Origin of the sequence: Celeribacter ethanolicus (genome assembly GCF_002407265.1) — a bacterium.
GTDB classification, from domain to species: Bacteria; Pseudomonadota; Alphaproteobacteria; order Rhodobacterales; family Rhodobacteraceae; genus Celeribacter; species Celeribacter ethanolicus.
On record NZ_CP022196.1, the window covers coordinates 1,496,894 to 1,552,275 of the forward strand.

Annotated in this window: 61 protein-coding genes (2 of these 61 running past the window's edge); 23 read left to right on the forward strand and 38 right to left on the reverse strand. The window is 61.8% G+C overall.

The window, feature by feature from the left end; genetic code table 11:
• The 14 genes from CEW89_RS07290 to CEW89_RS07355 all read left to right on the forward strand — a co-directional run.
• On the forward strand, positions 1-363 hold the 3' portion of the coding sequence (locus CEW89_RS07290; protein ID WP_066703992.1) for an orotate phosphoribosyltransferase. 318 nt of this gene lie to the left of the window's left edge; 363 of the gene's 681 nt are visible here — the last part of the coding sequence; the start codon falls outside the window, past its left edge; the stop codon is at positions 361-363.
• Between the two features lie 239 nt (positions 364-602).
• Positions 603-2,135, forward strand: coding sequence for a replicative DNA helicase (locus tag CEW89_RS07295; RefSeq protein WP_081423785.1), 1,533 nt, complete (start codon positions 603-605; stop codon positions 2,133-2,135).
• Between the two features lie 54 nt (positions 2,136-2,189).
• Positions 2,190-3,230 carry an alanine racemase gene (gene alr, locus CEW89_RS07300; RefSeq protein ID WP_096805445.1) on the forward strand — a complete coding sequence of 347 codons (1,041 nt, stop codon included), beginning with the start codon at positions 2,190-2,192 and terminating at the stop codon, positions 3,228-3,230.
• A complete protein-coding gene (locus CEW89_RS07305) occupies positions 3,227-4,012 on the forward strand; it encodes an MlaE family ABC transporter permease (RefSeq protein ID WP_096805446.1) in 786 nt (261 codons plus the stop codon). Before alr ends, CEW89_RS07305 begins: the two co-directional genes overlap by 4 nt.
• Positions 4,009-4,758, forward strand: a complete 750-nt coding sequence (locus tag CEW89_RS07310) for an ABC transporter ATP-binding protein (RefSeq protein WP_066703998.1) — start codon at positions 4,009-4,011, stop codon at positions 4,756-4,758. Before CEW89_RS07305 ends, CEW89_RS07310 begins: the two co-directional genes overlap by 4 nt.
• Before the next feature lie 4 nt (positions 4,759-4,762).
• A complete protein-coding gene (locus CEW89_RS07315; protein ID WP_096805447.1) occupies positions 4,763-5,206 on the forward strand; it encodes a paraquat-inducible protein A in 444 nt (147 codons plus the stop codon).
• A 53-nt stretch (positions 5,207-5,259) separates the two neighbouring features.
• On the forward strand, positions 5,260-6,630 hold the full coding sequence (gene radA, locus CEW89_RS07320; protein ID WP_066704004.1) for a DNA repair protein RadA: 1,371 nt from the start codon (positions 5,260-5,262) through the stop codon (positions 6,628-6,630).
• A 33-nt stretch (positions 6,631-6,663) separates the two neighbouring features.
• The gene (locus tag CEW89_RS07325) at positions 6,664-7,218 is read left to right on the forward strand and encodes a CvpA family protein (protein ID WP_066704007.1); all 555 of its coding nucleotides are present in this window, start codon (positions 6,664-6,666) and stop codon (positions 7,216-7,218) included.
• A gap of 164 nt (positions 7,219-7,382) precedes the next feature.
• On the forward strand, positions 7,383-8,855 hold the full coding sequence (gene purF, locus CEW89_RS07330) for an amidophosphoribosyltransferase (protein WP_066704010.1): 1,473 nt from the start codon (positions 7,383-7,385) through the stop codon (positions 8,853-8,855).
• 69 nt (positions 8,856-8,924) lie between these two features.
• Positions 8,925-9,443, forward strand: a complete 519-nt coding sequence (locus CEW89_RS07335) for a DUF2199 domain-containing protein (RefSeq protein ID WP_096805448.1) — start codon at positions 8,925-8,927, stop codon at positions 9,441-9,443.
• A gap of 31 nt (positions 9,444-9,474) precedes the next feature.
• Entirely contained in the window at positions 9,475-10,143 is a 669-nt protein-coding gene (locus CEW89_RS07340) for an SDR family NAD(P)-dependent oxidoreductase (protein WP_066704016.1), read from the forward strand.
• Positions 10,144-10,255: 112 nt separating this feature from the next.
• Positions 10,256-11,038 (forward strand): 5'/3'-nucleotidase SurE, encoded by a 783-nt coding sequence (gene surE, locus CEW89_RS07345; protein WP_066704019.1) that lies wholly within the window; start codon positions 10,256-10,258, stop codon positions 11,036-11,038.
• Entirely contained in the window at positions 11,038-11,679 is a 642-nt protein-coding gene (locus CEW89_RS07350) for a protein-L-isoaspartate(D-aspartate) O-methyltransferase (RefSeq protein ID WP_066704022.1), read from the forward strand. Before surE ends, CEW89_RS07350 begins: the two co-directional genes overlap by 1 nt.
• An 82-nt stretch (positions 11,680-11,761) precedes the next feature.
• Positions 11,762-12,934: a LysM peptidoglycan-binding domain-containing protein gene (locus CEW89_RS07355; RefSeq protein ID WP_096805449.1), complete on the forward strand. Its 1,173-nt coding sequence runs from the start codon at positions 11,762-11,764 to the stop codon at positions 12,932-12,934.
• Between the two features lie 102 nt (positions 12,935-13,036).
• On the opposite strand, the gene CEW89_RS07360 is transcribed toward CEW89_RS07355, so the two are convergent.
• The 4 genes from CEW89_RS07360 to CEW89_RS07375 form a co-directional block, all read right to left on the reverse strand.
• Positions 13,037-13,879 (reverse strand): ATP-binding protein, encoded by an 843-nt coding sequence (locus tag CEW89_RS07360; RefSeq protein WP_096805450.1) that lies wholly within the window; start codon positions 13,877-13,879, stop codon positions 13,037-13,039.
• Positions 13,869-14,756 carry a twin-arginine translocase subunit TatC gene (gene tatC / locus CEW89_RS07365; protein ID WP_096805451.1) on the reverse strand — a complete coding sequence of 296 codons (888 nt, stop codon included), beginning with the start codon at positions 14,754-14,756 and terminating at the stop codon, positions 13,869-13,871. The genes CEW89_RS07360 and tatC overlap by 11 nt, the downstream gene beginning before the upstream one ends.
• On the reverse strand, positions 14,753-15,208 hold the full coding sequence (gene tatB / locus CEW89_RS07370) for a Sec-independent protein translocase protein TatB (protein WP_096805452.1): 456 nt from the start codon (positions 15,206-15,208) through the stop codon (positions 14,753-14,755). Before tatB ends, tatC begins: the two co-directional genes overlap by 4 nt.
• A gap of 68 nt (positions 15,209-15,276) precedes the next feature.
• Positions 15,277-15,492 (reverse strand): twin-arginine translocase TatA/TatE family subunit, encoded by a 216-nt coding sequence (locus tag CEW89_RS07375; protein WP_066704041.1) that lies wholly within the window; start codon positions 15,490-15,492, stop codon positions 15,277-15,279.
• 217 nt (positions 15,493-15,709) lie between these two features.
• On the opposite strand from CEW89_RS07375, the gene CEW89_RS07380 reads away from it, so the two are divergent.
• Positions 15,710-16,036 carry a hypothetical protein gene (locus tag CEW89_RS07380; protein ID WP_096805453.1) on the forward strand — a complete coding sequence of 109 codons (327 nt, stop codon included), beginning with the start codon at positions 15,710-15,712 and terminating at the stop codon, positions 16,034-16,036.
• Between the two features lie 2 nt (positions 16,037-16,038).
• The gene (locus CEW89_RS07385; protein ID WP_096805454.1) at positions 16,039-16,770 is read left to right on the forward strand and encodes a helix-turn-helix transcriptional regulator; all 732 of its coding nucleotides are present in this window, start codon (positions 16,039-16,041) and stop codon (positions 16,768-16,770) included.
• 6 nt (positions 16,771-16,776) lie between these two features.
• Here CEW89_RS07385 and CEW89_RS07390 read toward each other — a convergent pair whose 3' ends face one another.
• From CEW89_RS07390 to CEW89_RS07400, 3 genes are read right to left on the reverse strand one after another with little or no spacing between them, the layout of a single operon-like run.
• Entirely contained in the window at positions 16,777-17,868 is a 1,092-nt protein-coding gene (locus CEW89_RS07390; RefSeq protein WP_096805455.1) for an ABC transporter ATP-binding protein, read from the reverse strand.
• 56 nt (positions 17,869-17,924) lie between these two features.
• Complete coding sequence (locus CEW89_RS07395; protein WP_096805456.1) at positions 17,925-18,977, reverse strand: methyltransferase domain-containing protein; 1,053 nt, start codon at positions 18,975-18,977, stop codon at positions 17,925-17,927.
• Positions 18,978-19,007: 30 nt separating this feature from the next.
• Positions 19,008-19,787, reverse strand: coding sequence for an SDR family oxidoreductase (locus CEW89_RS07400; protein WP_066704050.1), 780 nt, complete (start codon positions 19,785-19,787; stop codon positions 19,008-19,010).
• A gap of 441 nt (positions 19,788-20,228) precedes the next feature.
• Between CEW89_RS07400 and CEW89_RS07405 the strand changes: the two genes are divergently transcribed.
• From CEW89_RS07405 to CEW89_RS07420, 4 genes are all read left to right on the forward strand, one after another.
• Positions 20,229-21,245 carry a Hint domain-containing protein gene (locus CEW89_RS07405; RefSeq protein WP_096805457.1) on the forward strand — a complete coding sequence of 339 codons (1,017 nt, stop codon included), beginning with the start codon at positions 20,229-20,231 and terminating at the stop codon, positions 21,243-21,245.
• A 112-nt stretch (positions 21,246-21,357) separates the two neighbouring features.
• Complete coding sequence (locus tag CEW89_RS07410) at positions 21,358-22,965, forward strand: peptide chain release factor 3 (RefSeq protein ID WP_096805458.1); 1,608 nt, start codon at positions 21,358-21,360, stop codon at positions 22,963-22,965.
• A 106-nt stretch (positions 22,966-23,071) separates the two neighbouring features.
• Positions 23,072-23,521 (forward strand): hypothetical protein, encoded by a 450-nt coding sequence (locus CEW89_RS07415; RefSeq protein WP_066704056.1) that lies wholly within the window; start codon positions 23,072-23,074, stop codon positions 23,519-23,521.
• 140 nt (positions 23,522-23,661) lie between these two features.
• A complete protein-coding gene (locus CEW89_RS07420) occupies positions 23,662-25,086 on the forward strand; it encodes a DEAD/DEAH box helicase (protein WP_096805459.1) in 1,425 nt (474 codons plus the stop codon).
• 96 nt (positions 25,087-25,182) lie between these two features.
• On the opposite strand, the gene CEW89_RS07425 is transcribed toward CEW89_RS07420, so the two are convergent.
• The 30 genes from CEW89_RS07425 to CEW89_RS07565 all read right to left on the reverse strand — a co-directional run bounded on the left by CEW89_RS07425 (position 25,183) and on the right by CEW89_RS07565 (position 50,530).
• Positions 25,183-26,847, reverse strand: a complete 1,665-nt coding sequence (locus CEW89_RS07425) for a ribonuclease J (RefSeq protein WP_096805460.1) — start codon at positions 26,845-26,847, stop codon at positions 25,183-25,185.
• Complete coding sequence (locus CEW89_RS07430) at positions 26,844-27,620, reverse strand: type III pantothenate kinase (RefSeq protein WP_066704065.1); 777 nt, start codon at positions 27,618-27,620, stop codon at positions 26,844-26,846. The genes CEW89_RS07425 and CEW89_RS07430 overlap by 4 nt, the downstream gene beginning before the upstream one ends.
• Entirely contained in the window at positions 27,620-28,372 is a 753-nt protein-coding gene (locus CEW89_RS07435; protein ID WP_096805461.1) for a biotin--[acetyl-CoA-carboxylase] ligase, read from the reverse strand. Before CEW89_RS07435 ends, CEW89_RS07430 begins: the two co-directional genes overlap by 1 nt.
• On the reverse strand, positions 28,356-29,792 hold the full coding sequence (gene nuoN, locus CEW89_RS07440; protein ID WP_066704069.1) for an NADH-quinone oxidoreductase subunit NuoN: 1,437 nt from the start codon (positions 29,790-29,792) through the stop codon (positions 28,356-28,358). Before nuoN ends, CEW89_RS07435 begins: the two co-directional genes overlap by 17 nt.
• A gap of 13 nt (positions 29,793-29,805) precedes the next feature.
• Positions 29,806-31,338 carry an NADH-quinone oxidoreductase subunit M gene (locus tag CEW89_RS07445; protein WP_096805462.1) on the reverse strand — a complete coding sequence of 511 codons (1,533 nt, stop codon included), beginning with the start codon at positions 31,336-31,338 and terminating at the stop codon, positions 29,806-29,808.
• On the reverse strand, positions 31,338-33,467 hold the full coding sequence (gene nuoL, locus CEW89_RS07450; RefSeq protein ID WP_096805463.1) for an NADH-quinone oxidoreductase subunit L: 2,130 nt from the start codon (positions 33,465-33,467) through the stop codon (positions 31,338-31,340). The genes CEW89_RS07445 and nuoL overlap by 1 nt, the downstream gene beginning before the upstream one ends.
• A gap of 6 nt (positions 33,468-33,473) precedes the next feature.
• Positions 33,474-33,779, reverse strand: coding sequence for an NADH-quinone oxidoreductase subunit NuoK (gene nuoK / locus CEW89_RS07455; protein ID WP_066603543.1), 306 nt, complete (start codon positions 33,777-33,779; stop codon positions 33,474-33,476).
• Between the two features lie 111 nt (positions 33,780-33,890).
• Entirely contained in the window at positions 33,891-34,397 is a 507-nt protein-coding gene (locus CEW89_RS07460) for a hypothetical protein (RefSeq protein WP_157779780.1), read from the reverse strand.
• A 74-nt stretch (positions 34,398-34,471) separates the two neighbouring features.
• Complete coding sequence (locus CEW89_RS07465) at positions 34,472-35,086, reverse strand: NADH-quinone oxidoreductase subunit J (protein ID WP_066704077.1); 615 nt, start codon at positions 35,084-35,086, stop codon at positions 34,472-34,474.
• Positions 35,083-35,472 carry a carboxymuconolactone decarboxylase family protein gene (locus CEW89_RS07470; protein WP_081423799.1) on the reverse strand — a complete coding sequence of 130 codons (390 nt, stop codon included), beginning with the start codon at positions 35,470-35,472 and terminating at the stop codon, positions 35,083-35,085. The genes CEW89_RS07465 and CEW89_RS07470 overlap by 4 nt, the downstream gene beginning before the upstream one ends.
• A 44-nt stretch (positions 35,473-35,516) precedes the next feature.
• On the reverse strand, positions 35,517-36,008 hold the full coding sequence (gene nuoI / locus CEW89_RS07475) for an NADH-quinone oxidoreductase subunit NuoI (protein ID WP_066704083.1): 492 nt from the start codon (positions 36,006-36,008) through the stop codon (positions 35,517-35,519).
• A 3-nt stretch (positions 36,009-36,011) separates the two neighbouring features.
• Positions 36,012-37,049: an NADH-quinone oxidoreductase subunit NuoH gene (gene nuoH, locus CEW89_RS07480; protein WP_066704086.1), complete on the reverse strand. Its 1,038-nt coding sequence runs from the start codon at positions 37,047-37,049 to the stop codon at positions 36,012-36,014.
• A gap of 15 nt (positions 37,050-37,064) precedes the next feature.
• Positions 37,065-37,487, reverse strand: a complete 423-nt coding sequence (locus tag CEW89_RS07485) for a hypothetical protein (RefSeq protein WP_425321024.1) — start codon at positions 37,485-37,487, stop codon at positions 37,065-37,067.
• Positions 37,487-39,505, reverse strand: coding sequence for an NADH-quinone oxidoreductase subunit NuoG (gene nuoG, locus CEW89_RS07490; RefSeq protein WP_096807162.1), 2,019 nt, complete (start codon positions 39,503-39,505; stop codon positions 37,487-37,489). The genes CEW89_RS07485 and nuoG overlap by 1 nt, the downstream gene beginning before the upstream one ends.
• A gap of 7 nt (positions 39,506-39,512) precedes the next feature.
• Positions 39,513-39,911, reverse strand: a complete 399-nt coding sequence (locus tag CEW89_RS07495; RefSeq protein ID WP_066704089.1) for a DUF5333 family protein — start codon at positions 39,909-39,911, stop codon at positions 39,513-39,515.
• Complete coding sequence (locus tag CEW89_RS07500; protein WP_096805465.1) at positions 39,908-40,318, reverse strand: DUF5333 domain-containing protein; 411 nt, start codon at positions 40,316-40,318, stop codon at positions 39,908-39,910. Before CEW89_RS07500 ends, CEW89_RS07495 begins: the two co-directional genes overlap by 4 nt.
• A gap of 3 nt (positions 40,319-40,321) precedes the next feature.
• On the reverse strand, positions 40,322-40,822 hold the full coding sequence (locus CEW89_RS07505; RefSeq protein ID WP_096805466.1) for a DUF3291 domain-containing protein: 501 nt from the start codon (positions 40,820-40,822) through the stop codon (positions 40,322-40,324).
• Positions 40,822-41,235, reverse strand: a complete 414-nt coding sequence (locus tag CEW89_RS07510) for a hypothetical protein (RefSeq protein WP_066704098.1) — start codon at positions 41,233-41,235, stop codon at positions 40,822-40,824. The genes CEW89_RS07505 and CEW89_RS07510 overlap by 1 nt, the downstream gene beginning before the upstream one ends.
• A gap of 9 nt (positions 41,236-41,244) precedes the next feature.
• The gene (gene nuoF / locus CEW89_RS07515) at positions 41,245-42,543 is read right to left on the reverse strand and encodes an NADH-quinone oxidoreductase subunit NuoF (protein ID WP_096805467.1); all 1,299 of its coding nucleotides are present in this window, start codon (positions 42,541-42,543) and stop codon (positions 41,245-41,247) included.
• Between the two features lie 13 nt (positions 42,544-42,556).
• A complete protein-coding gene (locus CEW89_RS07520; protein WP_066704103.1) occupies positions 42,557-42,778 on the reverse strand; it encodes a DUF5337 domain-containing protein in 222 nt (73 codons plus the stop codon).
• Positions 42,779-42,790: 12 nt separating this feature from the next.
• Complete coding sequence (locus CEW89_RS21205; RefSeq protein WP_244906172.1) at positions 42,791-43,459, reverse strand: hypothetical protein; 669 nt, start codon at positions 43,457-43,459, stop codon at positions 42,791-42,793.
• Between the two features lie 50 nt (positions 43,460-43,509).
• Positions 43,510-44,667 (reverse strand): NADH-quinone oxidoreductase subunit E, encoded by a 1,158-nt coding sequence (locus CEW89_RS07530; RefSeq protein WP_096805468.1) that lies wholly within the window; start codon positions 44,665-44,667, stop codon positions 43,510-43,512.
• Complete coding sequence (locus CEW89_RS07535) at positions 44,667-45,908, reverse strand: NADH-quinone oxidoreductase subunit D (protein ID WP_066704111.1); 1,242 nt, start codon at positions 45,906-45,908, stop codon at positions 44,667-44,669. The genes CEW89_RS07530 and CEW89_RS07535 overlap by 1 nt, the downstream gene beginning before the upstream one ends.
• A 2-nt stretch (positions 45,909-45,910) precedes the next feature.
• On the reverse strand, positions 45,911-46,807 hold the full coding sequence (locus CEW89_RS07540) for a sulfotransferase (RefSeq protein ID WP_066704118.1): 897 nt from the start codon (positions 46,805-46,807) through the stop codon (positions 45,911-45,913).
• Positions 46,808-46,810: 3 nt separating this feature from the next.
• Positions 46,811-47,413 carry an NADH-quinone oxidoreductase subunit C gene (locus tag CEW89_RS07545; RefSeq protein ID WP_066704121.1) on the reverse strand — a complete coding sequence of 201 codons (603 nt, stop codon included), beginning with the start codon at positions 47,411-47,413 and terminating at the stop codon, positions 46,811-46,813.
• An 11-nt stretch (positions 47,414-47,424) separates the two neighbouring features.
• On the reverse strand, positions 47,425-47,958 hold the full coding sequence (locus CEW89_RS07550) for a NuoB/complex I 20 kDa subunit family protein (RefSeq protein ID WP_081423788.1): 534 nt from the start codon (positions 47,956-47,958) through the stop codon (positions 47,425-47,427).
• The gene (locus tag CEW89_RS07555) at positions 47,949-48,314 is read right to left on the reverse strand and encodes an NADH-quinone oxidoreductase subunit A (RefSeq protein ID WP_043870546.1); all 366 of its coding nucleotides are present in this window, start codon (positions 48,312-48,314) and stop codon (positions 47,949-47,951) included. Before CEW89_RS07555 ends, CEW89_RS07550 begins: the two co-directional genes overlap by 10 nt.
• Before the next feature lie 84 nt (positions 48,315-48,398).
• Entirely contained in the window at positions 48,399-48,572 is a 174-nt protein-coding gene (locus CEW89_RS20740; protein WP_157779781.1) for a hypothetical protein, read from the reverse strand.
• A 102-nt stretch (positions 48,573-48,674) separates the two neighbouring features.
• Positions 48,675-49,868, reverse strand: coding sequence for a DegT/DnrJ/EryC1/StrS family aminotransferase (locus CEW89_RS07560; RefSeq protein ID WP_096805469.1), 1,194 nt, complete (start codon positions 49,866-49,868; stop codon positions 48,675-48,677).
• Positions 49,865-50,530: an HAD-IA family hydrolase gene (locus CEW89_RS07565; RefSeq protein WP_096805470.1), complete on the reverse strand. Its 666-nt coding sequence runs from the start codon at positions 50,528-50,530 to the stop codon at positions 49,865-49,867. Before CEW89_RS07565 ends, CEW89_RS07560 begins: the two co-directional genes overlap by 4 nt.
• A gap of 170 nt (positions 50,531-50,700) precedes the next feature.
• On the opposite strand from CEW89_RS07565, the gene glmU reads away from it, so the two are divergent.
• Positions 50,701-52,053: a bifunctional UDP-N-acetylglucosamine diphosphorylase/glucosamine-1-phosphate N-acetyltransferase GlmU gene (gene glmU, locus CEW89_RS07570; RefSeq protein ID WP_096805471.1), complete on the forward strand. Its 1,353-nt coding sequence runs from the start codon at positions 50,701-50,703 to the stop codon at positions 52,051-52,053.
• Between the two features lies 1 nt (position 52,054).
• The gene (glmS, locus tag CEW89_RS07575) at positions 52,055-53,869 is read left to right on the forward strand and encodes a glutamine--fructose-6-phosphate transaminase (isomerizing) (RefSeq protein ID WP_066704132.1); all 1,815 of its coding nucleotides are present in this window, start codon (positions 52,055-52,057) and stop codon (positions 53,867-53,869) included.
• A 71-nt stretch (positions 53,870-53,940) separates the two neighbouring features.
• On the opposite strand, the gene CEW89_RS07580 is transcribed toward glmS, so the two are convergent.
• A complete protein-coding gene (locus CEW89_RS07580; RefSeq protein ID WP_066704138.1) occupies positions 53,941-54,753 on the reverse strand; it encodes a hypothetical protein in 813 nt (270 codons plus the stop codon).
• 63 nt (positions 54,754-54,816) lie between these two features.
• On the opposite strand from CEW89_RS07580, the gene CEW89_RS07585 reads away from it, so the two are divergent.
• Positions 54,817-55,382 carry the 5' portion of a DNA alkylation repair protein gene (locus CEW89_RS07585; RefSeq protein WP_066704140.1) on the forward strand. 85 nt of this gene lie beyond the right edge of the window, so 566 of the gene's 651 nt are visible here — the first part of the coding sequence; the start codon lies at positions 54,817-54,819; its stop codon lies off the right edge, out of view.

The following is a 55,382-nucleotide window of genomic DNA, read 5'->3' on the forward strand; positions in this document are numbered from 1 at the left end:
CGCAAGAAACCCAAAGGCTACGGTCGCAACGCCCGGATCGAAGGCGAAATGTCCGAGGATCAGCGCGTGTTGCTGGTCGAGGACCTGACCACCGATGGCGGCTCGAAACTCTCCTTCGTCGACGCGATCCGCGACACCGGCGCGACCTGCAACTGGACGGCGGTGATCTTCTACTACGGCATCTTCCCGGACACCGAAAAGCGTCTGGCGGATCACGGCGTCAAGCTGATCAGCCTCTGCACCTGGTGGGACGTACTCGAAGAGGCGAAACGCCAGAAAACCTTCGACGCGTCGGCTCTGGCGGAGGTCGAGCACTTCCTCGGCGCGCCGCATGCCTGGCAGGAAAAGCACAAGAAAGCCTGACCCCCGGCCTGTTGCGAAAAATTTCAGCGCCGCCCCCGTGGGCGGCGTTTCGCTTTGGCCTCAGGCAGTTATCCGCCATGCGACAGCGCAGCGGAGTTTTCCACAGGTTATACATTTTGAAACCCGTGCCCCAGCCGGGTAATCAGGACGGACCGCAAGCAGGACGCGACTCGCGGGATCAGGCAGCAGCCCGACTCGGCAGCCGCCAAAATCAGATGAAGAGAGCAGGAACCGGACGCATGAGCGAAATCGCCAATCTTCAGGATGTGCGCAACCACGACGGTGAGGCCACGCCTCCCGCGAAGGGGCTCGTGATCACGCCTTACGCGGGCGCTGTGCCGCACAATATCGAGGCCGAGCAACAGCTTCTGGGCGCGCTTCTGACCAACAACGACGTGTTCGACAAGATCGCCTCGATCATCTCGCCCGAGCATTTCTTCGATCCGGTTCACAAGGATATTTTCGAGAAAGCTTCCGAGCGCGTGTCGAAAAACATGCTGGCCTCGCCGGTGACGCTCAAGGCCTATATGGAGGATCACGAGGGGCTGCGCGAGCTGGGCGGTCCGGCCTATCTGGCGCGGCTCGCGGCCTCGGCGATCTCGACCTATGCGGTGCGCGATTATGCGCAGTTGATTTACGATCTGTTCCTGCGCCGTCAGCTCATCGAGCTGGGCAATGAAATCTCCGGCTCCGCCGCCTCCGGGTCTGACTCGCGCGACCCGAGCGAACAGATCGTCGCCGCCGAACAGCGGCTCTATTCTCTGGCCGAACAGGGCAAGGGCGAAACCGGGTTTACCTCGTTTCTCTCCGCCGTGACCCAGGCCGTGCTGAACGCCAACGCCGCCTATGAACGCGGCGGCGGCATGGCGGGGATTCCCACCGCACTTGTGGATCTCGACAAGAAAATGGGGGGTCTGCACCCCTCCGACCTGATCATCCTCGCCGGGCGTCCCTCGATGGGGAAAACCTCGCTTGCGACCAACATCGCCTTCAACATCGCCAAGGCCTACAAGAAAGGCACCCTGCCCGACGGCAAACAGGGCGCAGTCGAGGGCGGCGTTGTCGGCTTCTTCTCGCTCGAGATGAGCTCCGAACAGCTCGCCGCGCGTATTCTGGCTGAAGCCTCGGAGATTTCGTCGCACAAGATCCGACAGGGTGACATGACGGAGGACGAATTCCGCCGCTTCGTCGATGCCGCCAAGACCCTCGAATCCTGCCCGCTTTACATCGACGACACGCCCTCGATCCCGATTTCGCAGCTTGCCGCCCGCGCGCGCCGCCTGCAACGGACCCACGGGCTCGACCTGCTGATCATCGACTACCTGCAACTGGTGCGCGGCACGTCGCGGACCGAGGGCAACCGGGTGCAGGAGATCGGCGAAATTTCCATGGGTCTCAAGGCCATCGCCAAGGAACTCAACATCCCGGTGATTGCGCTCTCGCAGCTCTCCCGGACGGTGGAATCCCGCGACGACAAACGCCCGCAGCTCTCAGATTTGCGCGAATCCGGCTCCATCGAGCAGGACGCCGACGTGGTGATGTTCGTTTACCGTGGCGAATATTACAAAGAGCGCGAAAAGCCCGATGACGACAATCTCGAAGCCATGGAAAAATGGATGCAGGACATGGAGCGCCTGCACGGCAAGGCCGAAGTCATCCTCGGCAAGCAGCGTCACGGGCCTATCGGCACCGTCGAGCTGTCCTTCGAGGCGCAGTTCACCCGCTTTGGCAACCTCGCCAAGGAACTTCATAACAATTTCGACTACGAGTAAGCCCCGCACCGAATAGCGCTTGCGACTCTCGGCGGCGGCGGCCAATAAACACCCATGGGCACCTCTACTCTTCATATTGATCTCGATGCGCTCGCCGCGAACTGGCGCGCGCTCGACAAGCTCTCCGCAGACACGGTGGAAACCTCTGCGGTGGTCAAGGCCGACGCTTACGGGTTGGGGGTCGGCAAGGTCGCCCGCGCCCTGATGCGCACCGGCGTGAAATCCTTTTTCGTCGCCGCCGCCGAAGAAGGCGTCGTGCTGCGCGAGGCGGTCGGACCGAAACCCTGGATCGGCGTTCTGGGCGGGCATATGCCCGGCGACACCGACATGATCGGCGACATGGGCCTCGTCCCCATGCTCAACTCGCTCGACCAGATCACCCGCCATTTCGAAGCGCTGCCGGGCCGTCCTTTCGGCATCCAGCTCGACACCGGCATGAACCGTCTCGGCCTTGAACCCGTCGAATGGGACGCGGTGAAGGATCTGGTGATGAAGGCGAAACCCGATCTCGTGATGAGCCATCTGGCCTGTGCCGATGAGCCCGAGCACGAGATGAACGCCTATCAGCTCAAGAATTTCCGCGAGATGACCGACGGGCTCAAAGTGCGTCGTGCGCTTGCAGCCACCGGCGGCATCCTCTTGGGGCCGGACTACCATTTCGATCTGGTGCGCCCCGGCATCGGCATGTACGGCGGCCTGCCCTATGAGGACGGCAAACCCGTCGTGCGCCTCGAATGCCCGGTGATACAGACCCGCGATGTGCAGCCCGGCGAAACGGTCGGCTATTCCAACATGTGGACCGCCGAAGTGCCCTCGCGCATCGCCACCGTGGCCTGCGGTTACGCCGATGGCATCACCCGGCTGATCTCTAACAAAGCCGTGCTGTTCGATGGCGAGACCCCCTGCCCGCTCGTCGGCAAGGTCTCGATGGACCTGATCACCGTGGACATCACCCATCTCGATCAGGTGCCGCGTTCGCTCGATCTTCTCTGCGCGCATCAGACTGTCGACGATCTCGCCACCATCGGCCAAACCATCGGCTATGAAATCCTGACCTCGCTCGGCGCGCGCTATCAGCGCCGCTATATCGGATGAGCGTGATCGCCCGGCCTCTGGCCGCGCTTGGCGCGGGCGTTTTGTCCGTGCTGGCAACGGTGGGCCGGGTGGGGCTTTTTGCCCTCGCCGCCTTTCGCCATATCCTGACCCCGCCGTTTTACGCCCGTGAATTCCTGCATGCCCTGCTGCACGTCGGCTATCTGTCGCTGCCCGTCGTCGGCCTCACCGCCGTCTTCACTGGCGGCGCGCTTGCGCTTCAGATCTACGCTGGCGGCGCGCGGTTCTCCGCAGAGCAAGTCGTGCCGCAGATCGTGGCGCTTGGCGTCGTGCGCGAACTCGGCCCGGTGATGGTCGGATTGATGATGGCCGCCCGCGTCACCTCCTCAATCGCCGCCGAGATCGCAACGATGAAGGTCACCGAGCAGATCGACGCTTTGGTGACGCTCTCCACCGATCCGATGAAATACCTGACCGCGCCCCGCGTCTTCGCCGGTCTCGTCACCGTGCCGCTTCTGGTCTCAGTGGGCGATGCCATCGGCGTGTTCGGCGGCTGGTTCGTCTCCGTGCAGTCGCTGGGTTTCAACCCCGCGGTTTACCTCAAGAACACGGTCGATTTCCTTGAACCGAACGACATCGTTTCCTCGCTGGTCAAAGGCGCGGCCTTCGGCGTGATCGCCACGCTGATGGGCTGTTATTTCGGGATGCACTCGGGGCGCGGCGCGCAGGGCGTGGGCCAGGCGACGAAATCCTCCGTCGTGGCCGCAGCCGTCTTGATCCTCGCCGCCAACTTCCTTTTGACACAGGCGTTTTTCGCGACATGATCCGCCTTCACGACGTGCATAAGGCCTTTGGGGCAAAAGAAATCCTGCGCGGCGTCGATCTCGATGTCGCCAAGGGCGAGAGCTGTGTCATCATCGGCGGCTCCGGCACCGGCAAATCCGTGGCGCTGAAATGCGTTCTCGGGCTGATCACCCCCGATCAGGGCACGATCATGGTCGATGGCGAAGACATCACCAAGACCGGCGACCGCGATGCCTTCCTCGCCCGCTTCGGCATGTTGTTCCAAGGTGCGGCCCTGTTCGACAGCCTTCCGGTCTGGCAAAACGTCGCTTTCCGGCTGTTGCGCGGCTCGCTCAAGCGCCCGCGCGCCGAAGCCAAAGAAATCGCCATCGAGAAGCTGCGCCGCGTCGGCATGGGACCCGATGTGGCCGATCTCTTTCCCGCCGAGCTGTCCGGCGGGATGCAGAAACGCGTGGGCCTCGCCCGCGCCATTGCCGCCGATCCGGAGATCATTTTCTTCGACGAACCGACCACCGGCCTCGACCCGATCATGGCCGGTGTGATCAACGAGCTGATCCGCGAGATCGTGGTCGAAATGGGCGCGACCGCCGTCACCATCACCCATGACATGACCTCCGTGCGCGCCATCGCCGACAAGGTCGCCATGCTGCACCGGGGCAAAATTCGTTGGCACGGGCCGGTCTCCGAGATGGACACAGCCGACGATCCTTACTTGCGCCAGTTCATCACCGGCTCCCCGAACGGTCCGATCGAGACGCTGCGGTAGGGCCATGACCCCGCTCCGCCTCGCCAATCTCGCGCTCCTGATCCTCTTCCCCATCGCATGGGTTGCACCGCTGATGCGCGCAGGATTGTTGCCGCTTTTTGGCCTTTCGGAAATTTCCGTCCTTTCGGGCATCGTGAGTCTCTGGGACAAGGACATTCCGCTAGCCCTCGTGGTCATTTTCTTCGCCCTGATCGCCCCCATCACCAAAGTCATCGCGCTCGAAGGACTACTTTCCGGCCGTCTGCCTGCCCGCGTGAAACCATGGCTGTTTCGGCTCGGGCGTCTGGCGATGGCCGATGTGTTCCTGGTTGCGATCTACATCACCCTCGCCAAGGGCATCGGCGTCGGGCGGGTCGAAGTGGGTTGGGGGTTGTATCTGTTCACGTTTTGCGTGCTGGCGAGCCTCGGATTGAGTATTTTTGCAGCAAAGGAACAAGAGACCGCTTGAACCGGCGGGGCTTGAACGACTAGAACGAAGCAAGAACAACCCGGGAGCCGCAGATGGCCAAGGCACAGAAGAACTTCGTTTGCTCCAATTGCGGGGCGGTGACCAACAAATGGTCCGGGCGCTGCGACGGCTGCGGCGAGTGGAACACGATCTCCGAGGAGAAACCGCTCTCCTCCGCCGGGCCGACCACGAAAACGCTGGGCGGCATGCGCGGCAAGGAAATCCCGCTGACCACGCTCGCCACAAAAGAGGCGCCGCCGCCACGCACCGCCTGCGGGCTGGAGGAATTCGACCGGGTTCTGGGCGGCGGGCTTGTCCCCGCTTCGGCCATTCTGGTGGGCGGCGATCCCGGTATCGGCAAATCCACGCTTCTTTTGCAGGCGGCCGCCCGGTTTGCAGGCGCCGGTCTCAAGGTGATCTACATCTCCGGCGAGGAGGCCAGCGCGCAGGTCCGGATGCGGGCGCAGCGGCTTGGGCTCGAAGAGGCTGCGGTACAGCTCGGTGCGGAAACCAACCTGCGCGACATTCTCACGACGCTTGAGGCGGAGCGGCCCGATCTGGTCATTATCGATTCCATCCAGACCATGTGGGCCGACAATGTCGAAAGCGCGCCGGGGTCGGTGTCGCAGGTTCGCGCCGCCGCGCACGAACTTGTGAGCTTTGCCAAAACCCGTGGCGTTTCCGTCGTCCTCGTCGGCCATGTGACCAAGGAAGGCCAGCTCGCAGGCCCCCGCGTGGTCGAGCATATGGTCGACACCGTGCTCTATTTCGAAGGCGAGCGCGGGCATCAGTTCCGGCTTTTGCGCGCGGTGAAAAACCGCTTCGGCCCCGCGCATGAAATCGGCGTGTTCGAGATGACCGGTGACGGGCTGTCCGAGGTCACCAACCCCTCCGCGCTGTTCCTGTCCGAACGCGACCAACCCGCCCCCGGATCGGTGGTTTTCGCGGGAATTGAGGGCACAAGGCCGGTTTTGGTGGAGTTTCAGGCCCTCGTCGCCCCCTCGCCCCACGCTCAGGCCCGGCGCACGGTGGTGGGCTGGGACGGCTCGCGTCTTGCCATGATCCTCGCCGTGTTGGAGGCGCGCTGTGGCATTCCCTTTGCGGGGCTCGATGTCTACCTGAACGTAGCGGGCGGCATGAAGGTCTCCGAACCCGCCGCCGATCTCGCCGTGGCCGCCGCCCTTCTCTCGGCCCGCGAAGACGCCGCCCTGCCGAAAGATTGTGTGGTTTTCGGGGAACTTTCTCTCTCCGGCAGTCTCAGACCGGTCGGTCAAACCGAAAACAGGTTGAAAGAGGCGCGAAAACTTGGTTTTTCCTCGGCCATCGCCCCGTCGCAATCGAAAGCGGGCGAAAACAGCGGCATGGCGATCCGTCAGATGAGCGATCTGGTGGGCTTTGTCGGAGAGGTCTTCGGCGCGGGCTGACGCGTCCCCGGAAAAATAACAAGTGAGGCGCCCATGGACGGCTTTACAATCATCGACGGCATCGTGGCGCTGGTCATCATCGTCTCGGCGCTTCTGGCCTATTCGCGCGGCTTCGTGCGTGAAGGCATGGCGATCGCTGGCTGGATCGTGGCGGCCATTCTCGGCTACATCTTTGCCCCCAAGGCCGTGCCACTGGTCAAGGAAGTGCCCTATCTGGGCGATTACATCGCGGGGTCCTGCGAATTGTCGGTGATCACCGGTTTCTTCGCGGTCTTCGCCCTGGCGCTCATCATCGTCTCCGTCTTCACGCCGCTGTTCTCCTCCGCCGTGCAACGCTCGGCTCTGGGCGGCATCGACCAGGGGCTCGGTTTCCTGTTCGGCGTGGTGCGCGGCATCGTGCTCGTGGCCATCGCGCTGGTGATCGTGGATCGCGTCTCCACCGGCGATCCGATCGACGTGCTGGAGAACTCCCGCACCGCCAAGGTCTTTGCCCGCTCGCAGGACAAGATCGACGAGAGCCTGCCGGACAGCGCGCCGGACTGGATCACCCAACGCTACGAGGCCCTGGTCTCGACCTGCACCGAATGACAAAGAGGGCGGCCCGAGGGTCGCCTTTTTCATATCCCGCCCGATATGGCCTCCCTTTCACAGAGGGTGTGACGAAAAGCTATGTGATCCTTTCGTGACACTGGCGTCCTGAGGGCTTAAAGGAGGGGCGAAAACGCCCGCCACAGGATTCGGAGCCAGGCTTCATGCGCACCATGCCCCCGTCTCACCCGTTCGACGATGACAAGCTCAAAGAGGAATGCGGCGTCTTCGGCGCAATCGGCGTCACCGACGCCGCCTCCTTCATCGCGCTCGGCCTTCACGCCCTGCAACACCGCGGTCAGGAAGCGGGCGGCATCGTCACCTACGACCCCGAGGCCGGATTTCACTCCGCCCGCCGCTTTGGCTATGTCCGCGACAATTTCACCTCGCAAAAGGTGATGGAAACCCTGCCCGGCTCCATCGGCATCGGCCATGTCCGCTATTCGACCGCAGGCTCCAAAGGCACCACCGCAATCCGCGACGTGCAGCCCTTCTTCGGTGAATTCGCCATGGGTGGCGCGGCGATTGCCCATAACGGCAACATCACCAATGCCGAGGCGCTGCGTCGCGAGTTGATCGAGCGCGGCTCGATTTTCCAGTCCAGCTCCGATTCCGAATGCATCATTCACCTGATGGCCCGCTCCCTGCAACGCAACATCCCCGAGCGGATGAAAGACGCGCTGCGCCGGGTCGAGGGCGCCTTCTCCGTCGTCGCCATGACCCGCACCAAACTCATCGGTGTGCGCGACCCGCGTGGCGTGCGCCCGCTCGTATTGGGCAAAGTCGGCGACAAAGGCTATGTGCTGTCGTCCGAGACCTGTGCGCTCGACATCATCGGCGCCGAGTTTGTCCGCGAGATCGAGCCCGGCGAAATGGTGGTGATCTCCGACAATGGCAAAGTCACGAGTTCGAAACCGTTCGAACAGCAGGCGTCGCGCTTCTGCATCTTCGAACATGTCTATTTCTCCCGCCCCGACAGCATCCTCGAAGGCCGCTCGGTCTATGAGACCCGCCGTCAGATCGGCGTGGAACTGGCGAAAGAGGCCCCCGTGGATGCCGATCTCGTCTGTCCGGTGCCCGACAGCGGCACGCCGGCGGCCATCGGTTTTGCCTTTGAAAGCGGTATCCCCTACGGCATGGGCATCATCCGCAACCAGTACATGGGCCGGACCTTCATCGAGCCGTCCGAACAGATCCGCAACATGGGCGTGCGTCTGAAACTCAACGTCAACCGCGCGCTCATTCGCGACAAACGCATCATCCTCGTCGACGACTCGGTGGTGCGCGGCACCACCTCGCGCAAGATCAAGGACATGCTTCTGGACGCCGGCGCCGCCGAGGTCCATTTCCGCATCGCCTCTCCGCCCACCATGTGGCCCTGTTTCTACGGCGTCGACACGCCGGATCGGGACAAGCTTCTGGCCGCCAAAATGTCGGTCGAGGAGATGCGCGAATATCTCGGCGTCGACAGCCTTCAGTTCATCTCGCTCGACGGGCTCTATCGCGCCGCCGGTGTGGCTGCGGGCCGTGACCCGAAAGCGCCGCGCTATTGCGACGCCTGCTTCTCCGGCGAATATCCGGTCGTGCCCTCGGACATGATCGCCAAAGGCTTCGAGATGAAAACGGCGGCGGAATAACGTCGCCGCCCGCAGGCGCCCTGCAAGGGGTCCGACAAAAGTCCGACAGAAAGCCGACGGAAATCCGACATGGCAAATTTGCTCGATCTCGATCCCCGCTGGCGGGCGCTCACCGACCCGGAGGGCGCCTTTGGCGGCGTGATCGACATCGGCTTCGATCACCCGTCCGAGTGGCTCCATGAGCCCCGTGGCGATCAGCCCTTCGTCAAGGCAGGCGAGGATCAACTGGCCTCCGAGCTCTGCCGTCTGGGCAACAAACGCTACCTCCGTGCCACGCTCGCCCTGCCCATTCGCGGCTCGGACGAGGCGCTGATGGTGGCGCTTTGGGCCGAGGTGCCGCACCCTGCGTTCTACGCCTATCTCGAACTGTTGGACGGCGGCCCCGTGCCCGCCGAGACACCGGCAAGCCTGGCCAACGATCTTTCTCCCATGGCCGCGCTGAACAGCGCCGTGACCCTCACCTTCGGCGACGGCGCTGCGCGCCCACAGGTGGAAGCGATTGAGACCAAAGAAATTTCCCTCGACCAGCTTCTCGATCTCTACGAGGCCACCGGGACACTGGATCGCAGCGCGCTCAAACCCACTTGACGCAAGCCCCCGCAAACGCCACACCGCTGTCATGACAGAGAACACGAAAATCGCCCTCATCACCGGCGCCTCGCGCGGCCTTGGTTTCTTCCTCGCCGAAGCGCTCGCGCCCGCCTATCACATCGTCGCCGTCGCCAAGACCACGGGCGCGCTTGAAGAGCTCGACGACCGGATCAAGGCCCGTGGCGGTCAGGCGACGCTTGCCCCCATGGACATCACCAACCCGGACGCCATGGCGCATCTCTGTCGCGGCATTTACGACCGCTGGGGGCATCTCGACCTCTGGGCGCATACCGCTGTTTACACTCAGCTTTTGTCGCCCGCCGACCATATGGACCCGAAGGATTTCGACCGCACGATGAATACGAACGTCATCGCCACCGGTAAGCTGATCCCCATGGTCTCGCCGCTTCTGAACATGGCCGCGACGCCGGGCGATGTGCTGTTTTTCGACGATCCGCATGCGGGCGAAAAGTTCTTCGGCGCCTATGGGGCCTCGAAAGCCGCGCAGATCGCCATGGCGAAAAGCTGGCAGGCAGAAACCGCACAGGTCGAGAAAGCCCCGCGCATCCATGTGCTGACGCCCGCACCGATGCCCACCGCGACACGCGCGCGGTTCTTCCCGGGCGAGGACAAATCCGGCCTCACACACCCGCGCGACGAGGCCCCGCGTCTTCTGAAACAGGCCGGGCTGCTCTGAACCGGTCAAAACCCGGCTTTTCCAAGGTTTCAGCGGCTCTTTTGAGGGCCGTGGCTTGCCGCGATTCCGTGCCTGCTTTAAGGAGGAAAGCAAGACAACAGAAAGCGGCCCCATGCGTATTTTGATCACCAATGACGACGGCATCAACGCCCCCGGCCTCAGGACGCTCGCAGCCATCGCGACCGAGATCGCCGGCCCCGGGGGCGAGGTCTGGACCGTCGCACCGGCCTTCGAACAATCCGGCGTCGGCCATTGCATTTCCTACGCCAATCCGACGATGATTTCCGAACTCGGCCCCCGCCGCTGGGCCGCCGAGGGATCGCCTGCGGATTGCGTGCTCGCGGGGTTCCACGACATCCTGCCGGGCCGTCCCGATCTGGTGCTTTCCGGGATCAACCGGGGCAACAATGCAGGCGAAAACGTCATGTATTCCGGCACCATAGGTGGTGCCATGGAGGCCGCGCTTCAGGGCGTGAAAGCCATCGCCCTGTCGCAATTCCTCGGCCCGCGCAATTACGAAGCAGAGGACCCGTTCGAGGCTGCCGCCGTCCATGGCGCACGCGTCATCCAACATCTTCTGGACCATGCGCCCTGGGGCGAGGAAGATTCTTACCGTTTGTTCTACAACGTGAATTTCCCTCCGATCCCGGCCTCTGATGTGAAAGACATCCTCGTTGCCCGCCAGGGTCGGCGCAAGACCGCGGGCTTCGTGATGGAAGGACAGGTGTCTCCGACGGGGCGGCGGTTCCTCTGGGTGCGCGGGTCCGAGCAATCGGTCGACACCGGCCCGGGCACCGATGTCACTGCCAATCTCGAGGGCCATATCTCAGTCACACCGATGCGCGCCGATCTGACCGCCCATGATGCGCTCGCCGCTCTGGAGGCCGCCCTCTGATGGCAATGGATGCCGAAACCCAGATGCAATTCCTCTACACGCTCCGGTCCAAGGGCGTGACGGATGCGCGCACGCTTTCGGCGATGGAAAAGGTAGACCGGGGCGATTTCGTCAAAGGCCTGTTCACCGCCCGCGCCTATGAGGACATGCCGCTGCCCATCGCCTGCGGCCAGACCATTTCGCAGCCCTCCGTCGTCGGCCTGATGACCCAGGCTTTGAACGTGCAACCGCGCGACAAGGTCCTGGAAGTGGGCACCGGATCGGGCTATCAGGCCGCGATCCTGAGCCACCTCGCCCGCCGCGTCTATACGGTCGACCGCTATATCCGACTGGTGCGCGAAGCCCAGGCGATCTTCGACCGGCTCGGCATCGTCAACATCACGTCGATGCCCACCGACGGCTCCTTCGGCCTGCCCGATCAGGCGCCGTTTGATCGCATCCTTGTGACCGCCGCCGCCGAAGACCCTCCCGGCCCCCTCTTGGCGCAGTTGAAAACAGGCGGTATCATGGTTCTGCCGGTAGGTCAGTCCGATGCCGTGCAGAGCCTGATCAAGGTGACGCGGCTGGAAACGGGTTTCGATTACGAAGAACTGCGCGCCGTGCGTTTCGTGCCCCTCGTCGAGGGGATGGGTCAGGAGTGAGCGTGACACAGAACCAGCGTCACGAATGTAAAAAGGACAAAGCTTCCATGAGAGAGGCGGGGTCCGAACCGAGGACAGAGCCATGACGATTTCCCCTTCCCGCCAGACCCTGCGCCTGATGTTTGCCGGCTGTGCCGCTCTGGCGCTGACCGCCTGCGACAAGCCGATCGACTTCGATCTTCGGGGCATGACCGATGCGTTCTCCACCGCGCCCGCCGCGAATGAGGCGAAAACCGTGGCGAAACCGACGCCGAACGCGCAGGGCATCATTTCCTATCCGAATTATCAGGTGGCCATCGCCAAACGCGGCGACACCATCGCCTCGGTCGCGGCGCGCACCGGCCTGCCTGCCGGAGACCTTGCGCGCTACAACGGCATCACCGAGGACGTCACGCTCCGCGAAGGCGAAGTGATCGCCCTGCCCCGCCGTGTCGACGGCGGCGCCACACGCGCGGGCACCATCGCCACGGGCGAGCGCATCGACATCACCGCACTGGCTGAAGAAGGCCTCAGCAATGCCCAGACCGGCCAGACCAAGACAACCACCACGATGACACAGGCGAAGGCCTCCGATCCCATCGAGGGCATGGAACCCGTGCGTCACCAGGTGCAACGCGGCGAGACCGCCTATTCCATCGCCCGCAAATACGGCATCTCCGTGCGCGCGCTCGCCGACTGGAACGGGCTCGGCTCCGATCTCGCCGTCACCGAAGGGCGTTACCTGCTGATCCCGGTGAAGGCCTCCGAAGTGACGACAGCCCCCGCCGAAACCGAACCGGGGCAAGGCTCGCCAACGCCGACGCCGCCTTCGGCCTCCGAGCCGCTGCCCGATCCGGCCGCGGCCCAGCCCGCGCCCGCGACGACCAAACCGGCGGCCGATCTCGGCGCGACCCAGACCAGCACCACCTCGGAAATGACGAAACCCGTCTCCGGCGCGATCATCCGCGATTACGACAAGACGAAATCGAAATTCATCCTCTTCGCCGCCACGGCCGGAACCCCGGTCAAAGCCGCGAAGGACGGCACGGTCAAGCTGATCTCGACCAATGCCGACGGGGTGAAAATCATGGTCATCGACCATGGCGGCGGGTTGCAGACAGCCTATAGCTTCATCGACGACATCGCGGTGAACAAGGGCGACAGCGTCAAACGCGGCCAGACGATTGCCAAAGTGACGGCCAACGAATTCAACGCCTTGCAGTTCATGGTCTTCAAGGGCACCCAGACGGTCGACCCGACGCCCTACCTGAACTGATCGGGATTGAGTATTTAGACCATCAGAAAACCTCATGAAAAACCCCGATGTGCTTCACACATCGGGGTTTCGTTTTTTGAGGCTTTCTGATGACTCATATACTCAGCCGAGTTTGATGCCCTTGCGTCCAGCCAGATCGGTGAAGAACTGCCATGCCACACGGCCCGACCGCGAGCCGCGTGTCGCCTGCCATTCGATAGCTTCGGCGCGCAATGTCTCATCGTCGATCTCGACGCCGTATTCCGTGCAATAGCCCCGGATCATCGCCAGATATTCATCCTGCGAACAGGGATGGAAGCCGAGCCACAGCCCGAAGCGATCAGACAGGGAGACCTTTTCCTCCGTGGCCTCGGAGGGGTTGATCGCAGAGCTGCGCTCGTTCTCGATCATGTCGCGCGGCATCAGGTGGCGGCGGTTCGAGGTGGCATAGAACAGGACGTTGTCGGGGCGGCCTTCGATCCCGCCGTCGAGCACCGCCTTGAGCGATTTGTAATGCTCGTCGTCATGGCTGAACGACAGGTCATCGCAGAACAGCACGAAACGATACCCGGAGCCACGCAGCAGATTGAGCAGACGCGCCACGGAAGGCAGATCCTCGCGCTGCATCTCGACGATCTTGAGCGGCGTCCCCTCGGCATTCACCGCCGCATGCACCGCCTTGACGAGGGAGCTTTTCCCCATGCCCCGCGCGCCCCAGAGCAGCGCGTTGTTGGCGGGGAGGCCTCGGGCAAACTGGCGGGTGTTGTCCAGAAGCGTATCGCGCGACCGGTCCACCCCGATCAGGAGCGAAATATCCACACGGGAAACCTTGCTGACGGGCTGAAGCGCGTCCGGATCGGTTTGCCAGACATAGGCGTCGGCAGCGTCGAAATCCGGCGCGGCCAGAGGCGCGGGCGCCATCCGTTCCATCGCCTCGGCGATTCGTTTCAGGAGCTTAGTCTTCATCGTCGAACTCGGAAAACAGGTCTTCGTCTTCGTCCAGAACACCGGCGGCGCGCAGCTCAGCGGTGCGTTTCTTTTCGACGCGGGCGACGAGGAAGATCGAGATTTCATAAAGGCCGTAAACCACGGTGAAGAGAATGAGCTGGGTCGTCACATCCGGCGGCGTCACGAGGGCAGCGACGGTCAGGATGCCGACAACGGCATATTTCCGGGTCGAGCGCAGCCCCTGTGCCGAGGCGAGGCCAGCCTTGCCCATCAGGGTCAAGAGCACTGGAAGCTGGAAACACAACCCGAAGGCCACGATCATTTTCAACGTGATATCAAGGCTTTCGTTGACCTTACCGTTGAACACGATGTCGATGCCCGTGTCCTTGGTCGCGGTCGCCACATCGCCGCCACTGGTCACCAGCGCCCCCACAAAGGACGGCAGATCGGCAAAGCCAAGGAAAAAGGTCATCGCCAGCGGCACGACCACGAATTGCGCAAAAGCCGCCCCCATCAGGAAGAGCACCGGGGAGGCAATCAGGAACGGCAGGAAGGCGTTTTTCTCGTTCTTATACAGCCCCGGCGCGACGAAACGCCAAAGCTGATAGGCGATCACGGGGAAGGCCAGCGCCAGACCGCCCACCATGGAGATACGGATCAGCGTGAAGAAATATTCCTGCGGCGCGGTGTATTGCATCACCGGGTTCGGGTTGCCCAGAGACCGCATGGTTTTCTCGATCGGGATCAGCAGGAAATCGAGGATCGGCCCCGCCACGGCGAAACAGATCACCATCGCGATGATGAACGCCAACGCTGCGCGAATGATCCGCGTACGCAATTCTGCGAGGTGTTCGATCAGCGGCGCGCTGCTGTCGTCGATGTCGCTGTCGCTCATGCTTCGCCGTCCTTCTTCGCCTGCTCTTCGGCATCCAACTCGGCCTGAAGCCGCTCGGTCGCCTTCTTCGCCGCCGCATCGGAGATTTTCTGGGCGGCTTCGGCCCGCTCCGGGCTCAGCTCGTCTTTCTGGAGCGCCGTCGTCTTCGCCGCGGCCTTGCCGTCCGCCGCTTTGGTCGGGTCCCATTTCTCGAACTTGTCGGCGGCTTCATTGAGCTTGTCGAGGCCGAATTTCTTCGGATTGGCCGCGCCCTTCAAAGCGTCCGCCGCCTCTTTCACCCCTGTTTCATCGGCCGCTGCCTCCATCGCACGGGAAAACTCGCGTGCCATGGATTTCGCCCGCGCCGTAAACCGCCCGAGCGTGCGGAACATGCCCGGCAGGTCTTTGGGGCCGACGACGATCAACGCCACGACCCCGATGATCAGAAGTTCCGACATGCCGATGTCAAACATCCCGCACCGCCTTGTCTAAAAGCCACGCCAACGGGTCGCCCCGCCCCGAAAGTCCAAGCAGAAAAGGCTCAGACCTTGTCTTTCTCGTCTTCGGGAGTGACGTCTTTCGCCACCTGAGCGGCTTCGTCTTCGATTTCCTTGGTGCCCTCGGCCACGCCCTTCTTGAAGGATGTGATGCCTTTGCCGACCTCGCCCATGAGGCCGGAGATCTTGCCGCGGCCGAAAAGGACCAGCACCACGACGGCGATGAGCAGGAGGCCCGGAAGGCCGATGTTGTTGAGCATGTCAGTCTCCATCTGAGAGGGGCATTGGCCCGTCTGTCTAATCTCGCGGGTCCCAGAATTAGAAGGCTCGACAGGGAAGGAAAAGCGCAAAATCGCGCCTGCGGCCCTGTTGCACAACATTGGCGCGAGATATGAAGGTGGAACTCTTCAACTGACAGGTTTATGTCAGTTATGAGCGCGCAGTCTCAGATCATCGCAACCGAATCGGAGAAAAACGATGACTGACATTCAAATACTTGAAACCGTTACCTTTCGCCTGAAAGATGGTGTGACGGAGACGGAGTTCATGGCGGTGGCCTGCGAACTTGACGACTATCTCAACCGCTGTCCGGGGCTGTGTGCCCGCACGCTGTACCGCGACGAGACCGGCCTCTGGCGCGAAGATTACATCTGGGCCAATAAGGCGGCAGCCAAGGCGGCCGATGCAGGTTTCATGGCCGCACCCGAGGCGCAGGCCTTCATGGCCCTGGTCGCACGCGACAGCGTTCAGATGGCGCATGCACCCGTCTCGCTGTTCCGCAGCACGGCAGCGGTCACGGTCTGATCATGGCAGGCGGTCGCAAGCAAACCGGCATCCGGCGCAGCGACCGCCTGTTCGATCTCATCCAGATCCTTCGCGATGGCAAATTGCATACCGCGCGGGAATTGGCGGAACGTGTCGAGGTGTCCGAGCGCACGATCTGGCGCGATATGGCGACACTCAGGGCTTCGGGCGTCCCGGTCGAGGGCGAGCGCGGCGTCGGTTACATGGTCACTTCACCGATCACCCTGCCGCCGATGAACCTGAGCATGGGAGAGTTGGAGGCGCTGCACCTCGCCGTCGCGATCCTGAGCGAGGCGACCGATCCGGACCTTGCCAGCAACGCCAAAAGCCTTGCCGCGAAGATCGACGCGGTTTTGCCGGAAAACACCGGCCCGCCCGCCGCCGGTTGGGGCATGGCGGTGCATCCCTTTGCCTTCGCCGACGCGCGCACCGGGTTTCGCCACATGCCGCTTTTGCGGACGGCCGTGCGGGAAAAAAAGGTCCTGCGCATCGCCTATCTGTCGTTGGACGGGACGAAAACCACCCGACTGGTGCGGCCCTTGCAGCTCGATTACTGGGGCCGGGTCTGGACCATGTCCGCCTGGTGCGAAACCCGTGACGATTTTCGCACCTTTCGCGTCGACCGGATCGAAAGCACCATCGACACCGGCGCGCAGTTTCGCGACGAGCCAGGGAAAACGCTGGCTGAATTCCTCGCGATTCAGAAAGCGTCCAAGGTTTTCGAGGCCCGGTAGCGTCGGTTACGTATTCACAGGGAAGACGAAACACCGGTCCCGGCGCATCATCAGCCACATCGGCGTACCCGGTTTCGGCAGGAAGACCGAGGGAACCGTCGCCTTGAGCACCGAACCGTCGAAATCCATTTTGAATTCCACAAGGCTCTCGCGGCCCATGAACCGCGCCCGTTGCACCACGCCACGCGCGGGCGTGCCGTCCTGCGGCGTCGGGTTCGGGCCACGCCCGGCGCGGTCGAAGTCGATGCGCAAGTGCTGTGGCCGGATGACGATTTCCACCTCCGTACCGTCCGGCTGACCGGGGACAAAGAATTCCCCGAAGGCCGTGGTGACGGCAAGGTTCTGAACCGTGCCATGGATCACGTTGATGTCGCTGAAAAAGGCCGCCGCCTTGCGATCCGTCGGCGCGTTATAGATATTATAGGGCGCACCCTGCTGGACGATGCGCCCGTCCCGCATCAGCGCGATCTCGTCGGCCATGCGCATCGCTTCGTGCGGCTCGTGAGTCACCAGCAGAACAGCGGTGTTCTCCGCCTTGAGCACGTCGAGCGTGCTGTCGCGAATATCGTCCTTTAACCGCTCGTCGAGGCCGGAGAAGGGTTCGTCCATCAACATGATCGAGGGACGCGGCGCAAGCGCACGGGCCAGCGCGATGCGTTGTTGTTCGCCGCCCGACAGCTCATGCGGATATTTGTCATAGGCCGACAGAAGCCCGACCTTGTCGAGCAGGTCTTCGATCCGGGGCTTCTTGTCGGATTTGTGGCCTTTTAGGCCGAAACCAACGTTTTCGGAGACCGACAAATGTGGGAAAAGTGCAAAATCCTGAAACATCAGCCCGATAGAACGCTGTTCCGGCGGCACGCGAAATACCGTATCGCACACCAGTTGGCCGTCGACGTAGATCTCGCCTTCATCCTGCATATCGACGCCCGCGATGATGCGCAGCGTCGTGGATTTGCCACAGCCCGACGGCCCAAGCAGGCAGGTCACCTGCCCCGGCATCACCTTGAGCGACACGCCAGAAACCACCTCACGGCCCTGAAAGCGGCGGCGGATGTTGCGGATTTCCAAACGGGGATCGGTCACGGGCTCGGTCAAAGGTGCGGTCTTTGTCTGACGAAAAGTCTCAACTTCCCTATCAGGCGGCAACGGCCTTAGCAACAGCCGCCCGAAGCGGGCGCGCCGGTCTCGGTGAGACTGTCGAAGGGGCTGGTGCCGCCACAGCCTGCGAAAATGCCGTAATGGGTGGAGAAATCGCCGATGAACTCGAAATGCGGTGCAAAACGCGTGTCGGCGAGCATCTTGAACGTGTTGCCACAGACCGGAAAGACCTTGCCCGTCTCGATCTGATGCCCGGCATCGAGGTCGAACACATGCGGCATCTCCGGCACCGTGCCCTTGTAGATCACCGCCTGGCCGTAATCCTCGCATTCCGGTTCGAGATCGAGTTTGAACAGACGATAGGTGGCGGAGATGAACCGGATCGGGGCGACCCTGGCCTCCAGCGCAGGATTTTCGACCGTGAGCGCCCGATGGGTCACAAGACGCGGATCGGCAAACCCGGCGGCACGGGCCATATATTCGAAATCGTTCCAATAGAGCGCGCCGGAGAGGCATTCGCCGTAGAGCACCGGATCGGCACGCAGCGCCTCCGGCACACGGCGATCGGCGTAGACATCGGAAAAATACATCTCCCCGCCGGGTTTCAGAAGACGATAGGCCTCGCGCAGCACGGCGGGCTTGTCCATGGCGAGATTCAGAACACAGTTCGAAACGATGACGTCGAAACTGCCTTCTTCCAACGGCAGATCGTCGAGCTTTTCGATATAGCCTTGATGGAACTCCACGTTGGATTTGGCGTAGCCAAAGCGCTCCGCATGCCAGTCCTGATGGCGGCGGGCGACAGCAAGCTGTTCCTCGGTCATGTCGACGCCGACGACAGCGCCGTCCTCGCCCACGAATTGCGACAGCGCATAAACGTCCCGCCCGGCCCCGGAGCCGAGATCGAGCACCCGCGCGCCCTTCAGTGCCGCAGGCGCGATCAGCCCGCAGCCATAGTAGCGCGACAGCACCTCGTCATGAATGTTGGAAAGCGCGCGTTTCAACCCGTCCGACATCGCATCCGGCGAACAGCAGGCGTTGGTCTTGAGATCCTGCGATCCCTGCAACACCTTGCCGTAATAGTCCTGCACCTCGGCGTGGCTCATGGCGCGCTCCCTTGTGTTTTATGCTGTGTCTTACATCGTGCTGTTGGTCTGACCACCGTCCAGAAGGACGTTCTGGCCGATCATGAATCCCGCGAATTGCGAGCACATGAAGGCACAGGTGGCGCCGAACTCCTCGGGCGTGCCGTAGCGCCCGGCAGGAATGGTCTTGCACCGTTCGGCACGAACCGCATCGGGCGTGGTTCCACCCTGTTCGGCCAGTGCCCCGTCCATCCCGACCATGCGGTCGGTGGCGTGGAAACCGGGCAGAAGGTTGTTCATCACCACGCCCGCGCCCGCGACCTGGCGCGAGGTGCCCGCGACATAGCCCGTAAGCCCCGCACGCGCCGAATTCGACAGCCCCAGAACGCCGATCGGCGCCTTCACGGAGACGGAGGTGATGTTGACGACACGCCCCCAGCCGCGCTCCATCATCCCCGGCACCAGCGCCTTGATCAGCGCAATGGGAGCCAGCATGTTGGCGTCGAGCGCCTTGATGAAATCCTCGCGCTCCCAATCCGTCCACATCCCCGGCGGCGGGCCACCGGCATTGGTGACGAGAATGTCGATGCCTTGCGCCTTGTCCAACACGGCCCTGCGGCCTTCTTCCGTGGTCACATCGGCGGCAACCGTGTCGACAGTGACGCCGAACTCAGTACGGATTTCGGCGGCGGCGGCTTCGAGCGCCTCTGCGCCGCGGGCGTTCATCACCAGATCGACCCCGGCCTCCGCCAGCGCCCGGGCACAGCCCAGCCCCAGCCCTTTCGAGGAGGCGCACACCAGCGCCCGTTTGCCCTTGATCCCGAGATCCATCGCATTCTCCTTCCGATACACTCTTGTCCGATATGTAGAACCCGCACCCCGGCTTGTCATCCGCCAACTGCGCGCCCCGGTGCGACTCGCCCGGAGCGGATAAACCGGGGCTTGCGACGGAGAAAGAACCACTCTCGCCCAAATCCCGCCATTGTTTCCGATCACAATGGGAGTGTTTTACCAAGTATACCCCGCTCACCCGGCGAAGAGGCGTTTCTATGTACTTCTATGTACAATGACACCGAGTCCCGGCATAATGGAACCTCCGTTGTCACGGGCAGGATCGCGCTCCGGTTTGCGTGCGGACCTGAGTGCCGGATCGCCTCCGGCATTCGGAACGGTTCCGCCAAATGCCGTTCCTGACAATGGACCTTTTCGGGGGAAAGGGGATTTGGGACAGTGTTGGGGAAAGGCATGACGGCAGTCAGCAGGGATCATCACATGCAGGCTCGGATGGACGGCCAGACCGGCCTGCCGGTGCAGAGCCTTGCAGTCTATCGCGCAAGCGCGTTGCGGGTCACCAATGGGGTGAACCTGGGCGAACCGCTTGCGAATGCCGCTGAGCTTGAGTTGGCCGATGTCTATGAATTGCGCAAACAGGCCATACGCGAGCGGCTCACCGTCAACGTCGATGGTGACAAGTTGCGCGTGGCCGAAGGGTCCGAGCTTGGCGCGCCCGGGCACGATCTGCACCTCGACTGCGTCGCGACCTTCATGGCCGGCTCCGGCAATACCATCGAGGTTCTGCTGCTCGTCGAAACCGACGCGGGCGGCCTGATCGAAGGCACCTATTTCCTGCCCTTTGCTGCGATGCAGCCGGATGTGGAATATGTGCTCGTGAAACTGGACGAGAACACCGTGCGCACACGGCTTTCCGATGTCGCCTGTGTCGCCTTTACCCGCGGCACACGGATCACTCTGGCCAACGGCATGCAGAAACCCATTGAAGAACTCACGGTCGGGGATCGCGTATTAACCCGCGACCACGGCCCGCAGGAGGTCCGCTGGATCGGGTGTCAGACCGTGCGAGCGACCGGGGCCTTCGCCCCCATTGTGATCAAGGAAGGCGCGCTGAACAACGCCCATGACCTGATCGTGTCGCCAAACCACCGGATCTTCATCTACCAGCGCCGCGATGCGGTGCACGCCGGTCGGGCGGAAGTTCTGGTCAAGGCGAAGCTTCTGGTCAACGGCCAGAATGTGATCCAGTCCGAGGGCGGGTTTGTCGACTATTTCCAGCTTTTGTTCGACACCCATGAGATCATCTATGCCGAGGGTATCGCTGCCGAGAGCATGTTCGTCGACGGGCGTGTGAAACCGTTCCTGCCCGAAGATGTGCAGGCGCGGATTGCCTCCGAACATGCCTATGCCGAAACGCCCCGCGCCTTTGAGCTGCGCGACGGGATGCTGGAGCCTTCGGTGGCCGCCGACGTGCTGCGGTCGGCCTCCGGAAGCTGAGTATTTGGAGCAGCAAAGGAAACGGAAAAGCGCGCATCAGGGCGCGTTTTTGTTGTGTGCAGAGTGTTCTGGCCCATTGCCGGGGCGCATACCCGCGCGTATATGAACGCGCATGTTGGATCGCAGCCATAACGCCCCCGAATTGCCACCGGAGATTGCCCGTCGCCGGACCTTCGCCATCATCTCGCACCCGGACGCCGGTAAGACGACGTTGACGGAGAAGTTCCTGTTGTACGGCGGCGCGATCCAGATGGCCGGTCAGGTGCGCGCGAAAGGCGAAGCGCGCCGCACGCGCTCTGACTTCATGCAGATGGAGAAGGACCGCGGGATTTCCGTGTCGGCCTCGGCGATGTCGTTCGATTTTTCGGGCTATCGGTTCAACCTTGTCGACACGCCCGGCCACTCGGACTTTTCCGAGGACACCTACCGCACGCTCACCGCTGTGGATGCCGCGATCATGGTGATCGACGGGGCGAAGGGCGTTGAAAGCCAGACGCAGAAACTGTTCGAGGTCTGTCGTCTGCGCGATCTTCCGATCCTGACCTTTTGTAACAAGATGGACCGCGAAAGCCGGGACACGCTTGAGATCATTGACGAAATCCAGGAAAACCTTGCGATTGACGTGACACCCGCCTCCTGGCCGATTGGCGTCGGACGGGATTTCCTTGGCTGCTATGACGTGCTCAATGACCGTCTCGAACTGATGGACCGCGCCGACCGCAACAAGGTGGCCGAGAGCATCAAGATCGAGGGGCTGGACGATCCGAAACTCGCCGACCACGTTCCCGCGAATCTGTTGGAGCAGCTCAAGGAAGAGCTCGAGATGGCGCGTGAACTGTTGCCGCCGTTCGACCGCCAGGCCTTCCTGGATGGCACCCTGACACCGATCTGGTTCGGCTCCGCGATCAATTCCTTCGGCGTCAAGGAGCTGATGGACGGGATCGGCAAATACGGCCCCGTGCCGCAGCCGCAATCGGCCGAACCGCGCGCCATCGGGCCGGAAGAGAACAAGGTCATGGGCTTTGTTTTCAAGGTTCAGGCCAATATGGACCCGAAACACCGCGACCGGGTGGCTTTTGTGCGGCTGGCCTCCGGGCATTTCAAACGTGGCATGAAACTCACCCATGTGCGTTCGAAAAAGCCGATGGCGATCTCGAACCCGGTGCTGTTTCTGGCCTCCGACCGCGAATTGGCGGAAGAGGCCTGGGCCGGGGACATCATCGGCATTCCGAACCACGGGCAATTGCGCATCGGCGACACGCTAACCGAGGGCGAGGACATTCGTGTGACCGGCATTCCGAGCTTTGCTCCGGAATTGTTGCAAGGCGTCCGCGCGGGCGATCCGATGAAGGCCAAGCACCTCGAGAAAGCGTTGATGCAATTCGCCGAGGAAGGCGCGGCGAAGGTGTTCAAACCGGCGATTGGCTCTGGCTTTATCGTCGGCGTTGTCGGCGCGCTTCAATTCGAAGTGCTGGCCTCGCGCATCGAGCTTGAATATGGCCTGCCTGTTCGATTTGACGCATCACAGTTCACATCTGCGCGCTGGGTGAGCGGTCCGAAGTTGGAAATGGACAAGTTTATCAACGCGAACAAACAGCATATTTCCTACGATCACGATGGCGATCCGGTGTTCCTGACGCGTCTGCAATGGGACATCGACCGGATCGAGCGGGATTATCCGGAGCTGAAACTGTCGGCGACCAAGGAAATGATGATCTGACCAGACGGCTGAGCGCGGCATTCTGCCGATCCGTGCCAAAAGGGGATTCCCTCCCGGCACGGATCAGCTAAACTGCCAAGAACATCCTCATCATTCAGGAGCCTTCATGTCCGTCAGCCGCCTCGCCCTTACCGCCGGCCTCTCCGCCACCGCCGTCTCGACGCTGGGTTTGCCAGCCCTTGCCGAGACCTCCGGCTGGGACCTGCTCAAGGGGATCACCATCGAAGAGATCGTGACCGACAGCAGCTACGAGGTGAAGAAGGGCTTCCCGGAGCGGCTCAAGAACGGCATCGAAGGAATGGAGCTGACCGGCTATGCCGTTCCGCTGACGCCCGGCGCGGATGTCACCGATCTGATCCTCGTCTCCGACATGGGTCTTTGCCCGTTCTGCGGCAGTGCCGACCATGGCGCTTCGGTTCAGGTCAGCCTCAACACCCCGATCCAGGGGCTCGAGGAAGGCGCGCGGATTACGCTCAAGGGCAACATGAAACCGGTGCTCGACCCGGAGACATGGCAGGCGGCAATTCTGGAAAATGCAGAGGTTGTCGGCGGCTGAGCCCGACAGATCGGCCTTTCCTTGACCTTTTTGTGATTGAAGCGTAGAAGACGCGCCAAAGCGTTCCGGCAATATGGCCGGGCGGGCCGCGCGGGGTTTTGCGGCCATTTCCACAGCCGCACCATCGCGAAAGGCACAGTTTGACCAAGTTCACCGATCTCAATCTCGCTCCGAAAGTTCTCAAAGCCATCGAAGATGTCGGCTACGAGACCCCCACGCCGATTCAGGCCGGAGCGATTCCGCCCGCGCTTGAGGGCCGTGACGTGCTGGGCATCGCCCAGACCGGGACCGGGAAAACCGCGTCTTTCGTGTTGCCGATGATCACCATGCTGGCCCGTGGCCGGGCGCGCGCGCGGATGCCGCGGTCTCTGGTGCTCTGCCCGACACGCGAACTCGCCGCGCAGGTTGCCGAGAACTTCGATCAATACACGAAATACATGAAGCTCACCAAAGCGCTGCTGATCGGAGGTGTGAGCTTCAAGGAACAGGATGCGCTGATCGACAAGGGGGTCGACGTGCTGATTGCCACGCCCGGTCGCCTGCTCGATCATTTCGAGCGCGGCAAGCTGATCCTCTCCGACGTGAAGGTCATGGTGGTAGACGAGGCCGACCGGATGCTCGACATGGGCTTTATCCCGGACATCGAGCGCATCTTCGGTCTGACGCCCTTCACCCGCCAGACACTGTTCTTCTCCGCCACCATGGCCCCCGAGATCGAACGCATCACCAACACCTTCCTCTCTGCGCCTGCGAAGATCGAAGTGGCGCGTCAGGCGACCGCCTCCGAACGGATCGAACAGCACGCGGTGATGTTCAAAGGCTCCCGCCGCGACCGTGCAGCAAGCGAGAAACGCGCCGTGCTGCGCGCCCTGATCGACCAGGAAGGTGCGACGCTTCAGAACGCGGTGATCTTCTGCAACCGCAAGACGGATGTGGATATCGTCTCGAAGTCGCTCAAGAAATACGGCTATGACGCGGCCCCGATCCACGGCGATCTGGACCAGAGCCAGCGCAACGCCACGCTCGACGGCTTCCGGGCCGGCAAGATCAAGATCCTCGTAGCCTCCGACGTTGCCGCCCGTGGTCTCGACGTGCCCTCCGTCACCCATGTGTTCAACTTCGACGTGCCCGGCCATGCCGAGGATTACGTCCACCGCATCGGCCGGACCGGTCGTGCGGGCCGCGATGGCAAGGCGATCACGCTGGTCGAGCCGCGCGACGAAAAGAATTTCGCTGATGTCGAGACGCTTCTGACCAAGGAAATCCCCCGGATGGACAATCCGCTCGGGAATGCCGCACCCGCAGAAGAAGAGACGGAGCAGCGCGGTGAGAAACCGAAACGCACCCGGTCGCGCAAACGCAAACCCGAGGATGCGCCCAAAGCCGAAGCTCCCGTCGAAGCACAGGCCGAAGACGCCCCGCGCGAAGAGGCTCCGAGGTCCGAACCGCGCTCTGACAATCGCGCGCGCCGGGGCCGCAAGGAAGACGACAACAAGGTCGTGGGCCTTGGAGATCACCTGCCCTCCTTCATCGCGCTCAGCTTTGAGGAACGTCAGGCGGGCTAAGCCCCCTACCCTTTCCGGACATAAAAAACCCGCGCCGAAAGCGCGGGTTTTGTTTTGAGTATTTAGGGCAGCAAAGGAAACTGGCGCCCCCGTCGATCAGCTCGACAGGCGAGAGATCACAATCTGAACCTCAGGTTTCTTGCCCACCTCTTCCAGCGTCGTTTTGCGGATGATCCGGCGCATTTCCTCTTCGAGCGCATCGTCATCCGACAGCGTCTTGGGCTTGGCGCGCATCAGGAATTGATTCACGTCCTCTTCCAGCACATCGACCAGAGGCGCGCGCGACAGCCCGACTTCGGGCAGGCCACGCAGCTCGCACCAGCAATCGCCCAGCGGCTCATCATCCTCGACGATCACGGTGGCGACCACCAGCCCGTTCATCGCGATACGGATACGGTCGCGGACGATACCGTCGAGCGCGCCGATCTGGACGGAGCCGTCGAGATAGGTGCGCCCGGTCTCGACATATTCCGACACACGCGGCGTATTACCGGAAAGGTCGACGCCGACGCCATTGGGGGCGACGATGGCCTGAAACCCGTTGCTCTCGGCCATTTTGGCATGTTCGCGCAGGTGGCGATGTTCGCCGTGCATCGGGATCACGATCTGCGGTTTGACGATTTCGTGCAAAAGCGCCAAATCCGGCCCGTTGGCATGGCCGGAGACGTGGTATTCATCACGGCCCGAGATGGTTTCAACGCCCATTTCCGAGAAGCTGTTGAGGATGCGCCCGACGGAGACCTCATTGCCCGGAATGGTTTTCGAGGAGAAAATCACCGTATCGCCCTCGGTCATCTTGAGGCCGAGGTATTTACCGCGCGAAAGCTGCGCGGTGGCGGCGCGATGTTCGCCCTGCGAGCCGGTGGTCAGCAGCATGAGGTTTTCGCGCGGAATATCGCCCGCGTTTTCCGGCGAAACGGTTTTCGGGAAATCGGCGATGATGCCGGTCTCGATTGCCGCCGTGATCATCCGGCGCATGGCACGGCCAAGAAGCACAACCGAGCGTCCGGCCTTGGACCCCGCTTCGGCAAGGGTTTTGACCCGTGCGATGTTGGAGGCAAAGGTGGTCGCGGCGACCATGCCATCGAGCGAGGCGACGAGCTTGGTGATCGGTTCGACCACCTCGGATTCGGAACGGCCCGGTTTGGGCGAGAACACGTTGGTCGAGTCGCACACCAGCGCCTTGACACCCGAGGACGCCACGCTTTCCCAAAGCTCCCGGTCGAAGGGCTCGCCCACCACCGGATTTTCATCGAGTTTGAAATCGCCGGTATGGATCACGCGGCCCGCGGGCGTGTCGATCACCAGCGCCGAAGATTCCGGAATCGAGTGCGACACCGGCAGGAAGCCGACGGTGAACGGCCCACATTGGATGGTTTCCGGCCATTTGGAAACGGTCTTGATCTGCAACTCGTCATGGCCGTGCTCTTCGAATTTGAGCCGCGCGATATGGGCGGTGAAGGCACGGGCATAGACCGGAGCCTCAAGACGCGGCCAGAGATGGCCGACGGCGCCGACGTGATCTTCATGCGCGTGGGTGATGAAAATCGCCTCGATCCGGTCCTTGCGCTCTTCGAGCCAGGCGATATCGGCGAAGATCAGATCCACCCCCGGCGTGCCGTCCATCGAGGGGAAGGTGACACCGAGATCGACCACGATATAGCGCTCGTCGCCCTCCGGCCCGTAGCCGTAGACGTAACAGTTCATGCCGATCTCGCCGGCGCCGCCCAAGGGAAGATAGAGAAGACGTTCGCTCATCAGTTGCCCATGTCCTTATTATAATTATGGATCACGACAAGGCCGTGGATCGTCAGGAATTCATCGAAATGGTCAAAGAGTTTGTGGCCCTGATTGAACAGCGGCGCAAGCCCCCCGGTCGCGATCACGCGCATCGGGCGGCCATATTCGTCCTTGATCCGGTTGCAGGTCTCACGCACCAACCCGATATAGCCCCAGAACACACCGGATTGCATACAGGCGACGGTGTTGGTCCCGATGACCTTTTGCGGCATGGTCACATCGACATGCGGCAGGGCGGCAGCGGCGTGGTGGAGGCTTTCGAGCGAGGCGTTGACCCCGGGAGAGATCACACCACCGACATAGGCGCCGTCCTCCGCCACCACGTCGAAGGTGGTCGCGGTGCCGAAATCCACCACGATCAGATCACCGCCGTAAAGATCGAAGGCGCCCGCGGAGTTCACAAGCCGGTCGGGCCCAACGGTCGTGCCCTCGTCCACCCGCGGCATATGCGGCAGAAGGCATTCGGGCTTGCCGACCACCAAAGGCCGACAATCGAAATAACGGTTGGCCAGAACCCGCAGGTTGAACACCACGCGCGGCACGGTCGAGGAGATGATCACCTCGGAAATATCCGCCTCGATCTTCTGGAAATTCATCAGCGTCGAGAGCCAGACGTAATACTGATCCGCCGTGCGCTGATGTTCGGTCGAGGTGCGCCATGTGGCGACGATCTCGCGACCGTTCCAGATGGAGAAGACGGTGTTGGTGTTGCCGGTGTCGATACAGAGAAGCATCAGAAATAGACCTCTGCGGCTGGGATGGTAAGTTTGCCCGCGCGCGTGTCGAGCACGAGATTGCCGAAGGCATCCACGGTCTCGAAAATGCCGTGATGCGTTTCACGCATGGTGCGGGCGCGGATTTCGGTGCCGAGACGCGCCGCGCGGGCCAGCCACGCCTCGCGCACCGGGCCGAACCCGTAGGTGGTGAACTGGCTTTCCCAATAGGCGAAACTCGGGGCCAGATGGTCGAGGAATTCCTCTGGCGCAATCAAGGCTCCGGTCTCATGCGCGAGCGACACGGGCGGCGTCGCGCCCGCTTCAACCTGATCCGCGCCGGGCACTTCGACCAGGTTGATGCCAATGCCGATGGCGAGATGCGAGGCCCCGCGCTCCAACAGGATGCCCGCAACCTTGCCGCCGTTCAGCAGCACGTCATTCGGCCATTTGAGCGCAAAGGGATCGGCGCGTCCGGTGACGGCGACAAAGGCGTCGTAAAGTGCCAGAGAAGCCACGAAACTGCGCAGCGCGACAAGTGCCGGCGGTTCGGTCGGGAACATCAGCAGCGTGGCGGCGAAATTGCCCTCCGGCATGGACCACGGGCGCCCGCGTCGGCCATGAGCACCGGTTTGAGAGAGCGCCATGATCCATTGCGGAAACGCGGAAGAGGCCGCGACACGCGCGGCCTCCGACATGGTGCTGTCCACAGAGGGCAGGACGGTGCGCCCCACCCCCTCGGGCCATGTATGGCGATTACTTGACAAGCGCATCCGCCGCGATCGCCGCCATACCGTCGACGCCGAACATGTTCACGATACCGACGAGCATGATCAGCGCGGAGACGGCCAGAAGCGCGAAGGCCACCGGGCTCTTCGTGTTGTCGAGCGGCTCCACTTCGCTACCGAAATAGATGTAGTAGACGACACGCAGGTAGTAGAAGGCCGCAATCACCGAGGCGATCACACCAAAGATCGCTAGCCAGGTGAGACCGGCGTTCCAGGCTGCCATGAGCACGGAGAACTTGGCGAAGAAGCCGAGCATCGGCGGCACACCGGCGAGCGAGAAGAACAGCACCAGCACCGCGAGCGCCTTGGTCGGCGAAACGCGCCAGTAGAGGTTCAGCGCGGACAGATCGGTGACCGGCTTGCCGTCGCGTTCCATCGTCATGATGAAGGCGAAGGCACCGATGTTCATCGCGACATAGATCGCCATATAGACCATCGCGGATTGCACACCCTCGGCATTGGCCGCCGCCAGTCCCATGAGCGCAAAGCCCATGTGGGTGATGGAGGAATAGGCCATCAGACGTTTGATGTTGGTCTGGCCGATCCCGGCAAAGGCACCCCAGAACATGGAGGCGACGGCGATCACGGCGAGCACCTGTTGCCAGTCACCCGGCACGCCGCCGAACGCATCGAACAGCACGCGGGCGAAGAGGCCCATGGCGGCAAGCTTCGGCGCGGTGGCGAAGAAGGCGGTGGTCGGTGTCGGCGCGCCTTCGTAGACGTCCGGGGTCCACATGTGGAAGGGAACGGCGGACACCTTGAACGCCAGACCGGTCATCACGAAGATCAGGCCGAACAGCACGCCCAGCGGCACGTTGCCCTGCACCACGGTGACGATGCCGGCGAAAGAGGTGGTGCCGGAGAAACCGTAGATCAGCGAGGAGCCATAGAGCAGCAGACCCGAAGAGAGCGAGCCGAGCACGAAATATTTGAGGCCCGCTTCGGTCGATTTCACGCTGTCGCGGCGGAAGGACGCGATGACGTAGAGCGACAGCGACATCAGTTCGAGGCCGAGGTAGAGCGACATGAGATCGCCCGCCGAAACCATGACCATCATGCCGATCGTGGAGAACAGCACGAGGATCGGATATTCGAACTTCGCGAAACCGCGTTTTTCGAGGAAGTCGTGCGACATCACGAGGACCGCAGCCCCCGCGAGCAACACGCCGACCTTGCCGAAGCGCGAGAAAGCGTCGTCGATGAACAGGCCGCCGAAGGCTGCGCGGCTGCCCTGCCCGCCGAGCCCGATCCACAGCGCCACGATCACGAAGACCGCCGCGGTGAGCCAGGTGACGAGGCCGGAGAGTTTGTCCTTGCCGGTGTAGACGGCGAAGACGAGCGCCGCCATGCCGTAGATGGCAAGAAGTACTTCCGGCAGGACGATGGAAAAGTCTGTAGAGGTCATATCTCCGTGTCCCTTAGTGCGTTGCGGCGTCTGCGATCATCGGCAGAGCGGCATGGTAGTTGTCAAGCAGCGCCGTAACCGACGGCCCGATGAGATCCGTCACCAGCGACGGGTAGACACCGAGGATCAGGGTCATCGCCACGAGCGGAGCGAAAATCCATTTCTCGCGCGCGTTCATGTCCTTGATGGTCTTCAGGCTTTCCTTGATCAGATCGCCCAGCACGACCCGGCGGTAGAGCCAGAGCGCATAGGAGGCGGAGAAGATCACACCGGTGGCGGCCACGAGGGCGACCCAGGTGTTGGCCTGGAACATGCCGATGATGGTCAGGAATTCGCCGACGAAGCCCGAGGTGCCCGGCAGGCCGACGTTCGCCATGGTGAAGAACATGAACACGAGCGCATAGGCTGGCATGTTTTTCACCAGACCGCCGAAGGCGTCGATCTGACGGGTGTGCATCCGGTCGTAGATCACGCCGACGCAGAGGAAGAGCGCGCCGGAGACGAACCCGTGCGAGATCATCTGGAAGATCGCACCGTCGAGGCCTTGTTGGTTGAAGGAGAAAATCCCCGCCGTCACGTAGCCCATGTGGGCGACCGAGCTGTAGGCGATGAGTTTCTTCATGTCTTCCTGCACAAGCGCGACAAGCGAGGCGTAAACGATAGCGATCACCGAGAGCCAGAGCACGAAATTCGACAGAAGTTCGGAGGCATAGGGGAACATCGGCAGCGAGAAGCGCAGGAAGCCGTAACCACCCATCTTCAGAAGGATCGCGGCCAGGATGACCGAGCCCGCAGTCGGTGCCTGCACGTGGGCGTCGGGCAACCAGGTGTGCACTGGCCACATCGGCATCTTCACCGCGAAGGAGGCGAAGAAGGCGAGGAAGGCCAGAGTCTGGAACCCGCCGACAATGTGGAAGCCCAGAACCGTGATCGTGTCATGCGAGAACTCGTGGCCGAGCAGCGTGACGATGTCGGTGGTGCCCGCGTCGACATACATGGCGATCATCGCGATCAGCATCAGCACGGAGCCGAGGAAAGTGTAAAGGAAGAACTTGAACGCGGCGTAAATCCGGTTCGGCCCGCCCCAGATACCGATGATCAGGAACATCGGAATGAGGCCCGCTTCGAAGAACAGGTAGAACAGCACCAGATCGAGCGCGGTGAACACGCCGAGCATGAGCGTTTCCAGAAGCAGGAAGGCGATCATGTATTCCTTCACGCGCACCTTCACGTCCCAGGCCGACCAGATGGCGAGCGGCATGAGCGCGGTGGTGAGCATGACGAACAGGACCGAGATCCCGTCAACGCCCATCTTGTATTTCAGCCCCATGATCCAGTCGGCCTCTTCGACCATCTGGAAACCGGTGTCTTCGGGATCGAAACCGAACAGGATGAAGAGCGAGATCACGAAGGTGATCACGGTCGCGAACAGGGCCACGACCTTGGCATTTTTCTGCGCCACCGCATCTTCGCCACGCAGGAACAGCGCGAGCATGAGGGCGGCCAGAGCCGGAAGGAAGGTGACGATGGAAAGCACGTTATCCATTACTGTGCCCCCCCGCCAATCGTCATCCAGGTAATCAAGAGTACAATCCCCAGAACCATGCTGAATGCATATGTGAAGATGAAGCCCGTCTGCGCCCGGCCCGCAAGCCGGGTGAAGAAGGGCACGATGCCCATGGCGAGACCGTTGATCGCGCCGTCGATGGTGCCTTCATCGCCGCGTTTCCAGAAGAAGCGACCGAGGGCGAGCACGGGACGCACGATGAGCGCATCGTAGATCTCGTCGAAGTACCATTTGTTGAGCAGGAAGCGGTAGGCCACCGGCTGGCTCTCGGCCAGTTTCTTCGGCAGCGACGGGCTCCAGATATAGAACCACATCGCCATCACCAGACCGATGAGCATCGCGATGAACGGCGACACTTTCACCCAGGTCGGTGCGTGGTGCGCATCGTCGAGGATGGTGTTGTCCGCGGCCACGAAAATCGCGCCTTGAGGGGCAACACCTTCGGCATGTGCTTCGGCGTGCATCTCTTCGCCCTCGGTGACGACAACCGCCTCACCGTGCGCATCCGCTGCGGCTTCGCCGGTCGCCTCGCCATGACTGTCCACCATCTCGACTTCCGCGTGATGCGGCAGGCCGAAAAACTCGGTGAATCTCGTGTGATCGCCGAAGAAGCTGTTATACCACAGCATCCCTCCGAAGATCGCGCCCAGCGACAGCACCCCGATCGGCACCAGCATGACGAGCGGGCTTTCATGGGCATGCTCATGGGCGTGATGATCGCCACGTTCCTTGCCGAAGAAGGTCAGGAAGATGAGGCGCCAGGAGTAGAACGACGTGAACAGCGCCGCGATGACCAGCATCCAGAAGGCATAGCCGACACCGGAGGCATAGGCGCTCTCGATGATCGAGTCTTTCGACAGGAAGCCCGCGAAACCGATCGGCACACCGAACATTTCGCCCGAGAACGGGATACCCACACCGGTGATCGCCAGCGTACCGATGATCATCATCCAGAAGGTGAACGGGATCTTTTTACGCAGACCACCGTAGTTGCGCATGTCCTGTTCGTGGTGCATCGCGGTGATGACGGAGCCAGCGGAGAGGAAGAGCATCGCCTTGAAGAAAGCGTGCGTCAGCAGGTGGAACATCGCCGGACCGTAGGCGCCGACACCTGCGGCCACGAACATGTAACCGAGCTGCGAACAGGTCGAATAGGCGATGACGCGTTTGATGTCGTTCTGCACCAGGCCCACCGTGGCCGCGAAGAAAGCCGTGGTCGCACCGATGTAGACGATGAACATCTGGGCCTGCGGCGCATATTCGAAGATCGGCGACATGCGGGTGACGAGGAAGACACCGGCGGTCACCATGGTCGCGGCGTGAATGAGTGCGGACACGGGCGTCGGCCCTTCCATCGCATCCGGCAACCAGGTGTGCAGGAAGAGCTGTGCCGATTTACCCATCGCGCCGATGAACAGAAGGAAGGCCAGCAGGTTCGCCGCGTTCCAGTCATTCCAGAGGAAGTGCAGCGTGGTGCCCGCAAGCGCCGGACCCTGCGCGAAGACATCGTCGAGGCGGATGCTGTCAGTCATGAAGAACAGACCAGCCATGCCGAGGATGAAACCGAAGTCACCGACACGGTTGACGATGAAGGCTTTCATCGAGGCGGCCCCGGCCGAAGGTTTCTTGATGTAGAAACCGATCAGCAGGTAGGAGGCAAGGCCCACGCCTTCCCAGCCGAAGAACATCTGCAACAGGTTGTCGGCAGTCACCAGCATCAGCATGGTGAAGGTGAAGAGCGAGAGATAGGCGAAGAAGCGCGCCCGGTAGGGCTCGTCGTCGTTGAAGTTCTCGTCATGCGCCATGTAGCCCAGCGAGTAGAGGTGCACCAGCGCCGACACCGTGTTGACCACGATCAGCATGATCGTCGTCAGACGGTCGAGGCGGATACCCCAGTCGACCGAAAGCGAACCGCTGTCGATCCAGCGCAGGATCGTGACGTGATGGGTCTGGCCGTCATGGGTGAGAAAGAGAACCCAGGACAGGATTGCGGCGAGAAAGAGCAGGCCCGTCGTCAGATACTGCGCGCCCTTCTCCCCGATCACGCGCCAGCCGAAGCCGGCGACGATGGCACCGACCAGCGGCGCAAAGAGGACAATCGATTCCATGGTCCCTTATCCTTTCATCACGTTGACGTCTTCGACGTCGATCGTGCCGCGGTTGCGGAAGAAGCTCACGAGGATGGCAAGCCCGATGGCGGCCTCGGCGGCGGCCACGGTCAAGACCAGCATCGTGAAAATCTGTCCCGTCAGATCCCCCATGAAGGAGGAGAAGGCGACAAGGTTGATATTGACCGACAGCAGGATCATCTCGATCGACATCAGGATGATGATGATGTTCTTCCGGTTCAAAAAGAGCCCGAAGATGCCGATGACAAACAGCGCCGCGGCCACTGTCAGGTAATGTTCAAGTCCGACCATGTCGTCCCTCAGTTCTTTCTCTCTCGCCACATTTTTGTGGCCCTTGGTTCAGGGCGATCACCCGCCCGTCATGTCGTCTGCCACCTTTGGAGATGGCGTATCTTTACCCCCTCAAGACGCGCCCGCGCTCTCGGGATAGAAAAACTTGCAGCCACAGCCCAGATCATAACGGTGCATCGGTTTGTCACCTCGGATATCAAGAACAACCTTTTTTGCCACAGATATCAGCGTTGCGGTCTCCACCTGTGACTGGTAGCGGTCCCGTAACACGCTCAAATCCAGCGTTCCATTTGCGGCATGCGTTTCGGCTTCTTTCGTCGCCTTGTAAAAGGGGGTCTCGCGAAACTCGACTTCGAGTTGAGCGGCTTCCTCTGGGCTAAAAGCGCCGACAGACAAGTGTATCGGGCCTATGACAAGCGCCTCTGCTCTTGCGCAATCGGACAGAACAAATAGCTTGCTCCCGAATTCGACATAGTCTTGTGCCACGAAACCATTCCCAAAATCGCGGGCTTTGGTCAGTCCTTCTGGACCAATATGACCTCGATCCTCATAGAAGATCTCACACATTTCGCCACGTTTCACGCTCGACTTTTCGTACGGAGAAAAGATCGTCGCCATAGCCCCCTGTGCCCCAGTGAGGAGCACAGTTGCGGCGAGGGCCGCGTGGGTTATGTAGCGAAGCGTGTACACGATTACAGCCCCTGCCCCGGTTTCACGTCCTTCATCTCGAAGGAGTCTTCCGGTTTGCGATACATCTGGTGAAGCACGTTCTGGCGTTTCACGTCCGAGCGGTGGCGCAGCGTCAGGGTGATCGCACCGATCATCGAGACCAGAAGCACAAGACCCGCGAGCTGGAACAGCATCAGATACTGGTCGTACATCACCATGCCGATGGCCTGGGTGTTGTGAATCTCGACCGCATCCGGCGTCACCGTGCGGCGCAGCGCCTCGGCGCCCGGCGCGCTGTGCCATTCGCCGAAGGCGAGGAACAGTTGCAGGATCAGCACCACACCGATCAGCAGGCCGAAGGGCAGGTATTTCGCCGCCCCCGCCTTGAGTGCCGCGAAATCGACATCGAGCATCATGACGACGAAGAGGAAGAGCACCATCACCGCGCCGACATAGACGATGATCAGCAGCATCGCGACGAATTCCGCCCCCAGAAGGACGAACAGCCCCGCCGCGGAGAGGAAGGTGAGAATGAGCCAGAGCACAGAGTGCACCGGGTTTTTCGAGACCACGGTAAAGGCCCCGGCCACCAGCATCAGGATGGCGAAACAATAGAATGCGAAATCCGCGACAGTCATTCACTGTCCTCCTGCGTCTCGGAGAAGACGGCCTGCGCCAACTCCAGTGCTTTTGACATCGCCGGAACACCGCCCAGCATTGACATTTGATAGATCACTTCCGCGATCTCTTTTTGTGTGGCCCCCGCCTCGAGCGCGTGGCGGACGGTCAGTTTGAACGGCACCTCGGCCTGTGCCCCCTGCGCGGTCAGACCGGCGAGGATCACCAGAAGGCGCGTCTTGCTGTCGAGCCCGTCCTTGTTGAACGTGTTGCCCCAGAGCATTTCCATCTGCTCTTTCCCCATGGTCGGGAACAGCTTGTCGAAGGCCGGCACCTGGAAATTCTCCAGCGCCGGATTGAACGCAGAGGCCATTTTCTGGCTCTGCGCGATCATCTCTCCGAACATTTTGGCAAAATCGTTCAACGGGTGGCTTCCTTTGCGGGGGGCTCTTAGCGGTAGGGCGCGTCCAGTTCGAGGTTGCGGGCGATCTCCGCCTCCCAGCGCGCGCCGTTCTCAAGGAGTTTTTCCTTGTCGTAGAACAGTTCCTCACGCGTCTCGGTGGAGAATTCGAAGTTCGGGCCTTCAACGATGGCGTCCACCGGGCAGGCCTCTTGGCAGAAGCCGCAGTAGATGCATTTCGTCATGTCGATGTCGTAGCGCGTGGTGCGGCGCGAGCCGTCTTCACGCGGTTCGGCATCGATGGTGATGGCCTGCGCCGGGCAGATCGCTTCGCAAAGCTTACAGGCGATGCAGCGCTCTTCGCCGTTCGGATAGCGGCGCAGCGCGTGCTCGCCCCGGAAACGCGGAGAAAGCGGGCCTTTTTCGTGCGGGTAGTTGATCGTCGCCTTGGGCGAGAAGAAATACCGCAGACCGATTTTGAAGCCGGCCCAGATGTCCATCATCAGGAAATACTTGGCGGCGCGGGTGTAATCGAGAGCCATGGATCAGCCTCCAATCGTCCAGCGCGCCCAGAACGCGCCGAAGACTTCGTATTTGGCAAGGAACGCGACCAGAACGACCCAGCCCAGCGACAGCGGCAGGAAGACTTTCCAACCGATACGCATCAGCTGGTCGTAGCGGTAGCGCGGCACGATGGCTTTCACCATCGAGAAGATGAAGAAGAAGAACAGCATCTTGCCGACGAGCCACAGGATGCCGTCCGGCAGGAATTCAACCGGGGAGTTCCAGCCGCCGAAGAACAGAAGCGAGATCAGCGCGCACATCAGCACCACGGCCATCAACTCGCCCATCATGAACAACAGGAACGGCGTGGAGGAGTATTCCACCTGATAACCGGCCACGAGTTCCGATTCCGCTTCCGGCAAATCGAACGGCGGGCGGTTGGTTTCCGCCAGAGCCGAGACGAAGAACAGGAAGACCATCGGGAAGTGCGGCAGCCAGTACCACGAGAAGATCCCTGCCCCGTCCTGAGCCGCGACGATGTCGCCGAAGTTCATCGAGCCGGTGGAGATGATCACACCGATGATGATCAGACCGATCGAGACCTCGTAGGAGATCATCTGTGCGGCGGAGCGCAGCGAGCCGAGGAACGGGTATTTCGAGTTCGACGCCCAGCCGCCCATGATCACGCCGTACACTTCGAGCGAAGAGATCGCGAAGATGTAGAGGATCGCGACGTTGATGTCGGAGATCACCCAGCCGTCGTTCCACGGGATCACCGCCCAGGCGATGGCCGCCGTGATGAAAGTGATCATCGGCGCAAGGTAGAAGACGAACTTGTCCGCCCCTGCCGGTACGACCACCTCTTTCACGAGGTATTTGATGAAGTCCGCAAAGGACTGCAACAGGCCGAAGATGCCCACGATGTTGGGACCTTTGCGCATCTGGACAGCGGCCCAGATTTTCCGGTCGCCATACATCAAAAAGGCGAGCGCCACGAAGAGCGGCACGAGGACCAGCAAAATCTGCCCAAGGGTGAGCAGGAAGATCCCCAGATTTGTTGTCGTGAAATATTCGACCATTGTCGTCCTAGCCTTTCACACCGTCGGTATTCCGTTGTCCCGGCAGTTTGCGACGACGACTTCAGCGTCGATCTGGCGCAAACCATCGGGGAGTGCCGGCGAGATGGTGTAAACAGCATCTGCCCGCCAAATTCCACCCTCATGTGCGACATTTGTCCGCACATGACGCGCAAATCCGAATCCCCGGATCAACGCGTATTGCGCGGCGGCACAATCTGCATAGGCCACCACACTGTCTTTTGCCCCATCCCCTTGTGCGGAGACGATAAAATTCACCAGATCGCCATCGAGAAGACGGGTCTCCACACCGAGAAACTCGGTGGATTGCGCCGCACGCGATACATCCGGCACCGGGGCTGCGCAACAGGTTCTGTCACAGGCGGACAGCCCCAGCAGCATCAGCCCGAAACCGGCCATATGTGCGGCGCAAAGCGCCATTACTCGGCCGCCACCGGCGTCTCGGCGCGCGCTTTGGCCATGGCGGACAGCTCCGCCATCAGCACGGAGGCGCGTGCAATCGGGTTGGTGAGGTAGAAATCCTTCACCGCGTTGCGGAATGTGGCCTTCCCGAGAGATTTCTCCGGCAGGGCGACAACCGCGTTTTCCGGCACCGTGTCGATCATCGCGAGATGCGGCACGTCCTTGATCAGCGCGTTGCGCAGTTGCGCCAGCGAATCGTAGGGCAGCGTCGCACCGAGCTCGGCGGACAGCGCCCGCAGAATCGCCCAGTTCTCTTTCGCCTCACCCGGCGGGAAAGCGGCGCGCAGCGCAAGCTGCGGACGGCCTTCGAGGTTCACGAAGAGACCGTTTTCTTCGGTATAGGCGGCCCCCGGCAGAATCACATCGGCGCGGTGGGCGCCGAGATCGCCATGCGAGCCCTGATAGATCACGAACGGACCGTCAGCAATTTCGACCTCGTCGGCGCCGAGGTTGTAGATCACCTCTGCCCCGCTGGTGGCCGCGTCCAACCCGCCTTCGGTCACGGCGTTCACATCCATCGCGCCCACGCGGGAAGCGGCGGTGTGGAGCACCATGAGTTTCGAACCCGTGGCCTCGCAGAGTTTCTGCGCCGTGGACAGAACCGCTTCGCCATCGGCCTCGTTGATCGCGCCTGCGCCCACGATAACGATGGACGGCTGATCGAGCACGTCGCCATACTGATGCCCCAGAAGGCTTTCGAGCGCCGCACGGTCGGTGCCGACATGGGCGTAATCATAGGTCAGATCGACAGGCTGGCCGACGAGACCGACCTTGGCGCCTTTCGCCCAGGCCTTGCGGATGCGCGCGTTCAGCACCGGCGCTTCGTCGCGCGGGTTGGTGCCGATCAACTGAATGTATTTCGCGGTGTCGATGTCGGCGATGGTGGCGGTCCCGGCGTAAACGCCGCGGTTGCCAGCCGGCAGCTTCGCGCCATCGACGCGGCATTCGATGTTGCCGCCCAGCCCTTCGACCAGACCTTTGAGCGCATAGATCGCCTCGACCGGCGCCAGATCGCCGACGAGCGCGGCAACCTTCTTGCCTTTCATCGCAGCCGCAGCCACCGACAGAGCCTCGGCCCAGGTGGCCTTGGTCAGCTTGCCGTTCTTGCGGATGTAGGGCGTGTCGATGCGCTGGCGTTTCAGACCGTCCCAGATGAAGCGGGTTTTGTCGGAAATCCACTCCTCGTTCACGTCGTCATGGTTGCGCGGCAGAATGCGCATCACTTCGCGGCCTTTGGTGTCGACGCGGATGTTCGAACCAAGCGCGTCCATCACGTCGATGGTTTCGGTCTTGGTCAGCTCCCACGGGCGAGCGGTGAACGCGTAGGGTTTGGAGGTCAGCGCGCCAACCGGGCACAGGTCGATGATGTTGCCCTGAAGGTTGGAGGCCAGCGTTTCGTTGAGATAGCTGGTGATCTCGCTGTCTTCGCCGCGTCCCGTTTGACCCATCTGAGTGATGCCCGCGACCTCGGTCGTGAAGCGCACGCAGCGGGTGCAGGAGATGCAGCGCGTCATGGTGGTCGCGACGAGCGGACCGAGGTTCAGATCCTCGGAGGCGCGCTTCGGTTCGCGGTAGCGGGAGAAATCCACGCCGTAAGCCATCGCCTGGTCCTGAAGATCGCATTCGCCGCCTTGGTCGCAGATCGGGCAATCGAGCGGGTGGTTGATCAGGAGGAATTCCATCACACCCTCGCGGGCCTTCTTGACCATCGGCGAATTGGTTTTCACCACCGGCGGCGCGCCTTCCGGCCCCGGGCGCAGGTCACGCACCTGCATGGCGCAGGATGCCGCCGGTTTCGGCGGGCCGCCCACGACCTCGACCAGACACATGCGGCAGTTGCCCGCAATGGAGAGCCGTTCGTGATAGCAGAACCGCGGCACTTCGATCCCGGCCACTTCACAGGCCTGAAGGATCGTCATGGCCGGGTCAACTTCGACCTCGGTCCCGTCAATGATGATTTTGCGCGTATCTGCCATGGTCACATCACCTGTTCTTCATCAGCTTGCCGAGCGGGGTCCGCTTTGCAATCTGCGCTTTGCCGAAGGCGCACATCGCCTCCGTGTCTCGTTTCTCAATGCCCTGAGCGGCAAAGAAGCTTGTCGATTCATCCGCCAGAACCGCCAGAAAGGCCGGGTCCTGAAGGGTTTGAATGTCGTCCGCGCCATAGCCCTTGGCGACGATGGTTTCCATCATCGTCTTGGCCTGCGCGTTCACCCGCGCGGGGCGCGCGGCCAGTTTCGGACAAATGGTCGTCAGTTCCGTGACAATCATATTGTCCACCAGAGGGCCGCGAATGTCCGGGTCCTCCGTGATTGCCATCTGCGCCAGAGCCGGAACGGCCCAAAGCGCCAGAACAGCGGGATATGCCAGCCCCCGGATCATTTCGTGCTCCTCAGGAAAGAGCCGATCAGCGTGCCCTTGGCGATCTCCGATTCCCCGAAGGCGCAAAGCCCCTGCGGCGTTTTCGGATCGAAACCGGCGTGGCGTACATAGTCTTCGCCGAGGCGACGAATACGGGCTTCTTCACTGTCGCTTTCGACATAGGCGCGAATCTCGTCATCCGAGTAGCCCATGGAAGAGGCCTTGTTCTTCAGCCCCCAGAGGAAGGACAGGCCCTTGATTTTCTTGACTTCGAGCGTCGGACATTCATCCGCCACCTCGACGGCCAGACCGGCCCAGAGCATGTTCTGGTCGATCTCTTTGACCTCCCGCAAAGGCGGCAGTTCCGCCGCCGCGGCAGCGCCCACTGTAAGGGCAAGAGCAAGAGTGAGATGTTTGAGCTGTGTCATGGGTTACTCCGCAGCAATCGGGCGACAGCTTTTCTCGCGGAAAAGCGTGGCCTCTTTGATGTACGACCAGCCAAAGGCCTGATCGCTGTCCCCATGTTCCTGTTTGTAGGCGAGGCGTTCCATCGCCTCTGCCAGCGTGGGCTTGTGCCCGTCTTCAACAAACCACATCACGAAATGCTGGTCGACCATCAGCTCGAACCACTCCGCGCGGCGGTCGTAAAATTGTTTGTGCACCGTGTTGAAAACGAAATGCTCCAGGCTTTGCACGTCTTCCCAGACGGTGAGATTGGCGACGAATTGCGGATCGTCGCCGATGTTGTTTTCGGTGTTCCCGGTGCCCGGCTCACCCGAGCCTTCCATCATCCAGACAAACCCCGGCATGCGTTTGCCCATGCCGTTGATCCGGTCCAGCGCGCCCATGAACTCGGCCACGCGCGGATCGTCCGTCGGCGCGACAAGGCGTCCGATGTTCAGCTCCGCGAGATATGTGCCGACAGGTTGCATCAGCGTGCCGGTCCTTCCACCAAAGTTGCGCCCAGAGGCGTCATCTGTTTCATTTCGTCCCGCGCCGCCGCGCAAAACGCTTTGTCATCCGCCGCACCGTGCTGCGCCACGAAGCCCGAACGGGCATTTTCAAGCCGCTGCGCGTTGAGCGCCGGATCGGAGAACGGCAGGCGTTCGACACGCGACGACAGGAGATTGTGCACCTGTGTGCTGATCTCGATCCGGTCACAGCTCTCCGCGATGTCCTTCGACAGCAACAGCATCCCCGCCAGCTCATCCTTGCCCATATCGCGAAACGCCGCCCGGGCGACCGTCATGCGATCGAGCGACATGCCACGCATGGCCTCGTTCGCCTCGTCCACCTGACAGGCGGACAAGAGCGTGATCGGCAATATGGCGAGGGCAGGTTTCATAAGCGCGCCTTACTCCGCCGCAAAAGCCGCAGAGACACGACCCGTTTTCTTGATTTTGATGCGCTCTTCGATGTCATCACGGAAGTGACGGATCAGGCCCTGGATCGGCCAGGCCGCCGCATCGCCAAGCGCACAGATGGTGTGGCCCTCGACCTGTTTCGTCACATCCAAAAGCATGTCGATCTCTTCGATCTCCGCATCGCCGGTCACCAGACGGTCCATCACACGCATCATCCAGCCAGTGCCTTCACGGCACGGCGTACATTGGCCACAGCTCTCATGTTTGAAGAAGGCCGACAAACGCCACACGGCTTTGACGACGTCGACGGAATTGTCCATCACGATCATACAGCCGGTGCCGAAGGAGGACTTGTTTTCGCGCATCCAGTCGAAGTCGAAAATCGCATCCTCAAGCGCCTCTTTCGGCAGCACCGGGCAGGACGCCCCACCGGGGATGATCGCCTTGAGGTTATCCCAGCCGCCGCGAATGCCGCCGCCGTGTTTCTCGATGATCTCGCGCACGGACATCGACATTTCTTCTTCGAACACGCAGGGCGTGTTGACGTGACCGGTCAGCGCCATGAGTTTCGTGCCCGCGTTGTTCGGACGCCCGAAGGAGGAGAACCAATCCGCGCCACGCCGCAGGATCGTCGGCACGACGGCGATGGATTCGACGTTGTTCACCGTGGTCGGGCAGCCATAAAGACCCGCCCCCGCCGGGAACGGCGGTTTCATCCGGGGCATGCCCTTTTTGCCTTCGAGAGACTCGATGAGGGCGGTTTCCTCGCCACAGATATAGGCCCCTGCCCCGTGGTGCAGGTAGACGTCGAAATTGTAGCCGGATTTGCAGGCGTTCTTGCCGATCAGACCAGCGTCGTAAGCCTCGTCGATCGCGGCCTGAAGCGCCTCTTTTTCGCGGATGTATTCGCCGCGAATGTAGATATAGGCCGCCACCGCGCCCATGGCGAACCCGGCAATCAGCGCGCCTTCGACCAGCGTGTGCGGGTCGTGGCGCATGATTTCGCGGTCCTTGCAGGTCGCGGGCTCGGATTCGTCGGCGTTGATCACCAGATAGGACGGACGCCCGTCGCTTTCCTTCGGCATGAAGGACCATTTGAGACCGGTTGGGAAACCCGCCCCGCCGCGGCCACGCAGGCCAGAGGCCTTGACCTGATCAATGATCCAGTCGCGCCCGTTGGCGAGAATGCCCGCCGTACCGTCCCAATGGCCGCGCGCCATGGCACCTTTGAGGCTACGGTCATTCATCCCGTAGAGGTTGGTAAAGATCCGATCCTGATCCTTGAGCATCGCTCTTGTCCCTTCAGTCCTGCTGACGCGTGTCGCGCCAGATCTGATAAATCACCACGAAGACCCACACAAAGCCGGCCAGCGCCATGAGGTCGAGCAGGAACACGTAACGCACAGGCATTCCGAGTTTCCCACCCAGCCACTGGGCCCCGAGCCAGATCGACATCGTCAAAGCGATCACCAGCGCGACCGTTCGCGCCTTTTTCGCCAGATGCCGGTCCTTGTCGGGAACCATTGTCTTCACTCCTCAGTACACGTCGCCATCCTTGACGCGTTTCGAGAATTCCGTTTCCTCGCCCTCAGAGAGGGCTTTCGCCTGACCAACCCAGTCGTCCCGGGTCACCCGGCCTTTGAACCCTTGCAGGTTCTCATCCATCCAGGCCACTTCCGCCGCAGACCATCCGGCGATCTGACCGAAGTGGTAGACCCCCATGGAATGCAGGAGCACCTCAAGTTTCGGTCCCACGCCCTTGATCTGTTTCAGATCGTCGGCCCCGCCTTCGAGCGGCGCCTTGAGCAGCGTCGGCTTCGCCGTCTTCTCCTCGGGCTCCTCTGCAACCGGAGCGGCCTCAGGCGTCGCCGCAGCCGCAGCGGAACGCACTTCCCGCGTGTCGGCGGCATGCGGTTCCGGCGCGATTTCCCCGGCCACGGAGATCGGCTCATCGCCGATGGAGGCCGTCGCCATGAGACCGGCGGTGCTCACATCGGCCTCGGGATGCCCCTCGACCGGCGTGATCTCTTCTTCGTGCCAGCCGATCCACAACAGGATCGCCACAAGAAAGGTCACCAGAACACCGACGATGATCGAGTCGACGGTCGCATAACCTGCGATCCACAACAGGGCCAGGAAGGCCAAGACGCCACAGATGGCTGAAATCAGCCAGATCCTGGGTGTTTTGGTCGTCGCCTCGCTCATTCCTGTCTTCCTTTACCGTGTCCTGTCAGTGGCCCTTTGGCCGTCTCGTCTCAGTATTTCGCCCGTTTGGAGAATTCGGTTTCTCCGCCCTCTGCGAGAATTTTAGCCTGTTCGATCCAGCCGTCACGTTCGATCCGGCCCTTGAATTTCAACCGGCTGTCGACCCATGCGATCTCCGCCGGTGTCCAGTTCGCGACCTGATCGTAATGGTAGAAGCCCAACTCGTTCAGCGTCTCTTCGAGCTTCGGACCGACGCCCTTGAGTTTCTTCAGGTCATCCGCCTTGCCCTCACGCGCCGCGGTGAGCAGTTCCGGCTGTTTTTCGTCCACAGCATCCGGCGTTCCGGTCGAAACCGCCTCCGCCTCCTGTTTCGTCGCACCGTTCTCGCTGACCGCCACACCGGCTGCCGGTTTCGGCTCGGCTTTCTTGGCGTCGGCTGCCTGCTGCACGGCGGATTTGGCCGCAGCCGGGGCTTTCGGCACGGAACCGTGACCGGCGCCCTTGGAAATCCACGGCGTCAGAAGCGGCACTTCGGTGCCGTCGATGCGCTTGATCGTGTCGCCGATGTCGACTGCGCGCTGCACGGAACCGTTATGCGCGGCGCCCGTGCCCTTGTACTCGGCCAGAACCACCGGACCACCGGCGGGTTCGGACGAATAACGCCCGGCTTGCGAGCCCGGCAGCGGGACATTGCCCGCTTCCATCTGATCGAGCAGCTTCTCGAAATTCTCGGCGGTCAGGTCTTCGTAATAATCCTTGCCGATCTGGGCCATCGGCGCGTTGGCGCAGGCGCCAAGGCATTCGACCTCTTCCCAGCTGAACTTGCCGTCGGCAGACAGCGTGTGCGGCTTCGCGGCGATACGGCGTTTGCAGACCTCGATGATGTCGCCCGAGCCGCAGATCATGCAGGTCGTGGTGCCACAGACCTGAATATGGGCCACGGAACCAACCGGTTGCAGTTGGAACATGAAGTAGAAGGTCGCCACTTCGAGCGCACGGATATAGGGCATGCCCAGCATATCCGCGACATATTCGATCGCGGGTTTGGTGAGCCAGCCCTGCTGTTCCTGCGCCCGCCACAACAGCGGAATGATCGCGGATTGCGCGCGGCCTTCCGGGTATTTGGCGATCTGCCCCTCGGCCCAGGCGAGGTTCGCCGGGGTGTATTCGAAAGAGGCGGGTTGTTCAGAATAAAGACGGCGCAGCATTAGCGGTCGACCTCCCCGAAAACGATGTCCATGGTGGCGATGATGGCGGACACATCCGCGAGCTGGTGGCCCTTGGCCATGTGATCCATCGCCTGCAAGTGAAGGTAGCCCGGCGCGCGGAGTTTCGCGCGGTAGGGTTTGTTCGTCCCGTCGGAAACGAGGAACACGCCGAACTCGCCCTTCGGCGCCTCGACGGCGGCGTAAACCTCGCCCTGCGGCAGTTTGAACCCTTCGGTGTAAAGTTTGAAGTGATGGATGAGAGCCTCCATAGAGGTCTTCATATCACTGCGTTTCGGCGGAGTGAGCTTGCCACGGGCCAGCACATCGCCCTGGTTTTCCGGCATCCGCAGCATCGCGCAGGCCTGTTTGATGATCTTGGTCGACTCGGCCATTTCCAGCATGCGGCACATATAGCGGTCGTAGCAGTCGCCGCTGGTGCCCACCGGGATCTGGAAGTCGAATTCGTTGTAGCATTCATAGGGCTGGCTGCGACGCAGGTCCCAGGCGAGGCCGGAACCGCGCACCATCACGCCGGAGAAGCCCCAGTCGAGCACTTCTTCTTCGTTGACCACGCCGATGTCGACGGTCCGCTGTTTGAAGATGCGGTTGTCGGAGAGCAGATAGTGAATGTCGTCGAGCACTTTCGGGAAGTGATCGGCCCAAGCCTCGATATCGTCGATCAGCTCCGGCGGCAGGTCCTGATGGACGCCACCCGGGCGGAAATAGGCGGAGTGCAGACGCGCACCGCAGGCCCGTTCGTAGAAGATCATGAGCTTTTCACGCTCTTCGAAGCCCCAGAGCGGCGGCGTCAGCGCGCCGACGTCCATCGCACCCGTCGTGGTGTTCAGCAGGTGGTTCAGCACCCGGCCGATCTCGGAATAGAGCACACGGATCAGGGACGCGCGACGCGGAATCTCGACGCCCGCCAGACGTTCGATGGCCAGACACCAGGCATGCTCCTGGTTCATCGGCGCCACGTAATCGAGACGGTCGAGATAGGGCAGGTTCTGGAGATAGGTCCGGTTCTCCATCAGCTTTTCGGTGCCGCGGTGCAACAGCCCGATATGCGGGTCGGCACGTTCCACGATCTCACCGTCCAGCTCCAGAACCATCCGCAACACACCGTGGGCCGCAGGGTGCTGAGGCCCGAAGTTGATGTTGAAGTTCCGGATCTTCTGTTCGGTGTCGGTCGCGTCGTGCGAACCGTCATCGTAGGTGTTTTGCCGGATATCGACGTCCATTCTCAGATCCTCGCCATATTCGCCTGCCACCGCGCGGGCAGCGGGCCAAAGCTCTTTTCCACATAGGCATATTGCGGGGCAAGAAATTGCGCCGCCTCATGCCGCTGCTTGTCGGTTAGTTTCAGATGCACACCTTCATGCGCATGCGGTTCTTCGTCCACGGGCTTCTCGGAAATCCCGAGGAAGGCGCACAGGCTCGAAAGCCCCTCGCCCGAAAGCACATCCTCGGTGAACCCGACGAAAAGCTTGTCCTCGGGCACCGCCCGTTTGAGTTTCTCCACGATCCCGGCATAGTCGCCGCGTTCGGGGATATGGGTTTCCATGCCCTTTTTCATCGTGCGGTTCATAATCCGCCGGGCCTTGATCGCGACCTCTTCACCGGGCTGACGCTGGCGCGTCGCCTGCATCCGCACATGCGACCAAAGACGGTCCACCGGGTCGCGCATCAGGAAGACGAACCGCACGTCGGGGGCCATATGCGCCATCTCGCGCAGCCGCTCTTCGGTCAAAAGGCCGTAACCCGGCGTGATGTCGCCCGCGATCTTCTTGTCGCCGATCCCGTCCAGCAGATAGAACAGGTAATCTGATACGCCCTCTCGCCCCAGTTTGAGGATGCGCACGATCTCGTCCACATCGTCGATCTGGCGCTGAAGATTGTCGACCTTCCAGAGATTGGAATTCATGCGCGCCGTGCTCTGACGCCCGATCAGATCGGCGCGCAGACGGGCGTAAACGTCGAACTGGTGCTCGTAATCGTCGAAATCCACCGTATCGAAATAGTGGATCTCTTTGATCGACCGCATGTGGCAATCCGGATGATCGTGCAAATAGCGATAAAGCGAGCTGGTGCCCGCTTTCGTCGCGCCGACGCAGATCATGATGGCCGGATTGCCGTTCAAACCTCAGGCCCCCTTCTCGTCGCCGGGAAGGATGTACTTCGCGCCTTCCCACGGGGAAAGGTTGTCGAACTGACGGTATTCCTGAACGAGGCTCACCGGTTCGTAAACGACGCGTTTCAGCTCTTCGTCATAGCGCACTTCGGTATAGCCCGTGGCCGGGAAGTCCTTGCGCAGCGGGTGACCGCGGAACCCGTAATCGGTCAGCAGACGACGCAGGTCCGGGTGGCCGGAGAAGATGATGCCGAACATGTCGAAGGTTTCACGTTCGAACCAGCCAGCGGACGGATGCACGGAAATGATCGAGGGGATCGTCTCTTCTTCGCGCAGCGCAGCGATCACACGGATGCGGTGGTTCTGGTACATCGACAGGAAGTGATAGACCACGTCGAACCGCTGTTCGCGCTCCGGGTGATCGACCGCCGTGATGTCCACCAGCGAGGAGAATTTGCAGGTGCCGTCGGTTTTCAGGAAATCGACGAAATCCACGATCCCGGCGGCGGTCACGGTGACGTTCAGCTCGCCAAAGGCCACTTCCGTCTTCAGCACGTCGTCCGGACGTTTCAGCTCGATATGCGCACCGAGTTCCTTGAGGGCTTCTTCGCTCATCAGATCTCTCCTTAGCGGGCAATCGTGCCGGTGCGACGGATTTTGCGCTGCAATTGCAACAACCCGTACATCAGCGCTTCTGCGGTCGGCGGGCAGCCGGGGACATAAACGTCCACGGGCACGATGCGGTCGCAACCGCGCACCACCGAATAGCTGTAGTGGTAATAGCCGCCGCCATTGGCACAGGAGCCCATGGAGATCACATAACGCGGCTCCGGCATCTGGTCATAGACCTTGCGCAGAGCGGGGGCCATTTTGTTGGTCAGCGTGCCCGCGACGATCATCAGGTCGGACTGGCGCGGGGAGGCGCGCGGTGCGGTGCCGTAGCGTTCGAGGTCGTAACGCGGCATGGAGGTCTGCATCATCTCGACGGCGCAACAGGCCAGACCGAAGGTCATCCAGTGCAGCGAGCCGGTGCGCGCCCAGTTGATGATGTCCTCCGTCGAGGTCAGCAGGAAGCCTTTGTCCTGCAATTCCTTGTTCAGAGCCTGAGTCGCGACGTCCTTGTCGGCCCCGGCGGTGTTGGCAGAGGTCATCACGCCCATTCCAGCGCCCCTTTCTTCCATTCATAGGCAAAGCCCACGGTCAGCACGCCGAGGAACACCATCATCGACCAGAAGCCCGTCATGCTCAGATCCTTGAACGCGACGGCCCAGGGGAAGAGGAAAGCGATTTCGAGATCGAAAATGATGAACAGGATCGACACGAGGTAGAACCGCACGTCGAATTTCATCCGCGCGTCGTCGAACGCGTTGAACCCGCATTCATAGGCCGACACTTTTTCCGGGTCGGGATTGCGAACGGCGAGGATGAGGGCTGCGAAGATGAACACCAGGCCCAGCGCAATGGCGAGGCCGATGAAAATGACGATGGGGAGATATTCCCGAAGCAAGTCTTCCACGAGCGGCTCCTTGGTTTGCGCACTCTCGGGGAGACTCAATTGTCGAGCAACCTCGGGCGCGCTGCTTTGCTAGCTTGCTGTGGTTTAGCCCCCTGCGACAATATGGTCAACCAAACGCGCGGCGAGAAAGGCCAAGGTTTCAAGGGTCATGACAAGTTTTTTTGCACGCGTGATCTCGTTTTGCGGCGCTGCGGCGGATTTCTCCGCATCTCGCGATTCGAGAGGCTTTTTCTTATAATTTTTGTCGGAATTTGCCAAGTTGTATGCATCTGCACACCATTTAAGGTGTATTTGCCAACGCATATCAAAAGATGAATACTTCCCGAACCTTATCCGGCCGCGTCCTGACGGTGTCCCGGCTTATCCTGCCCGCAAGACTTCGTCCCGGATGATCCGCGACACTATTTCGCAGTCTTCGAGGCTGAAGGTCAGCGGCAGACGCATATCCATGATCGCACGCAGAACACGGTCGCTCTCCGGCAGGCTCTGCACCTCGCAATAGCGCCAGCTTTCATACCGCGAGGTAAAGGCGACGGGCTCCGGTGCCCCGAACCATTTCAACTCCACGCCGCGCTTGAGACAGGCCGCCACCAGCGCCTCGATCTTGGCGTCCGGCCAGTCCAACAGCAGGAACTGAATGGAGGAGCCGACGTAATGCTCCGGCTCGGGCCGCTCGATCAGCGTAAGCCCCTTCGTGCCCCGCAACCCCGCTTCGACCACCCGGTAGCGCGCGTTCCACTTTTCCACCTGAACATCGAGGCTACGCAGTTGCACCCGCAGGATCGCCGCGCGCAGATGATCCATCCGGCCCGACACATTCGGAGTCTCATATTTGATCTTTTCGAACACATCCGGGGCCGGACCGGCGGTATGCTTGCCGTATAACATGTACGATCCCGACAACATGATGGCGCGCGCCGCGCTCTCCTCGTCATCAGTGATGAGGAATCCGCCCTCCCCCGAGTTGATATGTTTGTAGGTCTGGGTGGAATAGCAGCCAATCACCCCGTGCCGCCCCGATGGCACCCCGTTCCAATGCGCCCCCATGGTATGCGCACAATCCTCAATGACCGCGACCCCTGCCCCGTTGCAGATATACATGAGCGCATCCATATCGACGAGATGCCCGCGCATATGCGACAGCATCAGAACCTTTGCACCCGTCTCAGAAATTTTCACCTGAAGATCATCAAGGTCGATCACGAGCCCCTCGGTCACCCCCACGAACACCGGCTTCGCTCCCACGGAGGCAATCGCACCGGGCACGGGCGCCAGCGTAAACGCGTTGGTCAGAACCGACTCGCCGGGCTTGACCTCAAGCGCCCGCAGAGCACAGCCAAGCGCATAGCCGCCTGAGGCCACCGCCAGACAATATTTCGCCCCGGTGTAGGCCGCGAACTCCTCTTCGAGCAGCGCCACCTCGCCTTTCTCCCCGGGAAGCGTGTTATACCGATGCAACCGCCCCGAGCGCATCACCGCCACGGCGGCCTCGATCGCCTCCTCCGTGATCGGCTCCTGCTGAGTGAAATTGCCTTTAAAGACCTCGCCCGTCATCCGATCAGCTCCTTCGTCAGCCGCGAGAGCTCATTATAATGGGTGAGCAACGCCTCCGGCTCCAGCCGTTTGACCCCGTCCCCATCCGGCCCGAAGGTCACCAGCACAGAGGGCACGCCTGCCGCCTTCGCCGTGGCGCGGTCGGTTTCCGTATCGCCCACGAGGAAAGATTGCGCCAGAACGCCGCCCGCCTCTTCGACCGCCGCGACATAAGGCTTCGGATCGGGTTTCGACACGCCCACGGTCTTGGCCCCGATCATCGAGCCGAACAGATCGCGCACGCCCAGACGCGTCAGCAGCCGATCCGCCAGATCCTCGGGCTTGTTGGTGCAGACCCCCACCGCATAGCCATCGCGACGCAGCGCCTCGACCGCCTCCGCCGCCCCCTCGTAGAGCCGTGTATGTGTGTCGATATGCTCGGCATAAACGTCCAGCAGGATCGGATATTGCTCCATCACCTCAGCCTCTCCGAATCCCGGCTTCACCCGAGAGAACCCAAGCGTCAGCATCGCCCGTCCACCGCGAAACGCCGTATGTGCATCCGCCACGGGGTCCAGCACATCACCGTAGCCCAGCCCCCGGAAACAGGCATTCGCCGCCGCGATCAGATCAGCGGAAGTGTCCGCCAGCGTGCCGTCGAGATCGAAAATCACTGTGCGCATGTCTGGTCCCTTTGCGGCCGCGGCAGGTCGTTTTGGGCAAACTCCCGCTGCAACCTGTAATCTGGCGTCAGAATAAGTGAAGCCCCCCTGACCTTCCGGGCCTTGCGGCGCTCCGCGTCATGGGTAAAACGGCAAGGAGACAAAGAAAAGAGCAGATCGGGACGAAAACCATGGCAACAGCCCTCATTCTCTTGGCCGCCGGGCAAGGCACGCGGATGAATTCCGACCTGCCCAAAGTGCTGCACCCGATCGGCAACGCCCCCCTGTTCGCCCATGCGCTGGCCTCGGGCAGCGCTTTGGAGCCGGAGCGCACGGTTCTGGTCGTGGGCCATGGTGGCGATCTCGTGGCGGCGGAAGCGGCCAGGATCGACGAAGACATCGTCATCGCCCGCCAGGAAGAACAACTCGGCACGGCGCATGCGGTTTTACAGGCGAAAGACGCGCTTGCGGCCTTCGAAGGCGATGCCATCGTGTTGTACGGCGACACACCGTTCATTTCCGAAGACACGATCCTGCGCATGGCCGAGGCCCGCAAATCCGCCGATGTGGTGGTTCTGGGCTTCGAGGCCGCCGATCCGGCGCGCTACGGGCGTCTGGTGATGGAGGGCGACAGGCTCACCCGAATCGTCGAATACAAAGACGCCACCGAGGCCCAGCGCGCGATCACCTTCTGCAACTCCGGTCTTATCGCCGCCGAGGCCTCCGTGCTGTTCGAGCTTCTGGATCAGGTCGGAAATGACAATGCTGCGGGTGAATACTACCTGCCGGACATCGTTGAAATCGCGTGGAAAACCGGTCGCACGGCAACCGCCGTCGCCTGTGACGAAGCCGAGACACTGGGCGTCAACACCCGCGCGGAACTCGCCCGCGCCGAAGCGATTTTCCAATCTGCCAAGCGGGCGGAAGCGCTCGACAATGGCGTCACGCTGATGGCCCCCGAAACCGTGTTCTTCTCGCTCGACACCTATATCGGGCGCGACACCGTCGTGGAGCCGAACGTGATCTTCGGCCCCGGCGTCACCGTCGAATCCGGCGCGCGTCTCAGGGCGTTTTCGCATTTCGAGGGCTGTCATGTCTCGATGGGCGCGACCGTCGGCCCGTTTGCCCGTCTGCGCCCCGGCGCAGAGCTGGCGAACAACGCCCATATCGGCAATTTCGTCGAGGTGAAAAACGCCCTGATCGGCGAAGGCACCAAGGTGAACCACCTGACCTACATCGGCGATGCCGACATCGGCGACGGTACCAATATCGGCGCGGGGACGATCACCTGCAACTATGACGGCGTGTTCAAACACCGCACTGTGGTGGGCCGCAACGCCTTCATCGGATCGAACACCATGCTCGTCGCACCGGTGACCGTGGGCGACGAGGCGATGACCGCGAGCGGGTCGGTGATCACCTCCAATGTCGAGGCAGGGGCCTTGGCCATAGGTCGCGCGAAACAGGTAAACAAACCCATGCTCGCCGTGCGGATGTTCGAAAAGTTAAAGTCTCTCAAAGCTAAGAAGCAAAAAGGGCAGTAAAATGTGTGGTATTGTCGGGATTTTGGGAAATCATGAAGCGGCTCCGATCCTTGTCGAGTCGCTGAAAAAGCTGGAATACCGCGGTTATGACAGTGCCGGGATCGCCACGGTCGTGCAGGGCAAGCTCGACCGGCGCCGTGCGGTCGGCAAGCTCGTCAACCTGTCCGATCTTCTGGTGCATGAACCGCTTGCCGGCAAGACCGGGATCGGTCACATCCGCTGGGCGACCCATGGCGCGGCGACCACCGGCAATGCCCACCCGCATCGCTCCGGCCCCGTCGCCGTGGTGCACAACGGCATCATCGAGAACTACCGCGAATTGCGCGCCGAACTGGCCGAGGCGGGCATCCATCCGGTCACCCAGACCGATTCCGAAACCGTGGCGCTGATGACGCATATGTATATGGATCGGGGGCTCCCCCCCCGCGAAGCCGCCGTGGCGACGCTCAAAAAGCTCGACGGGGCCTTTGCCCTGTTGTGGCTCTTCGATGGTGAGGACGATCTGATCATCGCCGCGCGCAAAGGTGCGCCGCTCGCGATCGGCCATGGCAAAGGCGAAATGTTCGCGGGTTCTGACGCCATTGCGCTGGCGCCGATGACCGATCGCATCACCTATCTGGAACAAGGCGATTATGCCTTCATCACCCGCGCAGGTGCGGAGATTTTCGACGCCGAGGGACGGCGCGCGAACCGCGACGAGCAACGCATCGACCTCGGCGCTACTCAGGTGGAAAAAGGCGGCTACAAGCATTTCATGGCCAAGGAAATCGCCGAACAGCCTGTGGTTCTTGCTGATGCTTTGCGACATTATCTTACCACGGACGGGCTGAATCTGCCGTCGGAGTTGGACTTTTCGAACATTTCGCGTCTCACGCTCGTGGCCTGCGGTACCGCCTTCTACGCCTGCTCCGTGGCGAAATACTGGTTCGAGAGCCTCGCCCGCCTGCCAGTCGAGATCGACGTCGCCTCGGAGTTCCGTTACCGCGAACCGCCGCTGCCGACTGACAGCTACGCGATCTTCGTCAGCCAGTCCGGCGAGACCGCCGACACGCTGGCCGCCCTGCGCTATTGCGATGAAAAGGTGGCGAAAACCATCGCCGTGGTGAACGTGCCGACTTCCTCCATCGCGCGCGAAAGCGACATAGCCCTGCCGATCCTCGCGGGCGTCGAAGTCGGCGTGGCCTCGACCAAGGCTTTCACCTGCCAGCTCCTCGTGCTCGCGACCCTTGCGCTCAAGGCGGCCCGTGATCGCGGGCACATGAGCGAAGCGGAACTTGCGAAACACATGGAAACCCTGCGCCTCCTGCCCGGGCTTCTCACCCGTGCGCTCGATCTCGACGAGGCGCTGAACATCGTCTCGAACGACCTCTCCGAAGCCCGCGACGTGTTGTTCCTGGGGCGTGGCGCGATGTATCCTCTGGCCCTCGAAGGCGCGTTGAAACTCAAGGAAATCAGTTACATCCATGCCGAAGGCTATGCGTCCGGCGAGTTGAAACACGGCCCCATCGCCCTCATCGACAGCCACACGCCGGTGATCGTCTTCGCGCCGCATGACGCGCTGTTCGACAAGACCGTATCGAACATGCAGGAGGTCATGGCGCGCGGCGGCAAGGTGCTTCTGGTCTCCGACCGCAAAGGGCTGGACGTCGCCTCCGAAGGCGTCTGGCAGACGGTGCAGATGCCCGAAGTCCCGGACCTGTTCGCCCCGATCCTCTACGCCGTCCCGGCCCAGCTCATCGCCTATCACACGGCGGTCGCCAAGGGCACGGATGTGGACCAGCCGCGCAACCTGGCGAAATCCGTGACGGTGGAATGACCCTATAAAGAAACCGCCCCGTTCGGGGCGGTTTCGACGTGGATTCCATAGAAAGTGCCTGAGAGCGGCGGTCAGACGCCGAGTTTCGCCTTGGCGTAGTCGAGCATCTCGGGCGTGACGTCATCCGCGGTGATCGGAGCATTGCCCGTGGCATTGGCCGCAGACACGATCGCATCGACCAGAGCATCGTCCGAGACAGCCGCTTCGGCCTCCGCCAGATCGTCGACCGCCGCATCGAGGACGGCCTTGTCCGCCAGCGCCTGATCCAACTCGGCCTTGGCCTTTTCGACAGCCGCGAGCTGATCGAGATAGTCCTGATACCCCGGCTCGCCTTCCGCCACCGGATTCGCCGCCAGATCGGCGCTCAACTGGTCGATTTCCGACGCCCAACCAGCCGGATCGGAGGACAGGCCCAGCGCCGCCGCAGAGGCCGCCAGATCGTCATAACTGTCGGCATAGGCCGATCCAGCCGCTTCTGCGGCGCCCTGTGCGTCGTCATAGGCCGCAACCGCACCCAGGAAATCCTTGATCGGCGCCATTTTCGGATCGGAAGAATTCATGATGCCATTCGGGTTGCGCCCGAGCGAATTCAACGACTTGAGCGCCGCAGCAAGCGGTTTGCCTCCCGGATTCCCGGCGTTGGCGGAATTGCCGCGCGTGCCGGCCGCAGCCGCATTGGCCGAATTCCCCCCGGCATTGCCAGCGTTCGAGGAGTTGCCGCGATTGCCCGAATTGCCGGAGTTCCCACCGTTTCCGGAATTTCCACCATTGGCATTGGCACTGCGCGCCTCTGCGGTGTTCAGCCCCGTAAAATCGGAGGTCACGACGGGCAGTGCATAGGCGAAAGCGGAGGCGGTCAGCAGAAGCTTGACGAGGTTTTTCATTGTTCCTGTGGCTCACTTGTGATTTTGGCTGAGGTAGCGTTACGACAACATAAGGGCAAAAAAATGTCGATCACCGCAGAAATGGCCATGGAAACCCTGCGTCTGTCCGCCGACCCCGACAAGGCATCGGTCCTCAACAGCCGTTCCGGCACGTCGGACGCCTTGGGCGTCCCGCCTCAGACGCTCGAGGATTTGGCCCGGACCTGGCGGCAGGACACGCCCTTCCCCGAGCGGCTCGAACTGGCGCGCGCACTTTGGGGCCAACCGGTCTTCGAAGCCCGCCTGATGGCCGCGAAACTGCTCACCCAGGCCCGGATTGCCGAAGATGCCGCCATCTGGGATCAGATTTGCGCCTGGATTTCAGAGGCCGAGAGCTGGGCCGAGCTGGATGCGCTTGCGGGGGCCGGCGCGCGTCGGATCGTCACCGATCTCACGCGGATGGGCACCGTCCATGATCTGGCCAAATCAGAGCGTGCGCTCGACCGTCGCGCGGCCCTCGGCCTGTCCTTGCCCCTCGCGAAGCTGGCGCATCCGACAGAGGAAGAGCTCGGCGCCATCGACGATGTGCTATATTGGCTGACCTATGCACTTCAGGACCCGGACAAGGACGTCTCGCGCATGGCCGACAG

What these genes read in the sequence shown, in the direction of transcription:
- CEW89_RS07295 (WP_081423785.1), top strand. Translation starts at nt 603, where the DNA reads ATGAGCGAAATCGCCAATCTTCAGGATGTGCGCAACCACGACGGTGAG.
- alr (WP_096805445.1), top strand. Translation starts at nt 2,190, where the DNA reads ATGGGCACCTCTACTCTTCATATTGATCTCGATGCGCTCGCCGCGAAC.
- CEW89_RS07305 (WP_096805446.1), top strand. Translation starts at nt 3,227, where the DNA reads ATGAGCGTGATCGCCCGGCCTCTGGCCGCGCTTGGCGCGGGCGTTTTG.
- CEW89_RS07310 (WP_066703998.1), top strand. Translation starts at nt 4,009, where the DNA reads ATGATCCGCCTTCACGACGTGCATAAGGCCTTTGGGGCAAAAGAAATC.
- CEW89_RS07315 (WP_096805447.1), top strand. Translation starts at nt 4,763, where the DNA reads ATGACCCCGCTCCGCCTCGCCAATCTCGCGCTCCTGATCCTCTTCCCC.
- radA (WP_066704004.1), top strand. Translation starts at nt 5,260, where the DNA reads ATGGCCAAGGCACAGAAGAACTTCGTTTGCTCCAATTGCGGGGCGGTG.
- CEW89_RS07325 (WP_066704007.1), top strand. Translation starts at nt 6,664, where the DNA reads ATGGACGGCTTTACAATCATCGACGGCATCGTGGCGCTGGTCATCATC.
- purF (WP_066704010.1), top strand. Translation starts at nt 7,383, where the DNA reads ATGCGCACCATGCCCCCGTCTCACCCGTTCGACGATGACAAGCTCAAA.
- CEW89_RS07335 (WP_096805448.1), top strand. Translation starts at nt 8,925, where the DNA reads ATGGCAAATTTGCTCGATCTCGATCCCCGCTGGCGGGCGCTCACCGAC.
- CEW89_RS07340 (WP_066704016.1), top strand. Translation starts at nt 9,475, where the DNA reads ATGACAGAGAACACGAAAATCGCCCTCATCACCGGCGCCTCGCGCGGC.
- surE (WP_066704019.1), top strand. Translation starts at nt 10,256, where the DNA reads ATGCGTATTTTGATCACCAATGACGACGGCATCAACGCCCCCGGCCTC.
- CEW89_RS07350 (WP_066704022.1), top strand. Translation starts at nt 11,038, where the DNA reads ATGGCAATGGATGCCGAAACCCAGATGCAATTCCTCTACACGCTCCGG.
- CEW89_RS07355 (WP_096805449.1), top strand. Translation starts at nt 11,762, where the DNA reads ATGACGATTTCCCCTTCCCGCCAGACCCTGCGCCTGATGTTTGCCGGC.
- CEW89_RS07360 (WP_096805450.1), bottom strand. Translation starts at nt 13,879, where the DNA reads ATGAAGACTAAGCTCCTGAAACGAATCGCCGAGGCGATGGAACGGATG.
- tatC (WP_096805451.1), bottom strand. Translation starts at nt 14,756, where the DNA reads ATGAGCGACAGCGACATCGACGACAGCAGCGCGCCGCTGATCGAACAC.
- tatB (WP_096805452.1), bottom strand. Translation starts at nt 15,208, where the DNA reads ATGTTTGACATCGGCATGTCGGAACTTCTGATCATCGGGGTCGTGGCG.
- CEW89_RS07375 (WP_066704041.1), bottom strand. Translation starts at nt 15,492, where the DNA reads ATGCTCAACAACATCGGCCTTCCGGGCCTCCTGCTCATCGCCGTCGTG.
- CEW89_RS07380 (WP_096805453.1), top strand. Translation starts at nt 15,710, where the DNA reads ATGACTGACATTCAAATACTTGAAACCGTTACCTTTCGCCTGAAAGAT.
- CEW89_RS07385 (WP_096805454.1), top strand. Translation starts at nt 16,039, where the DNA reads ATGGCAGGCGGTCGCAAGCAAACCGGCATCCGGCGCAGCGACCGCCTG.
- CEW89_RS07395 (WP_096805456.1), bottom strand. Translation starts at nt 18,977, where the DNA reads ATGAGCCACGCCGAGGTGCAGGACTATTACGGCAAGGTGTTGCAGGGA.
- CEW89_RS07400 (WP_066704050.1), bottom strand. Translation starts at nt 19,787, where the DNA reads ATGGATCTCGGGATCAAGGGCAAACGGGCGCTGGTGTGCGCCTCCTCG.
- CEW89_RS07405 (WP_096805457.1), top strand. Translation starts at nt 20,229, where the DNA reads ATGCAGGCTCGGATGGACGGCCAGACCGGCCTGCCGGTGCAGAGCCTT.
- CEW89_RS07410 (WP_096805458.1), top strand. Translation starts at nt 21,358, where the DNA reads ATGTTGGATCGCAGCCATAACGCCCCCGAATTGCCACCGGAGATTGCC.
- CEW89_RS07415 (WP_066704056.1), top strand. Translation starts at nt 23,072, where the DNA reads ATGTCCGTCAGCCGCCTCGCCCTTACCGCCGGCCTCTCCGCCACCGCC.
- CEW89_RS07430 (WP_066704065.1), bottom strand. Translation starts at nt 27,620, where the DNA reads ATGCTTCTCTGTATCGACACCGGCAACACCAACACCGTCTTCTCCATC.
- CEW89_RS07435 (WP_096805461.1), bottom strand. Translation starts at nt 28,372, where the DNA reads ATGCGCTTGTCAAGTAATCGCCATACATGGCCCGAGGGGGTGGGGCGC.
- nuoN (WP_066704069.1), bottom strand. Translation starts at nt 29,792, where the DNA reads ATGACCTCTACAGACTTTTCCATCGTCCTGCCGGAAGTACTTCTTGCC.
- CEW89_RS07445 (WP_096805462.1), bottom strand. Translation starts at nt 31,338, where the DNA reads ATGGATAACGTGCTTTCCATCGTCACCTTCCTTCCGGCTCTGGCCGCC.
- nuoL (WP_096805463.1), bottom strand. Translation starts at nt 33,467, where the DNA reads ATGGAATCGATTGTCCTCTTTGCGCCGCTGGTCGGTGCCATCGTCGCC.
- nuoK (WP_066603543.1), bottom strand. Translation starts at nt 33,779, where the DNA reads ATGGTCGGACTTGAACATTACCTGACAGTGGCCGCGGCGCTGTTTGTC.
- CEW89_RS07460 (WP_157779780.1), bottom strand. Translation starts at nt 34,397, where the DNA reads ATGGCGACGATCTTTTCTCCGTACGAAAAGTCGAGCGTGAAACGTGGC.
- CEW89_RS07465 (WP_066704077.1), bottom strand. Translation starts at nt 35,086, where the DNA reads ATGACTGTCGCGGATTTCGCATTCTATTGTTTCGCCATCCTGATGCTG.
- CEW89_RS07470 (WP_081423799.1), bottom strand. Translation starts at nt 35,472, where the DNA reads ATGTTCGGAGAGATGATCGCGCAGAGCCAGAAAATGGCCTCTGCGTTC.
- nuoI (WP_066704083.1), bottom strand. Translation starts at nt 36,008, where the DNA reads ATGGCTCTCGATTACACCCGCGCCGCCAAGTATTTCCTGATGATGGAC.
- nuoH (WP_066704086.1), bottom strand. Translation starts at nt 37,049, where the DNA reads ATGGTCGAATATTTCACGACAACAAATCTGGGGATCTTCCTGCTCACC.
- CEW89_RS07485 (WP_425321024.1), bottom strand. Translation starts at nt 37,487, where the DNA reads ATGGCGCTTTGCGCCGCACATATGGCCGGTTTCGGGCTGATGCTGCTG.
- nuoG (WP_096807162.1), bottom strand. Translation starts at nt 39,505, where the DNA reads ATGGCAGATACGCGCAAAATCATCATTGACGGGACCGAGGTCGAAGTT.
- CEW89_RS07495 (WP_066704089.1), bottom strand. Translation starts at nt 39,911, where the DNA reads ATGATCCGGGGGCTGGCATATCCCGCTGTTCTGGCGCTTTGGGCCGTT.
- CEW89_RS07500 (WP_096805465.1), bottom strand. Translation starts at nt 40,318, where the DNA reads ATGACACAGCTCAAACATCTCACTCTTGCTCTTGCCCTTACAGTGGGC.
- CEW89_RS07505 (WP_096805466.1), bottom strand. Translation starts at nt 40,822, where the DNA reads ATGCAACCTGTCGGCACATATCTCGCGGAGCTGAACATCGGACGCCTT.
- CEW89_RS07510 (WP_066704098.1), bottom strand. Translation starts at nt 41,235, where the DNA reads ATGAAACCTGCCCTCGCCATATTGCCGATCACGCTCTTGTCCGCCTGT.
- nuoF (WP_096805467.1), bottom strand. Translation starts at nt 42,543, where the DNA reads ATGCTCAAGGATCAGGATCGGATCTTTACCAACCTCTACGGGATGAAT.
- CEW89_RS07520 (WP_066704103.1), bottom strand. Translation starts at nt 42,778, where the DNA reads ATGGTTCCCGACAAGGACCGGCATCTGGCGAAAAAGGCGCGAACGGTC.
- CEW89_RS21205 (WP_244906172.1), bottom strand. Translation starts at nt 43,459, where the DNA reads ATGAGCGAGGCGACGACCAAAACACCCAGGATCTGGCTGATTTCAGCC.
- CEW89_RS07530 (WP_096805468.1), bottom strand. Translation starts at nt 44,667, where the DNA reads ATGCTGCGCCGTCTTTATTCTGAACAACCCGCCTCTTTCGAATACACC.
- CEW89_RS07535 (WP_066704111.1), bottom strand. Translation starts at nt 45,908, where the DNA reads ATGGACGTCGATATCCGGCAAAACACCTACGATGACGGTTCGCACGAC.
- CEW89_RS07545 (WP_066704121.1), bottom strand. Translation starts at nt 47,413, where the DNA reads ATGAGCGAAGAAGCCCTCAAGGAACTCGGTGCGCATATCGAGCTGAAA.
- CEW89_RS07550 (WP_081423788.1), bottom strand. Translation starts at nt 47,958, where the DNA reads ATGGGCGTGATGACCTCTGCCAACACCGCCGGGGCCGACAAGGACGTC.
- CEW89_RS07560 (WP_096805469.1), bottom strand. Translation starts at nt 49,868, where the DNA reads ATGACGGGCGAGGTCTTTAAAGGCAATTTCACTCAGCAGGAGCCGATC.
- CEW89_RS07565 (WP_096805470.1), bottom strand. Translation starts at nt 50,530, where the DNA reads ATGCGCACAGTGATTTTCGATCTCGACGGCACGCTGGCGGACACTTCC.
- glmU (WP_096805471.1), top strand. Translation starts at nt 50,701, where the DNA reads ATGGCAACAGCCCTCATTCTCTTGGCCGCCGGGCAAGGCACGCGGATG.
- glmS (WP_066704132.1), top strand. Translation starts at nt 52,055, where the DNA reads ATGTGTGGTATTGTCGGGATTTTGGGAAATCATGAAGCGGCTCCGATC.
- CEW89_RS07580 (WP_066704138.1), bottom strand. Translation starts at nt 54,753, where the DNA reads ATGAAAAACCTCGTCAAGCTTCTGCTGACCGCCTCCGCTTTCGCCTAT.